Raw genomic sequence first — 54,724 nt, 5'->3', positions numbered from 1 at the left:
TCGACCCTGTCGTCGTCTTCGAGCGCCTCCATGATGCGCGCCTCGAGATCGTCGTCGCCGATGAAATCGCCCGTTTCATCTGCAAACGACAGTGGCGCGCCGTTGACGTCCCGCGCGGCGGGATCACGCGCGATCGCGACACCCTCGTTGTCCAGCTGATCCAGATCAGCGCCGGGGCTTGCGTAAGGCAAGTTGTGCGCGGCTCGACGTGCATCGTCATCGTCCGGATAGGGCCAGCCGTCACGAGTGTCCCGCTCCTCGTAGTCTCGAAAATCCTCCTTACGAGATACTGTCTTGCGATCGGCCATCGTCTTGCTCCGCGGTTTGATCTGGGAATGATGACAGCCAACCGCTCAGACCGGCCTTTGTTCCAGAGAACAGCCGCGACCGCGCCGCTATTTCGTCATTGCGCCCCGGGGCGGCCGATGTCGTCTTCGAGCATCTTGCGCGCACGGTTGACCCTGCTTTTCACCGTGCCGATCTCGCAGTCGCACAGCCGTGCGGTATCGATGTAGCTAACGCCCATCGCCACGAGCAGCAACGTACGGCGCGAGCGCGGCGGAAGGCGACGCAGGGCGCAGCGCAGTTCGCTGCGGCGAACCGCCCATTCCTGCGGCGGCATGATGCTCGCCCGCTCTAGCAGGCCGTCGTCCAGTCCGACAGGCTCCCGGCAGCGGCGGCGATATTCTGTGTTGAAGCTATTGCGCATGATCGTGAAGAGCCACGAGCGGAGTTTTGTATTGGGGTGAAACTGATGCGAGGACCGAAGCGCCCGCATCACCGTTTCCTGGATCAGGTCCTCCCGGTCGCTCGCCGAACGGGTCAACTGCTGGGCGAAGCGCCTCAGCGCGGGCAGCTGGGCTTCTATGCCGGCGTAGACCGTCTGAGAAACGGGTTCGGATACCAAGGCGTCCATTCATTCCTCCATTTCGAAGGAAACGAGACGGGCCCGCGGAGGTTGCCGTACGATAGCGTACAGATGGGACTGGAAAGAAAATGGAACACTTGGCGGCTTCGCCAGTCCCTATGGGAGCAATGACGCTGCGAGGCGATCCATGACCCACTACTTCTTCCACATCTGCAGCCGAACGGAACGGATCGAAGACCGGGAGGGTGCGGATTTCGATACGCTGGACGCCGCCCTCGCTGAGGCCCGTCTTGCAGCGCGCGAGATTCTGGCCGAGGATTTGCGAAAGGGGCACGTCGATGAAACGCGTCTCTTCGAAATCGTCGATGAACGGGGGGAGCTGATGGCGCAGGTGCCCTTCAAGGAAGCGATCAGCTAGCCGGCCGCGAGACGACGGCGCCGATGAGCCGCTCGTATTCCTTTTCGCATTCGCCATAAGCGTCGCGCGCAAAGGCTTCCAGGCCAGCCCGGTTACGCACGCTGACGACGCCGCGCTCGGAGTAGATGAGCTTCTTGCCCTCCAGCACATGAAGCGCCGTCGTCACGCTGGGGCGTCGCACGGCGAGCATGATCGACATGAATTCGTGCGTCAGGCTGATATCCGAACCGTCCACCCGGTCGTGGCACATCAATATCCATCGGGCGAGCCGTTCGTCGATATGGTGCACGGCATTGGAAAGCGCGGTATAGGCCTGCTGGACAGCCAGTGCCTGCGTGTAGCGCGCAAGCAGCCTTTGAACCTCGCGATCTTCCGTCAAAACCGCTTTTAAGTCTGCAACGGGAAGACGGTAAGCCTGGCCTTGCATCTGCATGTGGATAGAGAATGGGTCGGCGTCGACATCAAGGACCGCCGATACCGGACACATGCCGTCCCTTCCGATGATCCCGATTTCGCTACGCTGCCCCTCCGGCGAGCGGATGACGACGGATGCAATGCCGCTCTCGAAGAAATAGGCGTGTTCCATCGGCTGATGGGGACAAGACAGCTGATACGAACGGGGGAGATCGACGCACTCCAATTGCGCGGCGAACCGCTGCAGGCTCGCTTCCGCTAAACGCCGTAACAGGGTGTTTCGAAACCTGCCCTGCCATACGTCATCCATCCAACGATCCCATGCGGTTAAGCGACCGCATATCCGCCAGAGGCTTCGGTCTTCCTAAAGTCAATGGCTGTCCATCTATGACCATAAAATCGGCGAGACAACCCAGAGTCTGGCGTCGGTACGGAAGCGGACAGAGGAACGGAAATGTGTGCGCTGGTCGGCATGGGCCGCGAAGATGCCACGCCGGTTTTCGCCTGCGGTGAGTGACCGCGTCGGCGAAAGGGCCTGCCCCCGCTGTCACACCTCCTGGGCGCCGTGCGGGATCGCTTCGAGAACCAGCCGGAAGGTGACGATGGGCACGCGGTTGGCATCCTGCAATTCGACGGAAATACTGTCCACCGGCTCATTCGGCAAACCATCGATGGCCATCTCGGCAAGAAGCGTCCTTGCCTCGTCCTTGGCCTTTTCCATATCCGCGAATTCGAAACCGCGATCAGGCTGCAGTACGCCGTCCTGATCCTGGATCTTGAAATAATACCGTTCCATTGCCGCCTCCCGGATTGAGAAGACAATGGCAAAGCGGGGCAAACGTTCCGTAACCGAGCACGCCGCGCAAAGGATAGGGCGGCCAACGCTCGGGGGAGCTTTGGCAACGAAGGACTTGAGGCCTCCGCCCAATCGCCAAACGGCAACTGCGCCCTCCCTTGCGGGAGAGCGGAATGTGTCACGACGAAGAGGCGAGATGAAGCGGTGTGCCGGCTTATGCCGGCTCCGTACGAAACCGTACCGACCCGCCGAATTGCAGCACCTTTCGGTTGGACAGAAGCCGGAAAATGTACGGTTCCGTACAAATACTCAGCCGGCAGGAACATCCCCTTCCCCAATTCATTTGCGTGACACCACCAGCGGGGGAGCGACGTCATGCAACATCTCGACAAGAAGCGTTCGAAACCATCCGTCAAAGTGTTCGACGTCATCGCGTACTGCCGATCGCACAACATCGATGAGCGGGAGACCAGAAAGCTCGTGCTCATTGTCGGCCGTTTTGCGAGCAGGCTTGAAATCCAGATGAATCTTACGAAACGGCCTGCGCGCTTCCGATAGCGCTTTGTCCGGCACCCGGAACAATCACGGAAAGCACTTGATGAAACCGGAGCTGATCAACGGCTCATTCCAAGCGAGGAGATTGAAATGCCCACGAAAACAATGGAGGACCTCTTCTGCGATGGGGTCAAGGATATCTATTACGCCGAACGCAAGATCGTCGCGGCGCTCAAGAAGATGATCCGCGGCGCCAAGGCCGAAGAGTTGAAGTCCGCGTTTGACAAACACCTGCAGGAAACGGAAGACCAGATCGAGCGCCTCGTTCAGGTGTTCGAAATCCTCGGCAAGCCTGCCCGCGGCAAAACCTGTCCGGCCATCGACGGCATCCTCGAAGAAGGTCAGGAGATCCTGGAGGAATTCAAGGAATCGCCTGCGCTCGACGCCGGTCTGCTGGCAGCCGCACAGGCCGTCGAGCACTACGAAATCGCCCGCTACGGCACCCTGAAGTCATGGGCCCTGCAGCTGGGGCACAAGGATGTCGCCCAGCTGCTCGAACAGACACTTTCGGAAGAAATGAAAACCGACCAGGCGCTGAGCCAACTCGCCGAAACGAAGGTGAACCGCGAAGGCAAGGCCAACGCTGCCTGAACGCGCGGGGTGGGCAGTTCGGTTGAAAAAATGCAGGAACCGCCCACCGCTTCATTGCGCAAGACCCTACTTCAAACAAAGGCTCCCGCGCTCGACGGGGGCCTCAATGCGCAGACAACATCCTTTGAAAGTTGTTTCCAGGTATCGGCCTGGTACCTGGCTGCTCAATAGCCGCCAATGATGGGGAGCACCTCGCCGGTGATGTAGCTGGAGCACTGCGGCGACGCGAGGAAGACATAGGCCGGGGCCAACTCCTCAGGTTGGGCAGGTCGTTTCATCGGCGTGTTAGCGCCGAATTTTGCAACGTCCGCCGCCTCCTTGTCCGAAGGGTTGAGCGGCGTCCACACCGGTCCCGGCGCTACGGCATTGACACGGATACCGCGCGGCACGAGCTGGCCGGCGAGCGAACGCGTAAAGGCATGAATGCCGCCCTTGGTGGTGGAATAGTCTAAGAGGTCTTTCGACCCTTTAAGACCGGTAACGGAGCCGGTGTTGATGATCGCTGACCCGGGCTTCATATGCGGTACCGCCGCCTGCGCCATGAAGAAGTAGCCGTAAAGGTTGGTCTTCAGTGTCTCGTCGAAATGCTCTTCGGAAAGATCGACGATGTCCCTGCTGTGAACCTGGAAGGCGGCATTGTTGACGAGAATATCGAGGCGGCCGAGATCCTTGACCACGCACTTTACCGTATCGGCGCAAAACGCCTTGTCCTTGACGTCGCCGGCAAAGGCGATGCAGCGCTGCCCTTCCGCCTCCACGGCAGCGATCGTCTCCTTGGCGTCGTTTCCTTCCGCAAGATGGGCGATCGCGACATCCGCACCTTCTCGGGCAAAGAGGACCGCAACCGCTCGTCCGATGCCGGAATCCCCGCCCGTAATCAGCGCCACCCTACCCTTAAGCTTCTCCGAGCCCTTGTAGAAGGGCGCGTCGTACATCGGTTGTGGGTCGAGCTTCGCCTCATCACCCGGCTTAGGCTGATGCTGCTTGGGAAAGGGAGGGACAGGATAGAGGCGCGCGCCGGCCTGCATGGCCTGCGGCTTCTCGACCTCTCCTTTGTGGTCAGCCTCCGCGACCTCTGCCTGAATATCACGCTGTTTCGCCGCTGTACGGGCGGTTTGACTGCGGGCCACGGCCGGTCTCCTCAAATCTCGGTTGGGCGAATGTTATCGACGCGGACAGTGCCGGCGACGACCTCGCGCGGTCCGTCGACCGAATATGAGGGGTTACGCTCGTCAACCACCGTGTAGAGCTTTTCGTTGCGAAACGCGCTCGAAGAAGTCGTGGAGTTGCCGTCCCCTGGCAGGGCATCAATTTCCATATAGTCGAGCTCGGCTTCCGCGGCCACAACACGCGCATCACCACTCGAGCGGGCGCGCACAACCACTTCGCCGTGATTGGGTGCAATGTCCCATTTGGTGTCCGTCGCGGAAGCGATCGGAACCAGCCGGAAGAGCTTCAGCTCTTCAGGATCGGAATAGTTGGGGACGGGCGTCGGCATATCCTGGCGCGGAGCATTTTCGTCGAAACCCACGGACCAGTCCTGGCTGGGCGTTTCCACACCCGGCGGTGTGCGATGTATTGTGGCATCGTCGCTGCCCGTGATGACGCGCGGCTTCGCGCTGGATACGCCGTCATTGGTCCGGCCCGCCTGCGAAACCTTGAATTGCGGCACCGCATCGGCATGAATGATTTTTTCGCGGCCAGTCTGCGCCGAGACAACGCTATCTGCGCCCGGCATCACGCGAGGAGCAACCGGCACAACCTGATCGTCCTGCTCGCGATACGCGCCTTCTGTCTCCCGGCGGCCTCGGTCATGCAGCGCTTGATCACCCGTGACTTCGCCAGCCAGTTGTTTGAAATAGCCGGAAATCTTGTCGATCATACCCATCGTTTCATCCTCATGTCATGGTTTCGAGGCGCGCTATCGCAGCCTTGAGAATTCTCCTGATCTCGTCATCCGCGATCTGCTGGGCGGCAAAGGCCGTATCGGGCTCCACGCCCGGATCCTCCTGATGGTCGATGACCGTCTCGTTATCTCGCGCCATGGCAATCAGGGCGTCGCGCGCTTCGGGAATCGAGCCGAGGATCGAAACGAGTTCGACAAGCAGCCGTCGGTGCGCGTTGATCCTGCCTTCCAGATGGGCTGATGTTTCGCCGGACATGCACGCCTCCCGAGCTAGAACGCAAACGGGAGGGGTGAACGATTGTTCCATTTGTTGCCGCGGATGCGCGCAACCGGAACAGAGCCAATCCTCGCAGGGCCGCCATTTTACGTCCCGGTGGCGGCCGGTCTGCACCGGTCCCGCGCAAGCTACGGCCCTTCCGTGCGCTTGATCTTCCGGCGCGCCGGCTCTTTCCCGGTCGTGATCACGACCTCATCTGTGGCGGCAGCCGGCACTGCTTCGACAGCGCCTGCATTACCGCCGGCTCTCTCGCCCAGCACGGAAAATCCCCTGAAGGGACCTGCCGGCTTGTGTTCCTCATCAAACTCCGACTCGGCGATGAGCCAATGCCGCAGCTCGCCACGTGGCGGACACCCTTCAGCCTGCCAGATTTCATAAGCGCGTCGGCGAATTTGTTCGGGCTTATGCATGGTCATGAAAACTCCTTTTTGGACGGCGTGGCAGAGCCGACGCTTCGCCTTGGCAATAGGCAAGGGCCGCCTGCTCCCGCTTCTGCATGAAGGTTGTGAAATCCATCGCTTCCTCCGTGAACTAGAAGGCGGAAACGGTCGGCGACACGGAATGTTTCAATCCCTTTGGCTCCAATGCTGCACAGGCCTTCGGAGCACGAAAAAGTATCGGGGCCGCGGAACCTTTCCCAACCTTCCACGTTGATGCAGTTGGCTTTGGTGGGGGACAGCATGAATGGGGATGGGGCATCGGCCCTTGTCGGTGAAGACCGGTACAAGCTGCTGGTTGATGCGATCACGGATTATGCCATCTACATGCTGGATCGGCAGGGCAATATCGTCAGCTGGAATGCCGGTGCGAGCCGCTTCAAGGGGTATGAGGCGAAAGAGGTGCTTGGCACGCATTTCTCCCGCTTTTACCGTTCCGACGATCGAGACAGGGGTCTTCCCTCGTTGGCCTTGAAACATGCCGCTGAAGAAGGCCGCTTTGAAGGTGAAGGCTGGAGGGTGCGCAAGGATGGATCCGAATTCTGGGCGCATGTCATCGTCGATGCCATACGCGATAACGGCGGCGATCTTATCGGCTTCGCGAAGATCACCCGCGACCTGACAGAGAGGAAACAGGCCGAGGAACAGCTTCGCAAGACGGAGCAGCAGTTCCGCCTTCTCGTGCAGGGCGTCACGGATTACGCGATTTACATGATGGATGCCGACGGTCACGTCTCGAGCTGGAATGCCGGCGCGGAACGCATCAAGGGCTACCGGCCGGATGAGATCATCGGCAAGCACTTATCCAACTTCTTTCCTGAACAGGACAGGCTTGCCGGCATTCCACAGCTGGCGCTCGAAACCGCGCGGCGGGATGGCCGGTATGAGTCGGAAGGCTGGCGGCTGAGGAAGGACGGAACACGCTTCTGGGCCAACGCCGTCATTGACGCTATACGCAGCGACGACGGTTCACTGATCGGCTTTGCGAAGATCACGCGCGACATAACGGAAAAACGCGATGCGCAACAGGCGCTCGAACTGGCGAGAGAAGAGCTTTTCCAGGCGCAGAAGATGGAGGCTCTCGGCCAGCTGACCGGCGGCGTCGCCCACGACTTCAACAACCTGCTGATGGCGGTTCAGGCGAGCCTCGATCTTCTGAAACGACGCATCTCACCCACGCCCGAGGCCCAGTCCCTGATCGACAATGCCTTGCAGGCGACGCGACGCGGAGCATCGCTGACTCAACGGTTGCTTGCCTTTTCCCGCCGTCAGGATCTGGATTTCGAACCCGTCGATCTCTGGGTGCTCATTCGCGGCATGACGGACATGCTGCAACGGTCCATCGGCCCGGCGGTCGTCGTCGAAACACATTTTCCGCTGAATCTGCCTTCGGTGCGAACCGACCCCAACCAGATGGTGAACGCCCTCCTCAATCTGGCGATCAACGCACGCGATGCAATGCCGGAGGGTGGCCGCCTGCTCATCGGCGCGCGGCTGGAGACCCATGCGCACAAAGCCCATCCCGAGCTGCGGGAGAAAGCCTATCTCTGCCTCTACATCCAGGATGAGGGACATGGCATGGACCCGGACACGCTGAAGAACGCCACCGCGCCGTTCTTTACGACGAAGGGCGTCGGCAAAGGCACCGGGCTTGGGCTCTCCATGGTGCAGGGCCTGATGGCGCAGTCCAGCGGCAAGCTGGTGCTTCACTCCGTCGAAGGCGCAGGCACGACAGCTGAACTGTGGCTCCCGATCGCTGAGGCCGGCGTGGAGGAAAAGCAGGAGGAGCATACTGTACCACCTCCGTTTCCGGACAAGGTCGATGCGCTTAGCGTGCTTGCCGTCGATGACGATCCGCTTGTGCTGATGAACACTGTGATGATGCTGGAAGATATGGGCCATAGCGTCTGCGAGGCCAGCTCGGGTACCAAGGCCCTTACGTTCCTCGCCGAACGGAACATCGACCTCATCGTCACCGATCAGGCCATGCCGCAGATGACCGGTTCCCAACTTGCCGACATCGTGCGGGAACGCTGGCCGGGCATCCCGATCGTGCTCGCCACGGGCTATTCGGAACTGCCGCCTGAGGCCCGCGCCGATCTGCTTCGCCTGTCGAAGCCCTTCGGCGAGCGGCAACTGGAAGATATCATAAAGCGGGCCATGTCCGGCGACACCAGGCTATCGAGGCGATAGGTACGGTAGATGACCGACCACGGTCGGCTTTACGAAAGGCGGGACAGAACTCAACCTTCCGGCTAAGGTTGACCGACGCACTTGGGGAATAGTGGTGTTGCGCGGGCTGAACATCCATTTCACGCTGGCGAGGGCGGCTGCGATGATCATCATCGCCATGTTCGTCTCGTTGCTCCTGATGCTCGGCCTGTGGCTCAACACAAGCTACCGGGACGCCGTTCGCCGCACCGAGGAGCGGGCCATTGCAGCCTCAAAGATCGTCGCAAGCAATGTTTCGCTGCTCGATTCCCTCGCGCGACAAGCCCTCCAGCGCATCGACGAGACGCTCGGCGAAAGCCTCACGCCACAGGCCTCCGCCACCGTGCGCAACATCAATGAGGCGGTCGCGGACCTGCCTGGTCAGGTGAAAGCCTATGTGGTCGACGAGAAGGGTACTACCCTCTATTCGACCGATCCCATGGTGAAGCCGATCAACATCGTCGACCGGCCCTATTTTTCGGATTTGGCGAAGGGCGCGAAACAGCACATTTCGAGCCTGCTGATCAGCCGCCTCAACGGCGAACAGATTTTTGCCTTCAGCCGCAGGCTGGAGCGAAACGGCCGCTTCGCCGGCGCCGCCGTCGTTTCCTTCGAGGTTGGTGCGGTTCTCGCCGATGTCTGGGAGGCGGTGAATCTCGGCCCGAACTCCACCGTCAGTTTCGTGCGTTCCGATGGCCAGCTCGTCGCGCGCTATCCGCTCGCCGACGGACCGCTCGACATGAGCAAATACGTGCTGTTCACGGACTACCTCATCAACACGCAGGATGGCACCTACGAGGCCATCTCGCCGGTCGATGGCGCCCACCGCATCGTCGCCTATCGAACTGTCGACGGTACCCGGCTGATCGCGCTCGCTTCGGCTGACCACGATTTCGGCATCCAGCGATTCTGGCGGGATGTGACGGTAGCAATCTCGGTACTGGTCCTCGCCAGCGTCAGCCTGCTGGCCGCCGGCCAGTGGATTCGTCATCTGCGGCGGCGCGAAGCCGCCCAGTCCCAATTGCTGCAAAATGCCATCGCGGAAAACCAGCTGCTCCTTCGCGAGATACACCATCGCGTCAAGAACAACCTGCAGGCCGTCCAGAGCATCATCCAGCTTCAGCGTCTGCCAGCGGAAATCCAGCGGTCGCTTGCTGACCGCATCTCCTCCATGGTCGCGGTGCACGAGCAGATCTACCGGCACGACGAATTCTCCCGCCTCTGCGCACGGGACCTCATAGCCTCCGTTGTCGAGAAGCTTGTAAGCGCCTATGGCGCTGCCGTTACCGTGGACTACGACATCGACGAGATCGCCGTCTCCACCGACAATGCGACCCCACTCGCTTTGCTGATCAGCGAACTTCTGACCAATATCCTGAAATATGCCTTTACCGATGGCCGCGAGGGAAGAATTTCCATCGCGCTCAAGTCAATCGGGGAGCGCCGCGCCCGCCTCACGGTGCGAGACAACGGCGTCGGCTTCGATCCGCAGACCATGCAACAGGGCATGGGAAGCCGCCTGATCAGAGGCGTCGTCAATCAGTTGAACGGCACCCACACCTTCGACGGAAGTGATGGAACGACTTTCACCGCCGAGCTTGATATCGTGGAATCGTAGGAGCGTGGCTCAAGTCGGGCGGCTCAGATAACGCGATCCCCTGACGGCGAAGCGCCATGGGCGCTCGGCAGCCTTGGTGATGCCGATACGCACACCACTTATCAAAGCAGGCACGTCGGAGGAAGCCTCCAGGGAAAAAGGATCGGCAAGAACCGACAACCCGTTCATTTCCCCGGTGATGGCCAGCGCCTTGCACAGATTGCCCGGCCCAGCACACAGCTTGCGTGCCTCGCCGACTGCCCGCCGCGCCATCATCGTCTCCAGCCCGTGTGTCGGTTCGAGCGCGCGAATGAGCACGGCGCTGCCGCGCTCGCACACGATATTGAAGCACCAGTGCAGGCCATAGGAGCGATAGACGTAGGCCCGTCCCGGCGCCCCGAACATCGCCGCGTTCCAAGTCGTATGCCCGCGAAAACTGTGTGATGCCTCGTCGTCCTGCCTATAGGCTTCCGTTTCAACGATGAGCCCGCCGACGCCATCGACCAGCAGACGCGCGCCGAGAAGATCGGCAGCGACGGCAACCACGTCGCGCGCAAAGAAATGTTCATCCATCCCGCCGGCCCGCCATGTAATCCCGCATCACCAGTGCACTTTCGATGGCGGCGCCCGAGGCCGTGTTGTCGAAGACGCACCAGCTCTCCGCACCGAATTGATCGGCGATGCGACGGATGTCGGCATCGTCGTAGCTGGAGTGATTAATTTGGGTCGTGCCGTGCAACGGGACATATTCCGGCGCCTCACGAAAATCGGATACGGGCCATACGGGCGCGGATCGGCCAGAACACGACCGATAGCGTATTTCTGAAGAAGCACGCGGGCGGGTGCGGACGCCCAGCTTTTATGGCGAGGCTCGAGCACGAGCGGGCCGGTAAAAATGCGGCGCATGGCCGAGAAAGCCTCTTCGGCTTCGGCGGCGTCGAATCTGAGGCTCGGCGGCAATTGGCACAGCAAAGGGCCAAGTTTTCCCTCCAGCACAGAAATCTCGTCCACGAATACATCGAAGAGCGGGCCGATGTTCCGTAGGCGCGCCTCATGCGTGATATCGCGCGGTATTTTCACTGCGAAAAGAAAATGCGCTAGCACCGCACTTGCCCAGCGCACGAACGTCTTCTTCTGGTGATGGCGATAGAAGGTCGAGTTGATCTCGACGCCGTTGAAGACGGCGGCATAGCGTTCGAGGCCACTGCCCGTCTTTGGAAAACGGCCCGCGACCGTCTTGGGGATCGACCAAGCGGCTGTTGCGATGAAAGGCCCATTGTGCCGCATCACGCGATCTCCAGGTCCGCACAGAGCGGCAGGTGGTCGGATGCCCGGCGGGCGAGTGGTGTGTCGTGGACGAAGGTCCGGCGAACGGAAATCCCCTCACCGATGAAGATATGGTCGATGCGCAGCAGCGGCAGGCGGGAGGGAAAGGTTGAGACGGGCCGGCCGCCGGCATCTATCTGCACATCCCGAAAGCGCCGCGCGAGCATGCGATAGGACGGCGAGCGCGAGACCGCGTTGAAATCACCGGCAAGGATGACGCGCGCATCCTCCGCCATCGGCGCCCCCAGCCATCCCGGCCCGATCAGAGCTTCGGTCTGGCGTACACGTTCGGCGCCAAGCAGGCCAAGATGGGTGACGAAAATCTGTAGTACTACGTCACCGACGGGCACCTCCACCCACAGGGCGCCCCGCGGCTCGCCGCGCGAGGGAAGCCCATCGGCCTTGACGAGACGTGTCGGCAGCGCCGTCAGCAGCGCGTCGCCATAACGCTCCTCCTCTAGGTGCAGCGCGGGATGGAAGTGCGAGGCCATGCTGAGATGGTTGGCGATGGTCTGCGCTTGATCGACCCCGCCGCTGCGCGCCCGCGCGACGTCCACCTCCTGCAAAGCAACGATATCGGGCTCACATTCGGCTATGACCTCGGCGATGCGCCCGGGATCGAGTTTCCGATCCGTGCCGAAGCAACTGTGCACATTGTACGTCATGATCCTCAGCTGCCTGCCCATGCCTTCCTCTCGTCGTTTCTGACGTTTCGGGAACACAAAAGCTCCGTTTTCGTTCCGCTTCGACTGACCGGGAAGGATGCGCCACATGAAACGAACCCATATCCTCCACGCGCTCGTCGCCCTTGCGGCACTCGCCGCGGGATTGTTGATCTACCGGACGCTGGCGCAATATTCCTGGGGCGATATCCGCACCTCCCTCTCCGCCATTCCCAAGGGAAACTTCGCCCTGGCGCTCGCCTTCGCGGCCTGCTCCTATCTCTGCCTCACGGTCTTCGACTTTCTGGCGCTGCGCTATGTCGGCAAGCCGCTTTCCTATCCGCGCGCCGCGCTCGCCTCCTTCACCAGCCTTGCCATCGGCCACAATGTGGGCGTCGCGGCGCTCAGCAGCGGCGCGGTGCGTTACCGTTTCTATTCTCGTTGGGGTCTCGATAACGAGGAGATCGCCAAGCTGATCGTTTTTTGCGGTGCGACCGTCGGGCTCGGGCTGATCACGCTGGCCGGGTTCTGCCTCATCCTGCTTCCCGGCACCGCGGGAAAGATCGCCGGGCTCGGAACCACCGCATCCGCCACGCTGGGCATGGTCTGCCTTGCGCTCGGAGCTACCTATCTGGCGCTTGCCGCTTTCCTGCGCGGTGAGCTGAGGATTCGTAGCTGGCGTTTCGCACTGCCGCCGCTGCACCTCGCGGCGCTGCAGATCCTCATCGGTACGGTCAACTTCGCCTTTGTCGCCGCCTGTCTACACCAGCTTCTGAACGGAGAAGCCAGCTACATGGAAACGACCGCCGCCTACGTGGTGGGCAATCTTACGGCACTGGTGAGCCATGTGCCCGGCGGGCTCGGTGTGCTGGAAGCGACAGTCGGTTTCCTGCTCGGCGGATCAGCCTCCATCGGTGCGATGATCGCCTTCCGCGTCATCTATTTCTTTATTCCGCTTCCGCTCGGGCTGCTCTCGCTGCTCGCCAACGAGACTTTTCTGGGATCAAGCACCGACGCCGGTTTGCGCAAGGGCGCAAGCTGACGGCTCAAGAAGCTTTGCACCGCGCCGGCCAAGGCCGAGAATGGCCACCAGGGGGCGACAGGGTCCACAAGGCCGGTTCCCACGACCGGCGCAACCGCTCCCTTGCCCCCCGCATCGCGGAAAGGCCGCAACCCGCGCTCACGGGTGTTGAGCGCATCGATCGTCCGACCCAACATGCCTTGCGCGCGAACCGCGCAAGCGAAGATGGCCGGATCGATATCGAGGTGCTCGGCAAGCAGACGGTCCCGCAGCGCGAGAATGCCACCGCGCTCGGCATCGGAACGGGCTTCAATTGCAATATCGAGCTCGGTATCCAGCCCCTCGCTGCGCTGGTTGAGGTTGGACGAGCCGACACGCAGGAAGGTGTCGTCGACGATCACCAGCTTGGAGTGGATAACAATCTCCTGTTCCGTTCCATCGGGCTTCGGCACGACAGGGTAGAAGGCGCGCATGCGACCGTGTTTGTCACACTGGCTGAGGCGGCGGATGAAGCGGTCGCGGTTCGCGCCGAGCACGAGGCGCTCGATGGTGCCGTGCGAACTCAGCGTCGAAATGACGACCACCTCCGGCCCATTCGGCTCGGCAAGCCGCGCGCACAGCACGTCGCAGACCCGGTTTGACGCGAAATACTGACTCTCGATATAGATATGGCGCCGTGCCGCCTTGAGCGCCGCGACTGTCAGGTCCATTGCCTCGGTTACGGCGGCGTGTCCACGAACGGCAGGCTCCGTGCGTGCGAAGGCGACCTCGACGTTCGTCATCATATCTGTCGTGCCTTTGAGACAGATTTGCGTCTGAGACGCCACCGCCGGAACGGTCACGTCCGTAGCAAAAAGCCAGCGGCGGCGGGCGATATCTCCCGCAAGACGCGCCGCATCGCCCTCAAGCGCCACCTGCATGTCGTGCACCGGTTCATAAGGCTTGCCAGAGGGAAGCTTGCGCCTGGGATCGTCGACAAGGTGATCGCTAGTATCCCAACGCTTGGCTGTGAGATCGATACCGCCGACGAAGGCGACCGTATCGTCGACGACGACGAGCTTCTGGTGATGCGAGCCGCGGATCGGATGGCGGCTATCGAAGGCGAGCACGATGCGCGGATGGGAGGACCAGCGCCGCTTGCGAAACATTTTCAGCGATTTGCCGGAATAGACCGGCCCCATGGCCCAGACGAGCACCCGGACGGTCAGCTCCGGCCGCTCCTCCACGAGCCGCAGCAAAAAAGCGCCGAGCGTCAGGGACTGCGGCACTCCGGGTTGCATCGGAATATCTGGATTGAAATCCCAACCGACGATCCAGACTTCCCGGCGCGCCTGTTCCAGAACGCCTTCCAGTACATTGAAATAGGCCTGTCCATCGACGAGCACGGCGAGGCGGTCGGCCGTCGCCGTGCTCCAGGCATTCTCTCCGGGCCTGATGATCGGGGCACTGATATCGATATCGGGAACGAGCAACGTGTCCAATTCGTTTCGCACTCTCTGCCGCCTTGTCTGGTTTGCCTCTGCAGCGCGGAAATTCGCGGCATCGGCTTTGGTTCCGCGCTTCTCACTGGCATCGGAACATTTGGCGACTGCCCGCATTGCCTTCGCTTTGAAGCGGGAGAACGAGCGTGGCACCGAGAGCGAACTGGAAAGGCTTCCTGAGGGTGGGCGAATTGGTGTGCCCGGTCACCCTTCATACCGCCGCCTCGACCAGCGAACGTATCGCCTTCCACATGCTCAACCGCAAGACTGGCCATCGGCTGCACCGGGAGTTCGTCGACAGCGAGACGGGCAAGGTCGTGGAGCGGGAGGACCAGGTGAAGGGCTATGAGGCGGGCGAGAACGACTATATCGCGCTCGATCCCGAGGAAATCGCCGCTGCCGTTCCTGAGAGTGACAAGACGCTGGAGATCGAGGCCTTCATCGCTCGCGACGATATCGACGACCTCTATTTCGACAAACCCTATTATCTCACACCATCGGACCGGCATGGCGCCGAGGCCTTCGCACTCATCCGCGAGGGCATGAAGACTGCAAAGGTGGCAGCCGTGGCTGAAACCGTGCTCTTCCGCCGGGTCCGCACCCTCCTGATACGCCCGCAGGGAGAGGGCCTCATCGCGACCACTCTCAACTACGATTACGAGGTTCGCTCGGCCGAGGAGACATTTTCGGACATACCCGACCTCAAGCTCAACGGCGAGATGCTGGAACTTGCCGAACATATCATCAAGACCAAGAGCGGCCGCTTTGACCCCAAGAAATTTGACGACCGCTATGACGCGGCCCTGGCCGAAGTGGTGAAGGCCAAGATCGAGGGCCGCAAGATTAAGACCACGCGACCGAAGCCAGAGGGCAAGGTCATCGATCTTTTGGAGGCCCTGCGTCAGAGTGCAGGGAAGGACAAAACACCCGCCAAGCGCAGGGCGAAGAAAACTGCGGCAACAGGCAAGACGGCCGCAGGCCGCCGCAAGGCAGGATGAGCATGGCGACGCTCGACACCTACCGGCAGAAACGGAACTTCAAGTCCACCTCCGAGCCGCGCGGCCGCAAGGCGCGCAAGAGCGGCCACAGCTTCGTCATCCAGAAGCACGACGCGACGCGACTGCACTACGATTTCCGGCTCGAAATGGATGGCGTGCTTAAGAGCTGGGCAGTGACACGCGGCCCAAGTCTGGTGCCGAGCGAAAAACGTCTGGCAGTGCATGTGGAGGACCATCCGCTCGCCTATGGCGATTTCGAGGGCACGATCCCCAAGGGCGAATATGGCGGTGGCACCGTCATCGTCTGGGACCGTGGCACCTGGGAGCCGATCGGTGACGCGCGGAAAGCCTATGCCAAGGGCCACATGGAATTCACGCTCGACGGCGAAAAACTGCATGGCCGATGGCATCTCGTTCGCATGCACGGCAAACCCGGCGAGAAGCGTGAGAACTGGCTGCTGATCAAGGGTGACGACGAGTTCGCTGCGGTGGAGGGCGAAGACGACCTGCTCGACGAACGCCCGGAATCCGTCAAGACGGGCCGGGATATCGAAGACGTCGCCGGAGAAGAACCGGGCTGGTCCTCGAAGACTGGCCGCATCCGAAAATTGTCGAGGAAAGCGAAGGAAAGAAAACAGGAAGAGGCGACCGTCGAAGCACCCGATCCCTCCGGCATCAAGGGCGCACGCAAGGCGAAGCTGCCGGGCTTCCTTCCGCCAACACTGGCAACGCTCGCGACTTCGCCGCCAGCCGGCGAGCGTTGGCTGCACGAGATCAAGTTCGATGGCTACCGGCTGCAGGCCCGCATCGAGGCCGGCCGCGTCAAGCTCTTGACCCGCAGCGGGCTGGACTGGACGAAGAAGTTCGGCAAGGCCGTGGTCTCCGCCCTCGCCGCCCTTCCCGTCGGCACGGCGCTGATCGACGGCGAGCTCGTCGTCGAGACGGTCGCCGGCGCATCCGACTTTTCCGCCCTTCAGGCCGATCTCAGCGCGGGGCGCGACGACCGCTTCACTTTCTATCTCTTCGATCTCCTCCATCTTGGCGGCTACGACCTGACCCGCCTGCCGCTGGAAGCGCGCAAGGCGCTGCTGGAAAAGCTCGTGCCGGGAATGCAGGGCATCCTGCGCTACAGCGGCCATTTCGACGAGAACGGAGCGCTCGTGCTGCGCCATGCCTGCCGCCTCAGCCTTGAGGGCGTCGTCTCCAAGTTGCGGGACGCGCCCTATCGCGAAGGCCGCAGCAAGAGCTGGATAAAGTCAAAATGCTCGGCCCGGCAGGAATTCGTCATCGGCGGCTACGCGCCATCCACCGTCTCGCGCCAGGCCATCGGCTCGCTCGTGCTCGGCGTCTACAGGAACGGCAAGCTCGAGCCCGTCGGCCGTGTCGGCACCGGCTTTTCCGCCCCCGTCGCCGCCGATCTGTTCAAGCGCCTCTCGCGCATGCGCACCGACGAGAGTCCCTTCGGCCGCAAGCTGACGGCCGAGGAAGCCCGCCAGGCGCGTTACGTGCGGCCGGAACTGGTTGCCGAAGTGGAGTTTCGCGCCTGGACGGGTGACGGGCATTTGCGCCATGCTTCCTTCCGCGGCCTGAGGGAGGACAAGCCCGCAAAGGAGGTCGTTGCCGAGATGCCGAAGTCAAAGACTGGCGCCGCACCGAAAGCCGAAAAACCACCCCGCCGCACCGTGCGCCTCACACACCCGGACCGGGTCTACTGGCCCGACGAGGGCGTCACCAAGGAAGGGCTTGCGGACTACTACACCGAGGTCTGGCGCTACATCGCCCCGCATATCGTCGGCCGGCCGCTCGCGCTTTTGCGCGCGCCAACCGGCATCGAGGGCCAGACCTTCTTCCAAAAACACGCCTGGAAAGGCATGACCGCCAAGATCATCGAGGTGCAAGATCCTGCGAACAAGGACGATGAGCCCTACGTCGCGATCGAGGATCTCGACGGCTTAGTAAGCCTTGTTCAGTCCGCCGCTCTGGAAATTCACCCTTGGGGCTCGACGCTCAACGACTGGGAGCGGCCGGACCGCATCATCATGGACCTTGACCCCGGCGAGGGCGTGGAGTGGCAGGCCATCATCGACGCGGCCGAGGAAACACGCAGGCGCCTGGAGGCAGCCGGATTGGAGGCCTTCGTCAAGACATCCGGCGGCAAGGGCCTGCATGTCTGCGCACCCTTGAAACCCTCCGCCCGCTGGCCGGCGGTCAAGGCCTTCTGCAAGGCCATCGCCGATGCGATGGCCAAGGACAGCCCCGACAAATATGTTTCGACCATCACGAAGTCGAAGCGGCGCGGAAAGATCCTCATCGATTACCTGCGCAACCAGCGCGGCATGACGGCGGTGGCGCCCTATTCCACCCGCGCCCGTCCGGGCGCGGCAGTGTCCATGCCGCTCGCCTGGGAAGAGCTCAGCGCCGACATCGGCCCGGCCTATTTCACCGTCAAAAATACACCGGCACGCCTTCAGGCGCTGAGCGCCGATCCCTGGGCAGATTTCCGCAAGGCGGCAGTGCCGCTGAAGGCTGCTAAGGCGAAAGGCTGATTACTTGCCCTTGCTTTCCGCCTTGATGCTCCGGCGCAAGGCATCCATGATGTTGATGACATTGCCCGCCGTCGGCGGTGGTGTTTTGGCCTTGGGAGGGCGCTTTCGGCCCTTCTTCTTCGCCGCGATGATATCGAGCAGCCGGTCCTGCACCGGATCGTCCGCCATCTTCGGATCCCATTTTTGGGTGCGCTCCGAAATCAGCGTCTTGACCAGCGCCAACGCCTTAGAATCCGGTTTTGTCTGTTTTAGACCGGCGAAATAGTCCTCTTCGCTACGCACTTCGTCACCGTAGCGCAGCGTCCACAGCACAATTCCCTTTCCGCGCGGTTCCAGCATCACGGCCCGCTCGCGGCGGTAGAGCACCAACCGCGAAATGCCCACCGTGCCCGTTGAGGTCATGGCTTCGCGGATAACGGAAAAAGCCTCCTCGCCGACCGTGTCTCTCGGCACCAGGAAATGCGGAGAATCGTACCAGATCCATTCGATGCTCTCACGCGGCACGAAGGTCTCGATGTCGATGGTACGGGTGCTTTCCAGCGCCACCGCCTCGATCTCGTCATCCTCCAGCATGACATAATCATCCTCGCCGCGCGGATAACCCTTCACCTCCTCGTCCTCGTTCACCGCCCTGCCGGTGACCGCATCCACATAGCGGCTGACGACGGGATTACCTGTCTTGCCGTTGAGCGTGCGAAAACGCACCTTGTCTTCCTGCGAAATCGCCGGCGACATCGCAACCGGGCAGGTCACCAGCGAGAGCTTGAGGTAGCCTTTCCAGAACGCACGCGGCGCCATCAGTCTTTCCTTTCGAGCGGCAAATGTTTCGACAAGGCGAAACGCTCGGCGAACGCGATATCCTCCTGCGTGACGATCGGGATGGGGTCGGAGAGGATGGCAAGCAGCGTTTCGCGCGAAATCGAATCTTCCTCCAGAGCTTCCATCAGCGCGCCGCGCGTTTCACGCTCGGCACGAAGCAGTGCTGCAAGCGCCAGGATCAATCTGTCCTTATTGTCCATGACAGCCTCCCAATCCGTTTGCTAACCGACGTCGATCAGCGCCATGCCGAGATCGGCCCGATGCCGCCGCCGCAATTTGACCGGCGTTTCGCGCAGCACGACCTCCAGGGTGGGGCGGACGTAGCCTTCCAGAAAATGACCTCCCTTCGTGCTTGCGTCCTCAAATCCGAGCACGACATGCAGGTGCAAGCTCGCCTTGCCCGCGTCATCGACCGCCACGTCTCCCAGCATGCTGAGCACTTCCGATTGAACCTCGACAGGTATCTTTCGGTAAGTCTTCGTCTGGAATTCGAAGAAGGCGATGGTGGCCACACGGAAGGCGCCGATCGCGGTAATCGATGCCGCGGTCACCCCTTCCCTTTCGGCAAAGGCGGTAATGCACCCGAAAGCTTCATCGCCCTCATCAAGAACCAGGATGAACGTGCGTTCGCCTGCATCGTCTGCCAGAAGTTTGTGCTTCATGTCCGTTCTCCCTGATCACAGGAAAAGGCCCGAAGCCGCTTTCTGTTCCACAGGCGAAGACCGCGCCACGGGCTTAACGCAAGAGGCCTTGCCCACCGTCGATCCACAGCGGGACACCCGTAATGTGCCGCGCCTTCGATGAGGCGAGAAAAAGGATCGCGTCAGCCACCTCGTCGACAGTCCCGGGTTCGCCATGCGAGACCGGGATATCGCCTTCGGGCCATTTGACGGGAATACCGCTCTCGTCAGCTCCACGCTGTTCGGTGTTCTCGTCGATGTTGGTCTCGATCGCGCCCGGGCATATCGCATTGACGCGGATACCGGCCTTGCCGAGCTCCAGCGCCAATTGCTGCACCATGGCCAGCTGCGCGGCCTTGGTCGCGGAATAGGCGGTGGCACCCGGTGTGGTGAAGGTCCGCGTTCCATTGATCGAGGATACGACGATAATGACGCCCTCGCCCGCCTTCTTGAGATAGGGCACGGCCAGATGCAGCGTCAGATAGGTGCCGCGCAGGTTCACGGCGATCGTCTCGTCCCATTCGGCGGGTTTGAGATCGTCGATCGGAGCCCAGACGCCGTTGATACCGGCATTGGCGATCACGACATCGAGGCCACCGAAGGCACCGACAAGCGTCTCCACGCCGTCGCGCATTGACGCTTCGTCCGCGACGTCAGCCGTAAGCGCCAGTGCCTCACCGCCCTGTCGGCGGATTTCTTCGGCAACCGCCTCCACCTCCTCACGCGTACGGCTCAACAGGCAGACGCTTGCACCATGACGGGCAAGCGCCAGCGCCGCAGCCTTCCCGATCCCTGATCCGGCGCCAGTGACCAGCGAGACCTTTTCTGCAAACAGCATGGCAAACTCCTTCAAAGCGCCGGTCGTTCTTCAAGCTCAGCCGGTGCTTTTGCGCGTGCGCGGCGATGCGCGTTCCGGCGACATTCGAGAAAGCGCAGCAGGCGTTCTTCCTCCGCCCTCAACCCTTGAAGCGCAAGCGCCGGGCGATGGAATGCGCGCTGCAATGCATCCGGCTTTTCGGCAAGCGCTATGATATCGGGATGGATGTAGCTCGACCGCGCAATGGCTGGCGTATTGTGCAGGACCGCGGCGGCCGCTTCGGACATATCCTTGATGGTCGCCCGCTCACCTGCCGCGATGGCATGGCGCGCCACGGAAAACGCAGCGAGGCTGCCTGCCCAGGTGCGAAACGTCTTTGCGGAAACAGCAACGCCAGAAATGTCCGCAAGATAGGTGTTGAGCCGACCTGAATCGATCGGCCGCACCTGTTCCGCCTCATCCTTCCACACGAACAGCTGGCGACCCGGCAGACCGGCACACTCTTCGAGCAGGCGCTGCAGGCGGGGATGCTTCAACATCCGGCGCACGCGCTTGCCACCCTTGGCGGTGAAACGAAGCTCGATAGCGCCTTCGGCAAGCGAAACATGGCGTTTCAGCAGCGTCGTCGCGCCATAAGTCTTGTTCTCCTCTGCATAACTCCTGTTGCCGACACGAAGTTGCGCCTCGTCGAGCAACACAGTGATCGCCGCCAGCATCGTATCGATCGTGCCGGGCATCCCGTCGAGATCGCGCCGTACCGCCCGCCGTAATCTCGGCAGCGCCCGGCCGAAGGCGATGAGCTGGGCGAATTTGTCACCGCTCTTCAGCCGCTGCCAATCCACATGATAGCGGTATTGTTTTCGCCCTCGAGAATCAAAGCCCGTTGCCTGCAAATGGCCGTTGGCCTCGATGCAGATCCAGACATTCTCATAGGCCGGCGGCAGGCCGAGCGACGAGATTCGCGCCTTCAGCGCGGCATCGCGCACGAGGGATCCATCAGGAAGTCGATAACAGAAGCTACGGCCGGTACGCTGGCGCCGGATTCCAGGCTCGCTGTCGGAGACATAGACAAGCCCGGTTTCTTTAAGGTTCTCCGGCGCCATCGAGACCTCTAGGCTGGTTCGAAGACGGCGACGCTGGCGCCGTAGACCATAGCCGGGCTTTCGGCCGCGTGCTCGGCGAATGTATCCTCCGCCGCTCCCGTATCGAGCACCCGCCTCCATTCGGCAATGCCGTTCACCGCCGGCAGCGTCACCCGACAATCTGCGCCTGCATTGAAGACGAGGAAGGCCTGGTCAGGACCCTCGCCGTTTACAGATTTCGAAACAAACAGGCCGAGTGCCCGAAGGTTGCCATCCGCCCAGGCTGCATCGTCCACGAAGGTACCGTCAGGCTTATACCAGGCGATCTCGACAGAACCGTCTTCCGCCGCCTCCCCCGTCAGGAACCGCTCCTGCCGAAGCGCCGGATGCGCCTTTCGGAACGCGATCACGCCCTTGCAGAAATTGAGGAAAGGATTGTCGAGGCCGCCCCAATTGATCCAGCCGACTTCGTTGTCCTGGCAATAGGCATTGTTGTTGCCCTGCTGGCTGTTGCCGAGTTCGTCACCGCCAAGCAACATCGGCACACCCTGGCTCAGCATCAAGGTGGCAATCATGTTGCGCCGGCGGCGGCCACGGGCATCATTGATGGCCTCATCCTCCGTTACGCCCTCCGCGCCCATATTGTGCGAATGGTTGTCAGAATGGCCGTCGCGGTTCTCTTCTGCATTCGCCTCGTTATGCTTGTCGTCATAGGAAACGGTATCCATAAGGGTGAAACCGTCATGGGCGCTGACGAGGTTGATCGACGCCGTGGCGCCACGATCGGAATGGTTGAACTGCGGGGCAGAGCCGGTGAGCCGCGAGGCAAGCCCGGAAACGAGCCCGCCGTCCCCCTTCCAGAACCGGCGCACATCGTCGCGATACTTGTCGTTCCACTCGCGGAAGGGATGCGGGAAGCCGCCGACCTGGTACCCGCCATCGCCGACATCCCAGGGCTCGGCGATCAGCTTCACGCCGGACAGGATCGGATCCTGCCGGATCGCATCGAAGAAGGTGCCATCGCGGTCGAACTCGATGTGGCGCGTGCGGCCGAGCGTGCTGGCCAGATCGAAACGGAAACCGTCAACATGCATGACGCCGACCCAGTAGCGCAAGCTATCGAGCACCATGCGCAGCACCATGGGGTGGGCGACGTTCACGGTGTTGCCAGTACCCGTCGTATCGTAGCTGTGGCGCAGATCTTCCGGCGACAGGCGATAGTAGCTGAGATTGTCGAGCCCGCGGAAACTGAGCGTCGGGCCACGCTCCGAGCCTTCGGCCGTGTGGTTGTAGACGACATCCATAATCACTTCGATGCCGGCGGCATGGAAGCGCTTGACCATGGTCTTGAACTCGGTGATCGCCCGCCCGGAAAGGAAGCGCGGCTGCGGCGCGAAGAAGCCGAGCGTCTGGTAACCCCAGTAGTTGCGCAAGCCCTTTTCAAGAAGGTGGCGGTCATCTGGGAAATACTGGATGGGCAGCAGTTCGATGGCGGAAATGCCGAGATCGACGAGATGTTCGACGATCGGATCACTCGCCATGCCCATGAAGGTGCCGCGCAGTTCCTCCGGCACGCCCGGATGGGTCATCGTCATGCCGCGCACATGGGCTTCATAGATGATCGTCTCGGTCCAGGGCCGGCGGATCGCCGCGTCACCCGCCCAGTCGAAGTCCGAATCCTGCACCACGCCCTTCACCATGAAGGGCGCGCTGTCGCGGTCGTCGAAGGAGAGGTCTTCCGCCGCGTCGCCTATCCGATAGCCGTAGAGCGCATCGTCCCACTGGATTTCGCCGAGGATCTGTTTGGCGTAGGGATCGAGAAGCAGCTTGTTGGGATTGAAGCGATGGCCGGCTTTCGGCTCGTAGGGACCGCTCGCCCGATAGCCATAGACGGTGCCCGGCTTAAGGCCGGCAATGTAGCCGGACCAGATATCCCCTTCGCGCTTCGGCAACGCAAGCCGAGCCGTTTCTTCTCTGCCGTCGTCACTGAAGAGGCAGAGTTCCATCTGTTCGGCATGCGCGGAAAAGACCGCGAAGTGCGTTCCCTCGCCGGTAAATTCGGCACCCAGCTCGGACTTCATGAAATCGAGTTCGGAAAACGAATAGCTCATGCGAGTCAATCCCCTTCGATCAAGCTGCACCGCGCCCGCACACAACGGAACCTGCAGAGCGATGGCGCAACGCGACATGGGGCGGATTGTTCCGAGCTTGCGATGCCTCACTATACGGAGCATCTGCCCGACGCCGTCGCGCAACCGGATTACAAACGGTACCGAGAATAAAGGTGCAAAGCCCCTCGACTCAAAGCATCGCGAGCCGGCTGTTTTCCAGGCTGCCGCCATAGGCATCGCGCGCAGCGATCTTCTCCTCGAGCGAAGCGATCACGCTGTCGGAGAAATTGGTCTCGTAGAGCTGTGCGATATTGTGCAGGCCGCCCGGCGTGAAGACATTGATCTCCAGCACCTTCTCGCCGACGATGTCGAGGCCGACGAGGAACATGCCGTCCTCTATCAGCTTGGGCCGCACCGCATCGATGATACCCAGCATGGCGGGCGTCACCTCGACCGGAGCCGGCCCGCCGCCGACATGGATATTGGAGCGGATTTCGCCCTTCGCGGGTACGCGGCGGAAGGCGGCATACTTGCCGTCGCGCATCAGCGGGTGACCGTTCATCACGAAGAAGCGAACATCGCCCTCGCTCGCCTCGGGCATGAAGCTCTGGGCAATCAGGTAACCTTCCCCACTCACGGCCTCGAATATCTGATTGAGGTTATGGTCCTTGTGAGAGGCAACCTTAAACACGTTCTTGCCGCCGGAGCCCTGGAGGGGTTTGATGATCGCCCCTTTCTTCTCACCTTCAAGGAAGCTGCGGATCTCGTCGATATTCTTGGAGATCAGCGTGGCGGGACGCACGGCAGCGGGAAACTCCTGCAGGTAGAGCTTGTTCTGCGCCTTGGAAAGACCGGCGGGATCGTTGACCACTAGTGTCCCGCGCTGCGCCGCCAGCCGACCGAAGAGCGGACCAGCATTCACAGTCCAGGACCGCTCCGGCCCTTCCAGCGAGGGATCGTTGCGCAGGAACAGCACGTCGATCTCCGACGCATCGAAGGTGCGCATCTCCGTCTGGTCGCCCTGCAAATCCTTGTGCAGCGTTTCCAGCTTCTTGTAGCCGGCGGAGGGTAGCATCAGCCCGCGGATGGAAAGGCTGTCATCCGGGCGCAGCACGAACCCGGCAGCCGTGACATAGCAGATTTCATGGCCGCGGTTCAGCGCGGCAAGCGCCAGCGTCGTGGTGGTGTAATGCGGTGTTTCGTCTGCTATCGAATTGACGAAGAAAGCGATGCGCATGAAGGCCTCCTATGCAACGAGGTCGATGGGGGTAAGCCCGGCGCGAAGCCGATCGAGACGATCGCCAGCACCCGACAGGAACTGCGGCACCAGACGTGGCGGCTTGAGGAGGCCGCGCAGACTCAATTCCTGCATGACAGAGAAATGGCGCGCGGCAATCTTGCCGAGCCAGAACGGCTCCAGATCGCCGCCGCCGCGAAGATGGGCGAGAATTTCCAGAAGGCCGCGCAGATAGATCGCATCCTTGGCAAGCCCGCCGCCGCGGTGCAGCCTCAGCGCGATGTTGAAGGCCATGGGCGGCACAAAACCATGATCGCGCGTCAGCAGCCGGTAGGTCTCCACGAAATCGGCGCCGTTCAACATGGCCGCGCAGGCAACAACGCGCGCCGCAATCATCCGGAGCCGCGCGACCGTCATGCCACCGACAAGATATTCCGCCAGAACCGCCAGCCCTTCCTGCGCCCCTTCATATCCGGCAAGGCCCGAACGGAAGAGCCGCAGGCCATGGCCCGAACCGTTGCAATAGGTGAGCAGATGCACGCCGACCTCGTGGCTCAGCAGCGCATCGACCCGCTCGCGCGCCATCGTCGTCGTCCGCGCAATCAGCAGGCGGTCGCTGGACACCATCAAGCCGGAGGGAAGGTCGTCACGCACCTCGACATCCGGCGAAAAGTCGGGGAACTGCGTGGCGTAGCGGGCGATCATCGCCTTGGCGCGCTGCGCCACATAGCGATGGTTCGCGGTTTCCGGCGGGTGCTTGCGCCCCAGTCTGGCGGTCGCTTCGAGAATATCTCCAGCCACCTTTTCCAGCCTTGCATCCACGGCGCCATAGAGCGCCCTGCTCATCTCGACGAAACGGTCATCCCCCCGCGCGGCCAGCATAGAAAGCTGGAGGTCGAGTTCCTGCTGTTTTTCGCGGTAGAGCCCTTCTAGAACCGGATCCTCGAAGCGGTCAAGCCCGATGGTAAAGAGAGCCTTCTTGCGCGCCGCGATATCGATAGAGAGCGGGCGGTAGAGGAGATTTGGCGCGCGCGTGTACCCTGCCCCACTGAACTCCTCCCACGCGGCTTCCGCATTGATCGGCGTGACCGCGAGCAGGAAATCGAAGCTTCGGGAAATATTGTCCATAGCCCGGTCGGCGCGCGTCACCGCCTCCACGAAGACGCCGCGGCCAAGCGCGCGATGCGTTGCGGGCGCAAGCGCCGTCTGCGTGCGGGTGAATTTGCCGGCCGCGCGCAGGCCGGCATCGACCAACTGGGCGACGAGACGGCTCTGGAGCTCGGGATAAATCTCACGCGACTTCGGCACGCGGTAGATCGGCGCGAAACGAACAGTGAGCGTGGGAAATTCCGGCAAACGGCGCGCAAGGCCAGCACTGGGATCGTCGGCAGGAGCAGCACGCGCGACCTGCGGGGCGCGATAGCGGGCTTCGAGCTTTTCAACCCCGCTGACGAAAGCTGTGAGCGCCGCGTCGGCACTTTCCGCCGACACCGAAACGCTTATCTGGAATGGCGCGAGATAGGGCGCGTCCTGCGCCAGCCGATCGGCGGAAAGCTCGCCAAAATCCAGCACCAGGAACGCACCAAATTGTTCGCGCATCTTTTCGCCGACGAGACGAATTATAGCGGCGGCCTCAGCGAGATTGGCGGCCAGCAGGTAGGACGCATTTGCCATGGTGACGGCGCGCGCGGCCGGCGCGGCCCGGCGCCCGACATACACGGCGATAAACGGCAGGGGCCGCTCGATATAGAGACGGCCGCGCCCGGCGAGATCGAGGCGAGTCGGCGGCCCCGCCTCCAGTGCGGCGGCGACACGGGCTAGATCGTCCACCGGTGCGGACCGTTTGCGCGCACTCATGGTCGCCGGTCCGGCATGTCGGCAAGTGCCACTTCCAACACGGGCAAGGTGCCACGGATCGCAGCACGTAGCGCTGCTATGGCTTCAAGGTCCGGTTCACCGGTCCACTCGTCCATGAAAATCTTCTTGAATTCGACCGCAATGGCACAACCTGTTTTCGGAAAATGCTCATGAATGAATCGCGTCTGCTCACCCTTGCCGGCAAAAGCAACGTTCTCGCGCACATCCAGCCGCCGACCCGGAAAAGGCTGCTCCCGAAGACATGCCATGAAGGCATCAACCACCGGCGCCCAATAGGCCCGGTCCATGGAGGACGTGCCGATGTTGATATCCGGAGCCGCTTCCTGCACGGTCGGCGCAGCCAGCGCGCCGTCGCGGCGATGGTTGTAGCTGTGTACATCAAGGAGCACGAAGCGGCCATGCTCGCGCTCGATGCCCCGCAGAAACTCAAGCAGCATGGCATAGTAGCCATCATGCTGGCGCAAAACGCTTTCCACCATGTCAGGAGTCGGCTGCGTATCCCACAGGTCGAGGCCCCAGGCCTGCTCGGGTCGCAGATAGACGGCACCCTCCCGCGGCCGGTTTAGGTCCATCTCGAACCGGGAACGATGAACGACCACGCGATTGACAAGATCCCCGATGGTCATTGCGGTGAACGGATCCTCCTCCCGCAACCGCTCCTCAGGCGTCAGCGCCATCAGGTCCGCCAGGTCCTTACGCAGGAGATGCCCGTCATGGATGGCCGTGCCGACAAGCGGGGAACCGCCGCGCTCCACAGACCAGAGTATATCCTCGCGCAAGTGTACCATCTTCGTTCGCGTTTCCATGCCGCCATAACGTTGCAGTTGCAAACGAGTTCCCGGCGATGGGGTGCCGGAGCGCATGCATTGTCTCGAGATATCCAAGGACGTCTGGTGTGCGACCATCGCCGCGGTGGGAGACGAAGGATGGTCTGTCGACAAGGGCGGTGGCCTTGACCATTCATGGGCAGTGCTTGAACGGGACGGCATACGGATAGAGATGGAATGCGATTTCTGGGCAGAGGAGATATGGTTGTCGTTGCTGCCGGCGCTGCAAAATTGAAAGCTTCTCTTTCAGCAGCCCTACTCATCAGGCTGGGACTGCCTTGAGGACAGGGCCGCAGATTCAATTCGATCCAGAGCCGACCGTCAGGCATTCTGCACCTGGAGGCGCCTATGACTTTATCGTCTCGATTGTCGACGAGCGGACATACATCTACCCATGGCATCGCGGCTGGACTGATACCCATACGATCTGGATGGCGATCGAGGTCCACTCGATGGCCTCGCGAGTTGCGCTGAAACGTTTGAGCAATGGGCTCCTCGACACCCTGGCTGAGAAAGGGACACTGAGCGATATTCTTCCCTTCGGAGCGCCTGACTTCTTTGCTATTGATGGGAAGCGAATCGTCGCCCCCCGCGCGAACGTAGTCATTAGCCAGGCGGCAGATGTTCTGGCCATTCCTGCGCGCCATGGAGTACGCGAAGACTTCGAACTGTCGTCTCGGTAATGGCATAGGCAGCGACGTAAGGCGTGCCATTGATGACGAGTTCGCGTGTCCCGGCAATTCTACCCAAGCGCTCACTGGCAGGAAAATCGAGCAGGCGGCGGGCGGCGGCTACTATCCGTTCATCGATCAGGACGGCTGCTGCGGGGTTATCGGCCTCGACGTAAGTGAAGATGGCGTCACGATCCGACAACGCAAAAGCCGACCAAGTAAGTTTCACGATTCTGGCACACCAGCTTTAAGGCGGGCCGCCGCTCGACGTCTGGCAAAGTGCGCCTCGGCCTCGTCGTCCGATAAATCCGGTCGAGTATCGTTTAACGCTTCAAGCACCTTGGTCCGAAACCAGGCGTCATGTGCTTCACTGCCAGAAAGAAGTTCAAGAGGCAGCGCCCCCTCGTTAGCAGTCCGGGTGAGCATAATACGAACCGCATCAGATACCGTGAGGCCCATGCTTTCAAGCACTGCGGAAGCACGGTCCCGGACTTCAGAATCAATACGTGTTTGTACGAGAGCGTTTGCGGCCATGGCTATCTCCATATTCAACGAGAATGTAATGCAATTGAATGACGTTTTCCAGAAAAAGTTTCACGTCGTCATTCCCCGCTCACGGCTCTCTTTAATGCTCTTGAGATCCCATCAGGGGTGAGTAGCGGCCTGCACCGTGGCAGAGTGAGGTCGCTAGAAAACTCTCTGGAGGCCAACCATGCCGATAACAGCAGATCAATCTCAAACGCAGACCGCTACTCTCGTCGATCTTGGCGCAATTTTCGTCTCGTTGGAATTCTTATGTTCATTTGCAAGCGGCGTGGCCACGACTGTTTCGTCCAGCCAATAATGGCTGGTCCTGCCTGGTGTATCCGTGAAGACGCCGGACGAGGCCGCGATCACCGTCTCGAAGGCCCGCCAGTCCCGGCGAAGCTCATCGTCGGAGGCGAAGCCGGGGATCGACAGGGTGATCAGCTCCGGTCGTGCCTTGCGGAGCGCCGCAAAATCGATCCCGAGCCGGGCGAGCACGCCGGGACGGAAATTCTCGACGACGATATCGGCCTCGGCCACCAGCGCTTTCGCCTCATCCAACCCCTTCTCCGTCTTGAGATCGAGGGTAACGATCAGCTTACTACGGTTGAGGATGGCATTGGCGGGATTGTCCCAGAGCGGACCGCCGGGCGGATCGACATGCACGACGGTCGCGCCGAGATCGCCAAGGATCATGGCCACGGCCGGGCCTGCTATATATTGCCCGAAATCAACCACCCGAACGCCGGAAAGCGGAAGCGGGGAACGTGCGATCGATGTCATTTCTCTTATCTCCCCAAGAATTCTCTATGCGCGCGCATCGGCGACGATCCAGCCGGCCGCCTTTTCGGCGATCATCAGCGTCGGCGCATTGGTGTTGCCGCTGGTGATCTTCGGCATGATGCCCGCATCGACGACGCGCAGGCCCTCGATGCCCCGCACCCTGAGGCGGCTGTCCACCACCGCCATCGGATCGTCGTCGCGGCCCATCTTCGTCGTCCCGACCGGATGAAAGATGGTGTTGGCGATATCCCCCGCAAGCCGGGCCAGTTCCTCGTCGCTCTGGAACTGCAAGCCGGGCTTCCATTCCTGCGGCTGATATTTCGCCAGTGCCGGCTGCGACACGATCCTGCGTACCTGCCGCAGGCTTTCGGCAGCGATGCGGCGGTCCTCTTCCGTGCTGAGATAGTTCGGCGCAATCGCCGGGGCGTCTGACACCTTATCAGAGCGAATGCGCACGCTCCCGACGCTGGTCGGGTTGAGATTGCACACACTCGCGGTAAAGGCCGGTACGTTGTGCAGCGGTTCGCCGAAAGCGTCGAGGCTGAGCGGCTGGACGTGATATTCCAGGTTGGCGTGGGCCTGGCCGTCGTCCGACCGGGTGAATGCGCCGAGCTGCGAGGGCGACATGCTCATCGGGCCGCTGCGTTTCAGCACATATTGCAGCCCGATCATCGCCTTGCCGAACAGGCTGTTGGCGAGCGTGTTCAGCGTCTTCGCGTTACCGACCTTAAAGACGGCGCGGATCTGCAGATGGTCCTGGAGATTTTCCCCGACGCCCGGCAAGTCATGCACAGCCTCGATGCCGTGGCGCTTCAGCAATCCGGCCGGACCGATACCTGACAGTTGCAGGATCTGCGGCGAACCGATTGCGCCGGCGGACAGGATGACCTCCCTGCGGGCGCGCACCTCTGCGCTCCGCCCCTGCCGCTGGACAACGACGCCTGCGCAACGCTTGCGGCCGGAACCATCGGCCTCAAGGATCAGCCGTTCGACATGGGATTGCGTCCAGATCGTCAGGTTCGGGCGGTTCTTCGCAGGACGCAAGAAGGCCTTCGACGTGTTCCAGCGCCAGCCGGAGCGTTGGTTGACCTCGAAATAGCCGACGCCCTCGTTGTCGCCGCTGTTGAAATCGTCGGAGCGCGGAATGCCGGCCTCGACAGCCGCCTCTGCAAAGGATTCGAGGATGTCCCATTTGAGCCGCTGCTTCTCGATCCGCCACTCGCCGCCATGGCCGTGCATGTCGGAGAACCGGCTGTTGCCGCCGGTTTTGGGATCCGCACCGTTGTCCAGCCGGTAATGGTCCTCGTGCGCCTTGAAATCGGGCAGGCAGTTCTGCCAGGACCAACCTTCCTCCCCGGTCTCTGCCGCCCAGCCGTCGAAATCACGCGCCTGGCCACGCATATAGATCATGCCGTTGATGGAGGAGCAGCCGCCGAGCGTCTTGCCACGCGGGTAGCGCAGCGACCGCCCGTTCAGGCCGGCATCCGGCTCGGTCTTGTACAGCCAGTCGGTGCGCGGATTGCCGATGCAATAGAGATAGCCGACCGGAATATGGATCCACGGATAGTCATCCTTGCGACCGGCTTCCAGCAACAGGACGCGCGTCGCCGGATCGCGGCTGAGGCGGTTGGCGAGCAGGCAACCGGCGGAGCCGCCGCCTACAATAATATAATCAAAAGTATTGTGGGAAGGGGGGGAAGCGTTGCGCGTCATTGTTCTGCCCGCCTGCTCCAACGGAACAACGCACAGTCATAAGCTTTGACATCTTGCCGTGGCATGCCAGCCTCCCTGCCTACATTGTTCAAAGCCATAGCGGAGGTTCAGCCGGAAAATCCAATGACAAATGATAGAAGGCATTATAAATCAAATTAATATGCTGCAGTCGATCGACCTGAGAACATTGAGGGCATTCGTCACCGTGGCGCGGGAGGGCAACGTCACCCGCGCCGCGGAGCTGTTGCACGTCACGCAGCCGGCCGTGACGCTGCAACTGAAACGTCTTGCCGCAGAGACTGGCCTCTCCCTGTTCCGGCGGACCTCCACAGGCTTGGAGTTGACGCAGGAGGGGGCGCTGCTGGCGGCCAAGGCCGAGCAGGTGCTGGCGGCGTTGACAGATTTCGGCCAGACAGCAGGACATCTATCGACACGCGTCCGAGGCAAATTGCGGATCGGCACGATCATCGACCCGGAGTTCACGCGACTTGGCGCGTTTCTGAAGGCGCTCATCGAAAGCGGACCAGGCATCGAAACCACGCTGCGTCACGGAATGAGCGGCGATGTGCCGGAGGGGCTGAGGCGAAATGAACTCGATGCCGGTTTCTTTCTCGGCGACCCGAGAGACTTTGACCACGCCGCCGATAGCGCCGGTGAGAACAACGCACCGCTGTTTCATGCCCGCGAGCTGGCGCAACTGACCTATCGCGTCGTCGCGCCGCCGGCGCTTGCCGGTTTCGTGCGCGGCGCCGATTGGTCCCAGCTCGCATCGTTTCCCTGGATTGGCACACCACAGGCCTCGGTCCACAATCGATTGCTGTCGCGCCTGTTTGCCGATTTAGGCGTCCGCCAAAATATCGTCGCCCAGGTGGATCAGGAGACGTCAATGGTCGCCATGGTCCGGACAGGGGTGGGACTGAGCCTTTGCCGAGAGTCGATTGCCCTTCATGAACAACAGGCACACGGCCTCGTCCTCGCTGAGAATATCAAGATCTCCACGACCCTGAGTTTCCTCCACCTGGAGGCCCGCAACCAGGATCCGACGATACTCGCCGCCTTGGATGCGATCAGGCGGGCGTGGGGCTGATTTCATGGGGCCGTGGTTGTAATTACCATTGGAATGGCGTTCACCCCGGACGCGAACGGCGAATCCAGAATAGGCGATTTCGACCATGCGAATGGCCTCCAAAGTCAAGAAATTTAGGCCAAAGCCACCTTCGATCTGGGCCGCTGGCTATAGAAGACGCGGATCGAATGCGCCTAACCGGCTCAGTTCTGTCTGGAACCAACAGCGGAAGGATTGTAGCGAATTTGGAGAAACCAGGCTTGATGATTGATGTGGAACGCCCGAGCGCTCCGCCGCGTGTTGCGTGATTGGAAAACTCCTATTGGCTGATCATTGCAGACCTGCGCTAAATTTGAGGTTGTCACTCCTACAGCCTTTGCAGCGAAGCCAATCCGATGTCATCCAAGTTGCGTAAAACGTCTCAATGTCAAAGCTCATTCTTATCCTTGGCGACCAGCTCTCTTTGAATATCTCGTCGCTGGAAGGCGTCGACGAGAAGCACGATACGATCCTGATGTGCGAGGTGATGGCCGAGGCGACCTATGTCGGGCATCACAAGAAGAAGATCGCCTTTGTCTTTTCCGCCATGCGGCACTTCGCGGAAGAGCTGCGCGCGAGTGGCTATCCCGTTCGCTACACGCGGATCGACGACGAAGCAAATGCTGGCTCCTTCGGCGCTGAGGTGAAACGAGCAATCGACGATCTCAAGCCGTCTGCAATCTGCGTCACGGAGGCCGGTGAGTGGCGCGTGCGCCTCGACATGGAGACATGGGCTTCCAGGTTCGGCATCGACGTCGATATCCGACCGGATCGCCGCTTCCTGGTGTCGCATGACGAATTCAAGGCGTGGGCCGAGGGCCGAAAGGCGCTAACGATGGAGTTTTTCTATCGCGACGTGCGCCGAAAGACCGGCTTGTTGATGAATGGAGACGAGCCGGTCGGCGGACGGTGGAATTTCGATGCTGAGAACCGTCAACCCGCTAAGCCTGACCTGTTTCGCCCGACCCACATGACGTTCGCGCCAGATGATATCAGCAGGCATGTGATCGACACCGTCGCCCTTCTGTTTCCGCAAAATTTCGGCACCCTGGAACGCTTCGGCTTCGCCGTCCGGCGATCCGATGCAGAACAAGTCTTGTGGGAGTTCGTAGCCGAGTTTTTGCCGAACTTCGGTGCAACGCAGGACGCGATGCTGCAGGACGACCCGAACCTCAACCACTCTCTCCTTTCATTCTACATAAACATCGGACTTCTCGACGCGCTCACAGTCTGCCGTGCCGCTGAGCGCGCCTATCTCGAGGGCAATGCGCCGCTCAACGCCGTCGAAGGCTTCATTCGCCAGATCATCGGCTGGCGGGAATATATGCGGGGCATCTATTGGCTCGCGGGACCCGACTATGTTGACAGCAACTTTTTCGAAAACACCCGACCGCTCCCGGCTTTCTACTGGACTGGTAAATCCAAAATGAACTGTCTGGCGACCGTCATCACCGAGACCATCGAAAACGCTTATGCGCATCATATCCAGCGCCTGATGATCACTGGCAATTTTGCGCTGCTAGCCGGCATCGATCCCAAGGCGGTGCATCAATGGTATCTCGAGGTCTATGCCGACGCCTATGAATGGGTCGAGCTTCCAAACGTCATTGGCATGAGCCAATTTGCCGATGGCGGCTTCCTCGGCACCAAGCCTTATGCGGCGAGCGGCAATTACATTAACCGCATGTCGGATTACTGCAGCACGTGCCGGTTCGATCCCAAGCAGCGCATCGGCGGGAGCGCATGTCCCTTCAACGCACTGTATTGGGATTTCTTGGCGCGCAATCAGACCAAGTTGAAATCAAACCGCCGGCTCGCTCAACCCTATGCCACCTGGGCAAGAATGAACGATCGGACACGCCACGAGATACGAAAGCAAGCCGAGAGCTTCCTGGCTGACCTTAGTTCGGGAAAAATGTCATAATCGCGAACCACGACGAAAGCTGAAGTCCACGGCTGGCTTTGTGACTAAAACGAAGGGACATTTGCAATGAAAGTATCGTACGGCAGTTATACCGCCCTACTCATCTTTCTGGTGCTGGTATTGGCTACAGGCTTCACCATCGGCCTGACGATCCGACCGGGCGAGTGGTATCAATCACTGGCAAAGCCATGGTTTACCCCACCGAATTGGCTTTTCGCGCCGGCGTGGACGATTATTTACGTCTTGATCGCCGTTGCGGGCTGGCGGGTCACAATCCGTGAAGGGTTCAATTCCACCGCCTTCCGGCTGTGGATAGTGCAGATGCTTTTGAACTGGACCTGGACGCCTGTATTCTTCGGGTTTCACCAGATCGGACTCGGCCTTGCCGTGATCGTCTGCCTCTTGTCAATCGTTGTTTCTTTTATGATCAGGGTCCAGGACCGATCGGCGCGCTGGTGTTTCGCACCCTATGCGCTTTGGCTTGTCTATGCGACGTCACTGAACGCCGCGATCTTCCTCTTAAATTAGGAGAGGGATAGTGAAGGCTCTTTTGATCGGATCCTCTGGCGGTATTGGCAAACCACTGGCGGCGCGTCTGCGGGTTGACCTTGGTTCTGATGCCGTCGCAACGCTTTCGCGGAGCGAAGACGGTTTCGACCTCAATGATGAGGCATTCATTGATCGAACGGGCAGCTCGCGATCTGGGCGACAGGTATGGCGCGTTCGATCTAGTCATCAACGCGACAGGAGCGCTGTTGATCGACGGCCATTCTCCTGAGAAGACGATCAAGGCACTGAGCGCCGATGCGATGATGGCGCAGTTCCGCGTCAATGCCATCGGGCCAGCGCTTCTGCTAAAGCACTTTCATTCGCTGCTGCCTCGCAAGACGCGGAACGTGTTTGCCTCCCTGTCGGCGCGCGTTGGCTCCATTAGCGGCAACCGCCTGGGCGGATGGATTTCCTACCGCGCCGCCAAGGCGGCGCAGAACCCGATCATCAAGACGGCGGCTCTGGAGATCGCTCGAACACATCCTCAAGCGATCGTGGTGGCCCTCCATCCGGGAACGGTCGCAACGAAATTGGCACGACCATTTTTGAAGGCTCATCAGAGCGTGGCACCGGACTATGCAGCTGCTAGACTGCTCGACGTCATTGCGAAACTTGGCCCTTCACAATCGAGCGGATTTTATTCTTATGACGGCCAGCAGATCGAGTGGTAGTTAGGGAATGACACACCTCGTCGTGTCGGTTTTTGCGACGAGAGTGGTCTCGCAGCATCGTGGTCTGAATTTTTTTGAACAGGATACGTTGAACGCGGCCAACTATTGGTTATGGGACGGCCCGCCCTTCCGAGGACATCGAGTATGATGTCGCTCTTTTGAAGGGAAGGAGCCGAGCCATGCAGATTTCCATACTCGGTATCGACATCGGAAAGAATAGCTGCAGCGTCGTTGGTGTAGATGACGACGGCGCTGTGGTTGTCCGGCGAACGATGCGGCGACAGACATTGATAAAATTCGTCGAGCAGCTACCGACATGCGTTATTGCGATGGAGGCCTGCTGTGGTGCTCACCATCTTGGCCGGCTCTTTATCGTGAGAGGTCATGAGGTTCGGCTGATGTCGCCGGAATACGTCCGTCCTTATGTAAAGGCGCAGAAGAATGATGACAGAGATGCCGAAGGCATTGCCGAGGCAGCATCTCGTCCGACGATGCGGTTTGTCGAACTAAAGAGCCAAGAGCAGTTGGATATCCAGACGCTGCACCGGGTTCGATCACGGCTGGTTGCGGAGCGAACGACCTTGATCAATCAGCTGCGTGCCGTTCTTCTTGAGAGAGGTGTCATATTCGCCGCAGGCCGCGTGAAGTTCGAGAGCGCTCTGGACGGTCTCCTTGCCGAAGCTGATGAGGTCTTGTCTGTGCGTATCCGCAGCCTGGTCATCGAATTGAGGGACGAATGGCGAATGCTTGATAAGAAGATCGGCGCGGCGAACGCAGAGTTCTTGACACTCGCCAGGCAAAACAGCGCGATGCGCCGCCTGACATCGATTCCCGGCATTGGCGTGCTTAACGCCACGGCACTTGTTGCCGCGATTGGTGACGCCGGCAGTTTTAAGCATGCCCGAGATCTCGGAGCGTGGCTGGGGCTTGTGCCACGACAGTTCACCACCGGAGGCAAGGCACGTCTGCTTGGGATAACAAAGCGCGGCAACACCTACCTGAGAACCTTGCTGATCCACGGAGCTCGAGCGGCAATGCACACGCTCAGTCAAAGTGATACGCCAATCGGGCAATGGCTCCAGACGATGTTGTCCCGAGGCGTCCAGCGCAATGTCGCGATCCTGGCTCTGGCAAACAAGCTCGCGCGGATCGCCTGGGCGGTGTTGCGCAAAGGACAGCCCTATGAGCGGACCTATGGTATAGCTGTAATCTGAGTTATGGCTGCCGAGAGCGCAGCCTACAATGTTTGCGAGTGGAATGGAGATGGCCTGACAGTTGATCGGCGTTCAGATAGCCCAGGCGTGGAAATGGTTCTTTGAAACCGTGTTGGTTATCGTGGCTCTGGACGTGCGGATATCCATCTTGGCTACGGCCTGACCGTAAGACCGAATACGTTGAAGCAGACTGCACGGGAAATCAAAAAACAACTTGCAAACAGGGCGGGCCATACGTTTCCACGCAGAACTGGGTCGGCTGGGCGCTCAGTCTGCGTGGAAACCATCTGCGGCATCATCTTTCAGAAAGATAGCAGAAAATGTTTCCGGAGCCTGTAGTCGTGCTCGAGCCCGTCTCCGGTTTTCGAGAAGGCACCGACACTTTACGCTCAATAATGACAGCGGCGATCAAGGACTCTTAGCGCCGCCTGTGCCTCGTCGATCGAGACGGGGCCGGGCGTTCCCTGCAGGTGCCGCAGCGACGGTTGCGAATCCACTTCGTAGAGGTCGGATGCCCAAGGCCGCGAGAATTGCCCTGCGATCATAGACCGAAAGGGCCGGCGCGCCGACAAGATCGATCGGTCGGCAGAGCCGAAATCCTGGAACCAGCACCAACGGCCCCATTGCCACTGCATCATGGGCAGCTCGTTCTATCTCGCTGTGTATGGCCACCTCCTCACTGGATATGCGGATCCCGATCACGCCGCAGGCGAGACGCGGCGATGGCGCTCGTGTCCGGCGCCATCAAATCATGTTTCTCGGCAAATGCCGCGAACAGGCCGCGGGCTGTCTCGGCCTCGATTTCGCCGCGCAGTGCCGCGCCGCAAGCCTTCAAGGCGACCGCATGGGCATTATCCCTCAACCTCACTGGCCATTCGCAAAGATAACGATACGCATCCGTTGCGCTTTGCACCTCGACCGGAAAGCCCAAGCCGACAAGGATGGTAACTGGTTCTTTGAACATGTCGGGTTTCATCGCTGTCTCCTTCCCAACCCGGAATGCCAATGGGCGCCACGAGGATGGCGCCCTGTCAATAAGCAAGCCTGATCAAGCCGCCTTCTGCGCTTCGATTTGAGCCGGAGTGACTGACGGTAAGGCAGGCGTGGTCTGGATCGAAATCTTCCTGGGCTTGAGGGCCTCCGGGATTTCATGAACAAGATCGATTGACAGTAGACCATTGCCGAGATCCGCGCCGTTCACCCTGACATGGTCGGCCAGCTCGAACCGGTGCTCGAACGGACGCCCGGCAATGCCGCGATGCAGGTAGGCATCGGCAGAAGCCTCCTGCTTCTTGCCGGCGACCGTCAGCAGGTTAGATTGGAAGGTGATGTCTAGATCGTCTTGGGCAAAGCCGGCGACCGCGATTGAGATCCGGTAACTGTCATCACCTGTCTTAACGATGTCATAGGGCGGCCAGTCGCTAATCGAGCGGGCGCGCTGGGCGTTTTCAAGAAGATTGAAGACGCGATCGAAGCCAACGCTCGAACGGAACAGCGGTGCATAGTCGTAAGATGTTGCCATAGCCATATCCTCCTTGAAGCAACATGGGTGCAGAAGCGCCGAAAGACGGCGCTTCCAGCAAACGCCAGCTCTATGTCCAGCAACTGGCGGAAAACGATTTGGTTTTTGAGAATTCTCGATTCAAGATCCCTGGCGCGAAAATTTCGCACCCTATAAGATCAGATGATTTTCAACTTCATCCGCTAGCATCTTTCCCGGGAAATGCCGCACCCTGCCCACACGCCGACAAGTCTACTTCATCGCCCCTTCAGTGAAGAGATCGACTGATAACCCGATGGGGATACGCAGCCTTAAACTGCGCCATCATCGCGCTGGCCTGCTGCAGCACACGCTCGGTCTTTTCAGGATTATCGCGAGCAAGTTCGTCGGCATTTACTCGCATTGCTTCTGCCATACTGGCGGACGCCATTGCGAACTTCCCTTCTTCGTAGACCAGCGCTTCTTTTGAAGCGGTCTCAAGCCACCGGGCAAAGTCCACGATGATCTCTTCGCGTTCATCGATCCCAACACTCTTGATGATATTGATATTCTCTTCCATGCAGGTGTTACTCCATACGCAATCGGCGCTCACACCGAGTTCGATGCCTCGGGCGGTCGATGAGCTAGGAAGCGGAAAAATCATATTCAAGAGTTCAATTGAGCTTGAACTCGCCCTCGACACGCCGCCATTCCTTCGGACCGATCAGCCGCTGGTGGGAATAACGGACTGAGTGGAGAGGCCCGTCTAGCTTCGCCTGCCAGAAATTGAGAAACCTGTGCATCTCCGGAAAATCGGGTGCGAGATCGTAGTCCTGCCAAACGTAGGTCTGCAGGACGGATTCAAAATCGGGAATGCGATAGAGGATATGTGCGGTGGTCAGTCCATAACCGTTGAGCTGACGCTCAAAATCCGATGAGAAGTGCATGCTTCATCTCCGTTTTATGACGATGCAAAGGTGACTGAAAATCTTGCAGTCATCAATGGTTTTCTGAAAGCGAGAATGCTGTTTATTGCGCCTTTCCAGCATGTTAGCAGCCGTCAACATTGAGTGCTGTTTTTCTTCTTCAGCCTCTTGAAATCGAAAAATGCCGAAAATAAATCTTGCCCGCGAACGCTCAATGAGGTTCGCACCCGCCCGGACTGGTCATCCGGTCCGGCCTGGGTCTTCAACGTCATCATTTTTGCTCAACGGAGGAAAACATGTCGTTCCGACCGCTTCATGATCGCATTCTCGTCCGCCGCGTCGAATCCCAGGAGAAGACCAAAGGCGGCATCATCATTCCCGATACGGCGAAAGAAAAGCCCTCTGAGGGCGAGGTCGTCGCCGTCGGTACTGGTGCTCGCAACGAGGCGGGCCAGATCCAGGCCCTCGACGTCAAGGCAGGCGATCGCATCCTATTCGGCAAATGGTCTGGCACCGAGATCAAGACCAACGGTGAAGAACTGCTGATCATGAAGGAAAGCGACGTTCTGGGCATCATCGAGGCCCAGGCTGAGCAGAGACAAGCCGCCTGAGGAGCTCTCCTTACAAATCAACCTATCAGTCAAATAGCTGCCTATTGAGGAGTTAGACAAATGGCTGCCAAAGAAGTCAAATTTAACACCGATGCCCGTGAACGCATGCTGCGTGGGGTCGATGTTCTTGCCAATGCGGTAAAGGTCACGCTCGGTCCGAAGGGCCGCAATGTCGTCATCGACAAATCCTTCGGCGCGCCGCGCATCACCAAGGACGGCGTTTCGGTTGCCAAGGAAATCGAACTGGAAGACAAGTTCGAGAACATGGGCGCCCAAATGCTGCGCGAGGTGGCCTCGAAGACCAACGATCTGGCCGGCGACGGTACCACCACTGCCACGGTCCTCGCCCAGGCGATCGTCAAGGAGGGTGCCAAGGCGGTCGCTTCCGGCATGAATCCGATGGACTTGAAGCGCGGCATCGATCTTGCCGTTGACGCCGTCGTCAAGGAACTGAAAACCAACGCCCGCAAGATCACCAGCAATTCCGAAATCGCTCAGGTCGGTACCATCTCGGCGAACGGTGATTCCGAGATCGGCCGCTATCTGGCAGAGGCGATGGAAAAGGTCGGCAACGAAGGCGTCATCACCGTCGAAGAGGCCAAGACTGCGGAGACCGAACTCGAAGTCGTCGAGGGCATGCAGTTCGACCGCGGCTACCTTTCGCCCTACTTCGTCACCAATCAGGACAAGATGCGCGTCGAGCTCGACGAGGCCTTTATCCTGATCCACGAAAAGAAGCTCTCGAACCTTCAGGCGATGCTGCCGGTTCTGGAAGCCGTCGTTCAGTCGAGCAAGCCTCTGCTCATCATCGCGGAAGACGTCGAAGGCGAGGCGCTCGCAACGCTGGTCGTCAACAAGCTGCGCGGCGGCCTGAAGATTGCTGCCGTCAAGGCTCCGGGCTTCGGCGACCGCCGCAAGGCCATGCTGGAAGACATTGCGATCCTGACGGGCGGCACCGTCATCTCGGAAGACATCGGTATCAAGCTTGAGAACGTGACACTCAACATGCTCGGCCGTGCCAAGAAGGTGGCGATCGAGAAGGAAAACACCACGATCATCGATGGCGTTGGCTCCAAGGCAGAGATTGATAGGCGCGTCGCACAAATCCGGGCGCAGATCGAGGAGACCACCTCCGACTACGACCGGGAGAAGCTGCAGGAACGGCTTGCCAAGCTTGCCGGGGGCGTTGCCGTCATCCGCGTCGGAGGCTCGACGGAAGTCGAGGTGAAGGAGAAGAAGGACCGCGTCGACGACGCGCTGCATGCAACGCGTGCCGCCGTCGAGGAAGGCATCCTGCCGGGCGGTGGTGTCGCGCTGCTTCGCGCCGTCAAGGGTCTCGACAATCTCCAGACGGCAAACCAGGATCAGAAGGTCGGGATCGAGATCGTCCGGCGCGCTATCGAAGCGCCGGTGCGCCAGATCGCCGAGAATGCTGGAGCCGAAGGTTCCGTCATCGTCGGCAAGCTTCGGGAGAAGAGTGAATTCTCCTACGGCTGGAACGCTCAAACTGGCGAGTACGCCGATCTCTACTCCCAGGGCGTCATCGATCCAGCCAAGGTCGTGCGCACAGCACTCCAGGATGCCGCCTCGGTTGCCGGCCTGCTGGTGACCACGGAAGCGATGATCGCCGAGAAGCCCAAGAAGGATGCCACATCAGGCCTCCCTGCCGGAGCCGGCATGGACTTCTAAGTAGCAATCGGTGAGGCCCGCCCCTTCCGCCGGGGCGGGCCTTCCGGAAAAATGACAATGACAGCACCCATTTCGAGCGATGATGCACGACTGTGGTTGGCGATATCGTAATGCGGGTACGCGGTGATATCGATCCGGATCAGTTGGCGGGCATTATCGGCGCGGTGCGCAAGGCATGATCGCTTCCGGCGTTGTGGTTTACGTGTCTTGCAAACCGGTGGACTTCCGCAAGGGAGCCGCATCGTTGATGGCATTAATGCGGGATGGCGGCCTCGGCCCGTTCAATGGCGCGCTTTACGTCTTCCGGTCGAAACGGGCGGACCGTGTGCCACGTTTTTTAACGGGATCGATCGCCTCCAATCAGCAGCCGGCAACTCCCCTCCGGTATCGATCGTAGCATGACCTGTTTCTACCGCGCACAGGCGGACCAAAGCGCGTGACCGTTTTTTAGGATTTCCACAGGGTTATCGCGCTTTTCAATTGTTGGGACTTTCCCATATAAGCCTGCGACACGTCGAGAAACGGCAATATGACCCTTATTCCCAACACACGCAGCGAGATGAACCAGCTAATCCAGGAGATCGACTGGAAGAAGACGCCCTTCGGCGCGGAAACAGACTGGCCGCAGGAACTGCGCATGGTGCTGAGTTTGTGTCTCAACACCGCCCTTCCGACGGCCCTTTACTGGGGGGACGACCTTCGCCTTCTGTACAATGACGCCTGGGCGCCGATTGCCGGGGAAAAGCATCCATGGGCCCTGGGCCGTCCAGCCCGCGAGGTCTGGGCCGATATTTGGCATGTGATTGAGCCCCAGCTCCTCGCCGTTCTGCAAACCGGCACGGGGTTTTCGGTTGCCGATCAGATGCTGCCCATGCAGCGCGGGGGCCGCATACAACAGACCCATTGGGATTACAGCTTCGCACCGATTTTCGGACAGAACGGCAAGGTCCTCGGCATATTCAACCAGGGCAACGAGACAACAGCGCGCCTGTCGGCGGAACGGGCGCTGCGCGCCAGTGAGGAGCGACTGGAATATGCGCTGGGCGCATCGGATACGGTGGGCACCTGGGACTGGGATATACCTAATGACCGGGTAATCGCCGATGCGCGCTTTGCCAAACTCTATGGCGTTCCGCGCGAAAAGGCCGGCGTCGGCGCACCGATCGCCGATTTCTTCAACGCCATTCATCCTGACGACCTTCCCCATGTGGAAAAGGCGATCGCGGCGACTTTGAAGGGCGGCGGTGTCTTCTCCCAGGAATACCGTCTCGTGCAGGCGGACGGTGCGCACAAATGGGTTATCGCCGAGGGACGGCCGACGCTAGCGCCTGACGGAACGCCCCTGCGCTTCCCCGGGATCAGCTTCGATATAACCGACCGAAAAAATGCGGAAGCCGCGCTCCGCGACAGCGAGGAGCGCTTCCGGGCAATCACGAACTCCATCGACCAGATGATCTGGTCTACGACCCCAGACGGATATCACGACTACTACAACCAGCGCTGGTACGATTTCACCGGCGTGCCTTCAGGCTCAACTGATGGCGAGGGCTGGGCCGCAATGTTCCACCCGGAGGATCAGGACCGCGCCTGGAGCGTCTGGCGGCATTGCCTGCAAACCGGAGAGCCCTATCACATCGAATATCGGCTCCGTCATCGAAGCGGAAAGTACCGCTGGTTGCTGGGGCGCGCGCAGCCTGTGCGCAGTGAGGACGGCGCAATCACCCGCTGGTTCGGTACCTGCACGGACATCCAGGACATCATCGACGCGCGTGAGGTTCTCGCCCGGTCGCGGGAAGAGCTTGAAAAGGAAGTGCAGGAGCGCACCGTCAAACTCTTGGAAGCCGAAGCACAGTTGCGACAGGCGCAAAAGATGGAGGCGGTCGGGCAACTCACCGGCGGCGTCGCGCACGACTTCAACAATATGCTTGCGGTCATTTTAGGCGCTATGAACCTCCTCGAAAGGCGCCTTGCGCGCGGCGAAACCGATCTCGCCCGTTATATTGACGCCGCCAAGGACGGTGCAAACCGGGCAGCCGCTCTCACCCAACGTCTACTAGCCTTTTCCCGACGTCAGCCACTCCAGCCCGAAATCATCGAACCCAACCGCATGGTCGCCGACATGCGCGAGCTGCTGACAAGGGCGCTCGGCGAGCAGGTTCAGGTCGAAACCGTGCTGGCCGCGGGCCTATGGCGCATAAATGCAGATGTCAGCCAACTTGAGAACGCGGTCCTCAATCTCGCGGTCAACGGCCGAGATGCCATGCCGAACGGCGGCCGGCTCACCGTCGAAACCGCGAACACATTCGTCTCCGAGGACTATGCCCAAGAACACACGATATCGCCGGGCCAATATGTGATGATTGCGGTCACCGACACCGGCACGGGAATGAGCGGCGACACTCTCGCAAAGGCCTTCGATCCCTTCTTCACAACAAAGGAAGTCGGCAAGGGGTCCGGGCTCGGCCTGAGCCAGGTTTTTGGCTTCGTGCGCCAGTCCGGCGGACACGTGAAGATCTATTCCGAGCCAGGCCACGGAACCACCGTAAAACTGTACCTACCCCGTCATTACGGCGAGACAGAAACCAGAGAGATATCGCCGCAGAATGCTGACCCTGCGCGCGGCGTCCGTGGCGAACTCATATTGGTGGTGGAGGATGACGAGCGGGTGCGCAATTTCTCCGTCGAGGCGCTGCGTGAACTCGGTTATTCGGTGGCGGAAGCCGCTAGCGGCGCGGCAGCACTCGCCTTGTTGGGAGAAGGCCTGAAGCCCGCCCTCCTTTTTACAGATATTGTGATGCCTGAGATGACGGGCCGTGAACTCGCCACCCTTGCGTCGGAGAAGTTGGGGGAACTGAAGGTCCTTTATACAACCGGCTACACCCGAAACGCCGTCGTTCACAACGGTATACTGAACGCCGGAACTCACCTGCTTCAAAAGCCCTTCAGTCTGGAGCAGCTAGCCGAGAAGGTTCGGCGTGTAATCGATGGCTAATCGGCGCTCGCTTTGAAGTCAGGAGACGGTAGCCCGCCTGTCTCGACGCATCACAAGGCGAAATCGAAGACAGCATTCGCGGCCTGGGCGGCGCATTCGATGTCGAAGTCTTCAACATCGTCCAGTTGACGAAGAAAGGTCTGCCAGCACGACATGTCGCGCATCATGACCGCTAGGTGCCGTGCGCCGAAACCATCGATCATTCCAAGCGCGGTGGCTCGGGATCTCAAAACGCGCGCGCCGAGAGTTGATCCCTCGAGAACATTGACCGCACCCAACAAACCACTTTGGTCGTCAAACAGCACATCCGACGTTTCGTCGCTGTTAGCCGGAGCCCCAGATCTTTCGCGACCTGCGCGATCGAATCGGACACAGCGGTCGGACGCCAGGACCAATCCCGTGGCCAGACGACATCGTGCAAGACACGATCCATCGCGAAGCGAAATCTGCCGAGGAAGGTCCCATAGCGCCGATACGCCGCAAGGTTCTCAAATGCGCCTATCGCGGCTTCGAGCTTCTCATGGTCGGCTCGGGTTCGATCCCGAAGCGCAAACCGCCTTCACTGTGTCCCATGTATTCCCATCACATAAAGGGGATCGTCGCAGGACCTGCGCGAGGGAAGATCCTTTCACTCTGGGGACGTGGTATCAGACTGGTGGGCAGGAAGCATCGAGAACTTCAGGAGAATCTGAAGGCGCACGCAATCAAGCGCCCTGCAGGATTCGGAATATTCGATCGGATTCGCCCTCGACGGACCATGGCCGCATATTTCCTCCCAAGGTTTCGCCAACGGCCAGACCCGCCTGAATGGCATCCTCGTGGAAGCCGGAACCGAAATAGGATCCGCAGAACCACGTATTGGCTTCACCCTGAAGCGACCATAGTTGCTTTTGCGCAGCAAGCGTTGCGGCGTTGAAGAGAGGATGCTGGTAAAGTCCACGCCAGATCACCTTGTCTTCGGCAGGAGCGTGCAAGGGGCTAAGCGTGACGAAACAGGGACGAGGATCGGAAATCCCCTGCAGCCGGTTCATCCAGTAGGTGACGCAGGGCTTGCCCACCGCCGTGCGGTCACGTCCGGATTGCGCGAGGTAATTCCAGCTTGCCCAGACACGCCTGCGGCTTGGCATCAAGGTTTCATCGCGGTGAAGGACCGTCTCGTTGTCGCCATAGGTGAACGCGCTCAGCAGCTCGGCTTCGCGTGGCGAGCGGTCGGCAAGCATCGCCAGCGCCTGGTCGGCATGGGCGCCGATCACGACGTGATCGAACCATTCGGCCTCGGCGCCGCCCACGGAAATCTCAACCGCGCCGTTGACGCGGCGGATTGACTTCACCGACGCATTTATCCGGATCCTGTCGCGGAATGGCGCCGTAAGACGCTCGACATAGGCGCGGCTTCCGCCATCAACCGTTCGCCAGATTGGTCGGCGCATGAATTTCAGCAAGCCGTGGTTCTCGCAGAAGCGCACGAAGGAAAGCGCCGGATAATTGCCGATCTCAAGTGCCGGTGTCGACCAGATCGCAGCAGCCATCGGATAAAGGTGGTCTTCGCGAAACGCCCGCCCGAAGCCGGCGCTATCGAGATAGTCGTTGAGGCTAGCGGAAGGATCGAGATCGCGCACGCCGTTTGGCGCCTGACGGTAGAAACGCACGAGGTCTCGCAGCATCGACCAGAAGCGCGGGCTGGCAAGGTTGCTGCGCTGCGCGAAAAGTCCGGCAAGGTTCGTGCCAGCATATTCCAGCTTACCACCGTCCATCGACACGGCGAAAGACATGTCCGAGGCCCTGGTTGGTACGTCGAGATGCGCAAACAGGGCCGTGAGGTTTGGATAGGTCGCTTCGTTATAGACGATGAAGCCGGTATCGACTGGAGCGCCACCTGCATCCACGGTGTGAGAGTGGCCGCCGATACGGTTGTCCGCCTCGAAAACCGTCACATCGTGACGCTGCGACAACAACCAGGCCGCTGAAAGACCGGCGATGCCTGTGCCGACGACCGCGATTTTGAGTGGCCGATCCGATTGAGGAAAATGGCGCATGACGATCCTTTTGCGGCTTTCGAACTCTGGACAACTATCTGTATCCTTTACGAGCGTAGGAATCTGACGGATCACTGCGAAGGACCGATTTCGTGGCGTGTGATCCGCTGACGAAAATGCCGCGTAGAAGGACGCATGAATGAAGTTTCGAGCCCGATACAGATTGATCGCAAACCAGGTGCGCCGACAGGCCGGCGGCTTGCCGTGGTGAGTTCAAGGGACACACAACAGCCCCCCTCGCCCGGTGCACTTGTTGAGTTGATGCTGAAGGTCGCGCAAGATCGGGATCGTCAGGCTTTCGCCCTTCTTTTCCGCTACTTCGGGCCGAAGCTGAAGACCTTCTTCCTGCGCTGGACAATGTCGTCCGCAGCCGCGGAGGATCTCGTTCAGGAGACAATGCTGACCGTCTGGCGCAAGGCATCGTATTTTGATGCCGAACGCGCCGGGGTCGCGACCTGGATCTTCACGGTCGCGCGCAACATTCGCATTGATCACTTGCGACGGCAGAAGGACCCCTCGGCTCTGCCGCCAGATCCTGAAAACGCAGCCGATACGGTCGAGGACGGAATGCTCGGCGCCGAGCGGGATGCGGCGGTGCGCGACGCGCTAACCGCGCTCTCGCCCGAGCAACAGACGATCATCCGCCTCTCGTATTTCAGCGAGAAATCGCAGACTGAAATCGCCGATGAGCTGGGCATCCCGCTCGGCACCGTGAAATCTAGAACACGCCTGGCCATGAACCGGCTTCGCGGGCTGCTGGAAGACAAATCATGACCACCACACATCACGCAACCGACGAGACCCTGATGCGCTACGCCGCCGGCACGCTTGCCCCCGCGCCCGCCATCGTCGTCAGGGCGCATTTGGCAAGCTGCCCGGCCTGTCGCGCCCGCGTCGGCGAATATGAAGCGCTGGGGGGCGCGCTTCTGGAAGAAACGGAAGCGACGCAAATGTCGGCAACCGCATTGAGCGACGTACTTGCCATGCTGGACGATGAGGACGCCGCCGCCCCCTTCACACCGCCGCCGCGGGCGCCGGTGGAGATTGATGGCATTCGCCTGCCGGACGCTTTGCGCGGCTGCGATATCGGGCGCTGGCGCTGGATCGGCCCTGGTATGAAGATGAGCCGGGTCGGCGTGCCGCAGGATCCCGATGCCAATCTCATCCTGCTCAAGGTCGGCCCCGGCCGCGCGCTTCCCGATCATGGGCATGTCGGCACCGAGTTCACCTACATCATATCGGGTTCATACACCGATCGTTTCGGAACATTCGGTCCAGGAGATCTCGCGGAAATGGACGAAGACGTTGATCACCAACCGGTCGTCGACAACGGCGCTGATTGTATTTGCCTTGCCGCGATGGAGGGTAAAATGCGCTTCAACAATCTGATTGGCCGTATCCTGCAGCCTATCTTCGGGATCTGAACCATGCCGGCGGTGGCGCTCTTCCTTCTTCTGGCCGCTGCTATCTCGCTGGGCATGGCAGGCGTCTGGCTCGCGGTCGTGAAGGGGGCGGGATCCGGCTGGGTCGATACCGTCTGGTCCTTTCTCGTGGGCGGGGCGGGTGTGGCTGCCGCGCTCGTCCCGGTTTCGGGCTGGGAGAGCGATGGGCAGCGACGGCTACTCATGGCAGCGGTGGCCGCGCTGTGGTCTTGTCGTCTCGGCCTGCATATCCTGCAGCGCACGCTAAAGGGCGGTGAGGATCCTCGCTACGCGAAACTTCAGGAGGAATGGGGCGAGCGCTGGCGCGGACGTCTCTTCCTGTTTCTGCAGATCCAGGCCGCCGCCGCGCTTCTCCTGACCACCACGATCTTCACCGCAGCACGCAACCCGGCCATGGGCTGGCAGTGGAGCGATATTGCCGGCATCGCGATCATCGTCATCGCCGTCGTCGGGGAAGGCATTGCCGATGCGCAGCTGGCACGGTTTCGCAGCGACGACACCAATGGGGGCAAGGTCTGCGATGTCGGTCTTTGGGGCCTGTCGCGACATCCCAACTATTTCTTCCAGTGGCTCGGATGGGTTGGTTATGCAGTCGTGGCTATCGGCCCTGCCGGCGACTGGGGCTGGGGCTGGCTGGCGCTTGCAGGCCCTGCCCTGATGTACTGGCTGCTGGTGCACGTTTCAGGGATTCCGCCGCTTGAGGCGCACATGATGCGTTCACGTGGCGCTGCCTTCACCGCCTATGCCAGGCGCGTCAACGCCTTCTGGCCGGGCGCGCAAAAACGGGAGCAGACCACATGAACCTTGCCGAGACCGCCATCACCGCCGCCGAGCGGCTGCCGTTACCCGATCATGCCCTGCGGTTCGGCATCAGCCGGCTCGTTGGCCGCACGCGCCGACTGCTGGCGGAGGGGACCGGTCCGACGGACCAGGACTTTGCGCGTTCCATGAGCGAATGGCCCATCGCCGTGCACACGGATGACGCCAATGCCCAGCACTATGAGCTTCCCGCGGCATTCTTCTCGCTGGTGCTCGGCCCGCGCCGTAAATATTCATCCTGCCTCTATGCCTCGCCCGCCACGACGCTCGCAGAGGCGGAAATCGCGGCTCTGGAGGAGACGTGCCTTCACGCGGACCTCGCAGACGGGCAGGATATTCTCGAGCTCGGCTGCGGATGGGGATCCCTCTCGCTGTTCATGGCAGAGCGCTTTCCGTCCGGTCGCATCGTCTCCGTTTCGAATTCATCCTCGCAGCGGACCTATATCGAGGCGGAAGCCAAACGCCGCGGCCTTCGCAATCTGACCGTGATCACCGCGGACATGAACACATTCTCACCGGACGGCACCTTCGACCGCATCGTGTCGGTGGAAATGTTCGAACACATGTCCAACTGGCATTGCCTGCTCCAGCGTGCACGCAGCTGGATCCGAGACGACGGGCGGCTTTTCCTGCATGTCTTCTCGCATCGCAAGACGGCCTATCGCTTCGACCATGCAGACAAGGCGGACTGGATTGCGCAGTATTTCTTTACCGGCGGCGTCATGCCCAGCCATGGACTGGTTCGCGCGTTCGACGACAGTTTCACCGTCGAACGGGACTGGCGTTGGAACGGCAAGCACTACGAGCGCACCGCGCTGGACTGGCTCGACAATTTCGACCGAAACCGTGACGCGGTCCGCGCCATCTTCGAGGCAACCTACGGCAAGGACGCATCCGTCTGGATGCGGCGCTGGCGAATGTTTTTCCTCGCCACGGCCGGGCTCTTCGGCCATGCCGGTGGAGAAGAATGGGGCGTAAGCCACTATCGCCTCAGCCCCGTCGGCGCGGGCCGGTGATCTTCTTTCTGAAACACCTCACCGCGATGGTGCGGGCCTACGCACACCATCGCGACCCGCGTGTCGCTGCGGCGAACGTGATTTCCTTGCTGGTCGCGTCGAATCAGCCCTTTTACCCGCTCTATCTCTTCTGGTTGGTGAGTGCCGACATCACCGCCGCCTGGTTCACGTTCCTGTCGACACCGTTCTTTCTCGCCGTGCCGGCCGTGGCGCGCCGGAATGACGTGGCAGGGCGGGCTCTGCTGCCGCTGACGGGGATCGGCAATACCGTGCTTTCGGCGTGGCTCTTCGGCACCGCCTCGGCAGTCGAAATCTTCCTCGTTCCGTGCGGGATAATCGCGCTTCTGCTGTTTCGCCCGCGGGAACGTGTCGTCGCCCTCGCGATTACCGCGCTCGCCTTCGGCGTTTTCCTTCTATTGCACGATGTCTATGCTCTCCCGCTCACGCAGTACAATGCGGCGCAATACGCCGCCCTGGCGCGGTTAAACGTAATGAGCGCCGGCATGCTCACCGCCTTCGTCGCCATACTGTTCTCAGGGATTCTGGCTGAGGCGGAACGGTCAGCCGATACGGCTCGCCACGAGAAAGCCGGCTGAGGCGCCGGTCGCCGTGACGAAGGCTCCCCAAGGAATGTCGGCGAGCGTAACGGAAAGCGGCCAGTCCTTAAGCGTCGCCTGGTTGGTGAGGTCATACGTCGCGTAGGCCACCAGGCCGAGGATCGCACCATTCAGCGCAGCCTTGCCGAGTCCTCCCCCGTCGAGCGCGGGCATCACGGCGAAAAATACGATGCCGGCAACGTAAATCAGATAGAAGACAACGGCCGGCGCCAGATGAAACTGCGGCGCCAGTTTGTCGCCCAAGAGCGGCCTATAAAGCATATCGGCCATCGTCGAAAGCCAGATGGCATCGACGATCAGAAAGGCGATGCCCGTCGCCAGATAGGCGATGACGATGGTTTTCATACCGATGTCTCCCATTACGTTCGTCGACATTTCTACGCCTTCGTCGCTCTGGCGGATCACCTCGGGTGAACCGATCCGCCCGCGCGTGCGTATTCAAGGAAAAGCAACGAGGATGGACCGATGAGGATAGCCGTTCTGACTGCATTTTCCGCCCTGATGCTGACTGCCGCGGCATCCCACGCGCAGCAATCGGCCGATCCGAGCGGTGTGTGGCTGCGCGATGACGGGAATGCGCGCGTGCGCATCGCGCCATGCGGACGCAATATCTGTGCCACCAATCTCTGGATCAAGGATACCAGCAAGGGCGAAAAAGCCGGCGACCGCCTGATCATGTCGCTTCAACCCAAATCGCCGGATACATTATCAGGAACTGCCTTTGATGAGAAACGCGAGCGGACCTATTCGATCACGGTGCAGGTTTCCGACAATTCGCTTCTAACGCGTGGCTGTATTCTCGGCGGCGTGCTTTGCAAGAACGTGCGTTGGCAGCCAGCCCGATGATGAACGGAAAAAGCAAGGCATGAAGCAGATTCGGGTCAACAGCATGGCTGACAACGGCCCGCCGCCCTCTGCGGCCGGCACGCTTTACCCCGGAAAGGTGATGCATCAGAGGCTCCATCCCTTCGGCCATCGCTTCAGCTATAGTGTCTTTTCCCTTCTGGTCGATGTCGACCGGCTTGTCGATCTTGCCGGACTGACCCGCCTCCTTGCCGTCAACCGCGCGGGAATCCTGTCGTTCCACGAACGCGATCACATCGAAGAGAACGGTGAGACGCTGCGACAGTTCGCCGACCGCCTGCTGGCGCGCGCCGGTCTCGAAAGGCCCGCGGCCCGTATCCTGCTGCTCGCCTACCCGCGCATGTTCGGTTATGTCTTCAACCCGCTCTCGACCTATTTCGCCTATGATGACGAAGACCGGCTGATTGCCATCATCTATGCAGTCAGGAACACCTTCGGCGAACGCCACAGCTACGTGGCACCGGTCCTTGCGGGCGACATCAGCGCCGCCGGCATTCGGCAGACGCGAACGAAGGTCTTTCATGTTTCCCCCTTCATGGACATGGGGCTGCGCTACCACTTCCGCATCCTCCCGCCCGGCCGGACTGTCCGGCTGCGAATTCATGAAACCGCAGGCAAAGAGCCGGTCATGGCCGCCACGTTCAATGCGAACGCGGCGCCCCTGACGGACGGCATGCTGGCGCGCTGCCTGATCCGTTTCCCCTTCATGACGATGAAGGTGATGGCCGGTATCCATTGGGAAGCCTTCAAGCTTTGGCTGAAAGGCGCACGCTTCCGCACAAGTCCGCCACCGCCGGAAACGGCAAGTTACACAGACACGGTGTGAAACGGCTTTGAGCGCACGGCGTCCGAAGCGCCCGCACCTATAATTTTATCGATTTTTTCAGGAAGACATCGTGGTCGCATTAGCAAGAATATTCAGGCGTGGTCTTGGCGAAAACAGAGCGAGGATCGGACTTTTCGCGCGCGCAATGAACGCCGTCATCGCATCTGTCGATATCGGGAAAATCACAGTTGTCCTGCCCTCAGGCGAACGTAGTGAACATATCGGCACACGTCCGGGGCCTTCGGCGGCGATCAATATTCACAGATGGCGGGCCGTCCGCCGGCTCGCGACAGGCGGTGATCTCGGCTTCGCGGAAGCCTATATCGATGGGGACTGGTCGACGCCAGACCTGGAAGCCTGCCTGGAATTGGCCGCACGCAACATCGATATGCTTGACGGAAAGATTTCAGGCCACCTAGCGGTCAGGCTGCTGCACCGGTTCCGCCATGCGCTGCGCGCGAACAACAAGACCGGCAGCCGGAAGAACATCGCCTATCATTACGACCTCGGCAATGCCTTCTACAGGGAGTGGCTCGACCCGAGCATGACCTATTCCTCAGCGCTCTACACGGAACCGGCCCTCAGCCTGGAGGAGGCCCAAAGGGCAAAGATAGAGCGGGTCAAACAGCTCCTGTCGATCAAGGGAGGCGAGCAAATTCTGGAGATCGGTTTCGGTTGGGGCGCACTCGCAGCAAGTCTCGCACATGCGGGCGCCACGGTGGATGGTGTAACGCTATCCTCAGCGCAACTGGACCATGCGACGGAGTGCATCCGGGCCAACGGCCTGCAGGAAGCGGTCCGCCTGCAGTTGAAAGACTATAGGGATGTCACGGGAAGCTTTGACCGGATCGTGTCCATCGAGATGCTGGAAGCGGTTGGAGAGGCCTATTGGCCGCTGTTTTTCAAGACTCTGCAGCAAAGGCTTCGCGCGGGCGGACGCGCCGTGCTTCAGGTCATCACGATCGACGAGAGCCGTTTTGCCGCATATCGAGGCGGGGCAGATTTCATTCAGCGACATGTCTTCCCTGGCGGCATGCTTCCGACCAAAGGCATAATTCAGGAGCAGGCCGCGCGCGCAGGACTTCAATTGGTGCAATCCGAGTATTTTGGATTGGATTATGCTCGAACGCTCCTCGAATGGCGGCGACGCTTCCATGCTGCTTGGCCCAGGATTAGCGCATTAGGTTACTCCGAACAGTTCCACCGGTTGTGGGACTATTATCTTTGTTACTGCGCGGCTGGTTTTAAGGCCGGAACCATAGATGTCGGCCTGTATGTACTCCAACGGCCTGCCGACCCAACTCGTTCGAGGCGGGAAACTGCCGCGTTTCTCCCCGTGCTTCCTGGTAACTGAAATCGGCATCACAAAGAATGCGAATGACATCTGCAAAAATCGAACACAGCCATCCGCCCGTCAAACACGGCAAGGTCGGCGTCCTGCTCGTCAATCTTGGCACGCCAGATGGCACCGACTACACCTCGATGCGCCGCTACCTGAAGGAATTCCTGATGGACAAGCGTGTCATCGAGTGGCCGAGGATCGCCTGGTATCCCATCCTCTTCGGCATCGTGCTCAACACCCGCCCCGGCAAGGTGGGCAAGGCCTATGAGACGATCTGGAACAAGGAAAAGAACGAGAGCTTCCTGCGCACCTATACCCGCAGCCAGGCCGAACTGATGGCCGGAGCCCTCAAGGACCATGCCAACGTCATCGTAGACTGGGCCATGCGCTACGGCCAGCCGTCTATCGCATCGCGCATGGACGCGCTGCAGAAGGCTGGCTGCGAACGCATCCTCGTCTTCCCGCTTTATCCGCAATATGCCGCCGCCACCACGGCCACCGTCAACGACAAGGCCTTCGAGACGCTGCTGAAGATGCGCTGGCAGCCGGCGCTGCGCACCGTGCCGCCCTATCACGACGACCCGACCTATATCGACGCGCTCGCCGTCTCCATCGAAAAACATCTCGCAACGCTCGACTGGGAACCGGAAAAGGTACTTACCTCCTTCCACGGCATTCCGAAGAGCTATTTCGAGAAGGGCGACCCTTACTATTGCCAATGCCAGAAGACCGCACGCCTGCTGCGCGAACGCTTGGGCTGGTCGAGCGACAGGCTGGTCGTCACCTTCCAGTCCCGCTTCGGGCCGGAGGAATGGTTGCAGCCCTATACCGACAAGACAGTTGAAAAGCTGGCACACGAAGGTGTCAAGCGTATCGCCGTGCTTAATCCGGGGTTCGTTTCCGACTGCCTGGAAACACTGGAAGAGATCGCAGAGGAGGCTGCCGAAAGCTTCCTGCACAACGGCGGCGAGAAGTTCGCGCACATCCCCTGCCTGAACGATTCGCCGGAAGGCATGAAAGTGCTGGAGAAGATCGTTAGGCGGGAGCTTTCCGGTTGGGTGAACCCCAAGGCGCCGTAGTAGGTCTTACGATACTGCCTGCTGGGAATTCCTCTTGAATAGACCCAGTATCGCTCTGCTTCTTTCGGTCTAAGCGGCAAGACGGACGTAAACGATCGCGTGCCCATCACGGCCCCGACACGAAAATTTGCTCGCTGTAGTCGTCTCTTGATTTCAAACTCTGCGGCTGAGGAATTAGCAAACATGCACGAACAACAAGGGTAATACGGCCCCTCACTGATCAAAACCCATAGGCCCATTCTCTGCGCCCGATCGACATGATGCGCCAGGGCTGG

General features: G+C 60.5%; 57 protein-coding genes and 1 pseudogene (1 of these 58 cut by a window edge). 26 read left to right on the top strand and 32 right to left on the bottom strand.

The annotated features are described in order from the left end of the window. Both EXZ48_RS29020 and EXZ48_RS29015 read right to left on the bottom strand, forming a co-directional pair. Positions 1-308, bottom strand: partial view of a BON domain-containing protein gene (locus tag EXZ48_RS29020; RefSeq protein WP_130520308.1) — the 5' portion only. It extends 187 nt beyond the left edge of the window; 308 of the gene's 495 nt are visible here — the first part of the coding sequence; its start codon is at positions 306-308; the stop codon falls past the left edge of the window. A gap of 95 nt (positions 309-403) precedes the next feature. Beyond that, positions 404-916: a sigma-70 family RNA polymerase sigma factor gene (locus EXZ48_RS29015; protein WP_130520306.1), complete on the bottom strand. Its 513-nt coding sequence runs from the start codon at positions 914-916 to the stop codon at positions 404-406. 139 nt (positions 917-1,055) lie between these two features. Between EXZ48_RS29015 and EXZ48_RS29010 the strand changes: the two genes are divergently transcribed. Next, positions 1,056-1,286, top strand: a complete 231-nt coding sequence (locus EXZ48_RS29010; RefSeq protein ID WP_023514017.1) for a hypothetical protein — start codon at positions 1,056-1,058, stop codon at positions 1,284-1,286. On the opposite strand, the gene EXZ48_RS29005 is transcribed toward EXZ48_RS29010, so the two are convergent. Together EXZ48_RS29005 and EXZ48_RS29000 are read right to left on the bottom strand one after the other, a co-directional pair. After that, positions 1,279-2,010, bottom strand: a complete 732-nt coding sequence (locus tag EXZ48_RS29005; protein WP_130520304.1) for a Crp/Fnr family transcriptional regulator — start codon at positions 2,008-2,010, stop codon at positions 1,279-1,281. The genes EXZ48_RS29010 and EXZ48_RS29005 overlap by 8 nt on opposite strands. Before the next feature lie 237 nt (positions 2,011-2,247). Then, the gene (locus EXZ48_RS29000) at positions 2,248-2,496 is read right to left on the bottom strand and encodes a hypothetical protein (protein WP_024271519.1); all 249 of its coding nucleotides are present in this window, start codon (positions 2,494-2,496) and stop codon (positions 2,248-2,250) included. Between the two features lie 375 nt (positions 2,497-2,871). On the opposite strand from EXZ48_RS29000, the gene EXZ48_RS28995 reads away from it, so the two are divergent. Further along, positions 2,872-3,054 (top strand): hypothetical protein, encoded by a 183-nt coding sequence (locus EXZ48_RS28995; RefSeq protein ID WP_130520302.1) that lies wholly within the window; start codon positions 2,872-2,874, stop codon positions 3,052-3,054. Positions 3,055-3,141: 87 nt separating this feature from the next. Beyond that, positions 3,142-3,642 (top strand): ferritin-like domain-containing protein, encoded by a 501-nt coding sequence (locus EXZ48_RS28990; protein WP_130520300.1) that lies wholly within the window; start codon positions 3,142-3,144, stop codon positions 3,640-3,642. Positions 3,643-3,806: 164 nt separating this feature from the next. Here the strand turns inward: EXZ48_RS28990 and EXZ48_RS28985 are convergent, their stop codons facing one another. The 4 genes from EXZ48_RS28985 to EXZ48_RS28965 all read right to left on the bottom strand — a co-directional run bounded on the left by EXZ48_RS28985 (position 3,807) and on the right by EXZ48_RS28965 (position 6,241). Next, the gene (locus tag EXZ48_RS28985; protein WP_165909455.1) at positions 3,807-4,772 is read right to left on the bottom strand and encodes an SDR family oxidoreductase; all 966 of its coding nucleotides are present in this window, start codon (positions 4,770-4,772) and stop codon (positions 3,807-3,809) included. 11 nt (positions 4,773-4,783) lie between these two features. Further along, positions 4,784-5,530 carry a hypothetical protein gene (locus tag EXZ48_RS35990; protein WP_371260171.1) on the bottom strand — a complete coding sequence of 249 codons (747 nt, stop codon included), beginning with the start codon at positions 5,528-5,530 and terminating at the stop codon, positions 4,784-4,786. A gap of 10 nt (positions 5,531-5,540) precedes the next feature. After that, the gene (locus EXZ48_RS28970; protein ID WP_130520298.1) at positions 5,541-5,804 is read right to left on the bottom strand and encodes a hypothetical protein; all 264 of its coding nucleotides are present in this window, start codon (positions 5,802-5,804) and stop codon (positions 5,541-5,543) included. Between the two features lie 149 nt (positions 5,805-5,953). After that, positions 5,954-6,241, bottom strand: coding sequence for a DUF2934 domain-containing protein (locus tag EXZ48_RS28965; protein ID WP_088016589.1), 288 nt, complete (start codon positions 6,239-6,241; stop codon positions 5,954-5,956). 264 nt (positions 6,242-6,505) lie between these two features. Here EXZ48_RS28965 and EXZ48_RS28960 point away from each other — a divergent pair, with 264 nt between their 5' ends. Next, positions 6,506-8,455: a PAS domain-containing sensor histidine kinase gene (locus EXZ48_RS28960; RefSeq protein WP_130520322.1), complete on the top strand. Its 1,950-nt coding sequence runs from the start codon at positions 6,506-6,508 to the stop codon at positions 8,453-8,455. 97 nt (positions 8,456-8,552) lie between these two features. Then, positions 8,553-10,091, top strand: a complete 1,539-nt coding sequence (locus tag EXZ48_RS28955) for a sensor histidine kinase (protein ID WP_130520296.1) — start codon at positions 8,553-8,555, stop codon at positions 10,089-10,091. A gap of 9 nt (positions 10,092-10,100) precedes the next feature. Here EXZ48_RS28955 and EXZ48_RS28950 read toward each other — a convergent pair whose 3' ends face one another. The 3 genes from EXZ48_RS28950 to EXZ48_RS28940 are packed head-to-tail and all read right to left on the bottom strand — an operon-like array spanning position 10,101 to position 12,082. Beyond that, entirely contained in the window at positions 10,101-10,643 is a 543-nt protein-coding gene (locus EXZ48_RS28950; RefSeq protein ID WP_130520294.1) for a DNA-3-methyladenine glycosylase, read from the bottom strand. A gap of 27 nt (positions 10,644-10,670) precedes the next feature. After that, positions 10,671-11,357 (bottom strand): DUF72 domain-containing protein, encoded by a 687-nt coding sequence (locus tag EXZ48_RS28945; protein ID WP_371261796.1) that lies wholly within the window; start codon positions 11,355-11,357, stop codon positions 10,671-10,673. Next, a complete protein-coding gene (locus EXZ48_RS28940) occupies positions 11,357-12,082 on the bottom strand; it encodes an endonuclease/exonuclease/phosphatase family protein (protein WP_130520291.1) in 726 nt (241 codons plus the stop codon). Before EXZ48_RS28940 ends, EXZ48_RS28945 begins: the two co-directional genes overlap by 1 nt. 85 nt (positions 12,083-12,167) lie before the next feature. Between EXZ48_RS28940 and EXZ48_RS28935 the strand changes: the two genes are divergently transcribed. After that, complete coding sequence (locus EXZ48_RS28935) at positions 12,168-13,100, top strand: lysylphosphatidylglycerol synthase domain-containing protein (RefSeq protein ID WP_130520289.1); 933 nt, start codon at positions 12,168-12,170, stop codon at positions 13,098-13,100. Here EXZ48_RS28935 and EXZ48_RS28930 read toward each other — a convergent pair. Further along, positions 12,998-14,572 (bottom strand): phospholipase D-like domain-containing protein, encoded by a 1,575-nt coding sequence (locus EXZ48_RS28930; RefSeq protein WP_050746727.1) that lies wholly within the window; start codon positions 14,570-14,572, stop codon positions 12,998-13,000. The two genes, EXZ48_RS28935 and EXZ48_RS28930, sit on opposite strands and share 103 nt — an antisense overlap. A 134-nt stretch (positions 14,573-14,706) precedes the next feature. On the opposite strand from EXZ48_RS28930, the gene EXZ48_RS28925 reads away from it, so the two are divergent. Together EXZ48_RS28925 and ligD are read left to right on the top strand one after the other, a co-directional pair. Then, positions 14,707-15,558, top strand: coding sequence for a Ku protein (locus EXZ48_RS28925; RefSeq protein ID WP_050746717.1), 852 nt, complete (start codon positions 14,707-14,709; stop codon positions 15,556-15,558). Between the two features lie 2 nt (positions 15,559-15,560). Beyond that, positions 15,561-18,104, top strand: a complete 2,544-nt coding sequence (gene ligD / locus EXZ48_RS28920; protein WP_130520287.1) for a DNA ligase D — start codon at positions 15,561-15,563, stop codon at positions 18,102-18,104. Here ligD and EXZ48_RS28915 read toward each other — a convergent pair whose 3' ends face one another. The 13 genes and pseudogenes from EXZ48_RS28915 to EXZ48_RS28855 all read right to left on the bottom strand — a co-directional run bounded on the left by EXZ48_RS28915 (position 18,105) and on the right by EXZ48_RS28855 (position 31,247). Beyond that, positions 18,105-18,902, bottom strand: coding sequence for a Ku protein (locus tag EXZ48_RS28915; RefSeq protein WP_130520285.1), 798 nt, complete (start codon positions 18,900-18,902; stop codon positions 18,105-18,107). Further along, positions 18,902-19,123, bottom strand: a complete 222-nt coding sequence (locus EXZ48_RS28910; protein ID WP_024271507.1) for a hypothetical protein — start codon at positions 19,121-19,123, stop codon at positions 18,902-18,904. Before EXZ48_RS28910 ends, EXZ48_RS28915 begins: the two co-directional genes overlap by 1 nt. A 21-nt stretch (positions 19,124-19,144) precedes the next feature. After that, complete coding sequence (locus EXZ48_RS28905) at positions 19,145-19,585, bottom strand: PPC domain-containing DNA-binding protein (RefSeq protein WP_130520283.1); 441 nt, start codon at positions 19,583-19,585, stop codon at positions 19,145-19,147. A gap of 73 nt (positions 19,586-19,658) precedes the next feature. Continuing rightward, positions 19,659-20,441, bottom strand: a complete 783-nt coding sequence (locus EXZ48_RS28900) for an SDR family NAD(P)-dependent oxidoreductase (RefSeq protein ID WP_130520281.1) — start codon at positions 20,439-20,441, stop codon at positions 19,659-19,661. Positions 20,442-20,452: 11 nt separating this feature from the next. Then, the gene (locus EXZ48_RS28895; RefSeq protein WP_130520279.1) at positions 20,453-21,523 is read right to left on the bottom strand and encodes a DNA topoisomerase IB; all 1,071 of its coding nucleotides are present in this window, start codon (positions 21,521-21,523) and stop codon (positions 20,453-20,455) included. A gap of 8 nt (positions 21,524-21,531) precedes the next feature. Continuing rightward, the gene (gene glgX, locus EXZ48_RS28890; RefSeq protein WP_130520277.1) at positions 21,532-23,613 is read right to left on the bottom strand and encodes a glycogen debranching protein GlgX; all 2,082 of its coding nucleotides are present in this window, start codon (positions 23,611-23,613) and stop codon (positions 21,532-21,534) included. Positions 23,614-23,803: 190 nt separating this feature from the next. Then, positions 23,804-24,850, bottom strand: a complete 1,047-nt coding sequence (locus EXZ48_RS28885) for a glutathione synthetase (protein WP_024271504.1) — start codon at positions 24,848-24,850, stop codon at positions 23,804-23,806. Between the two features lie 9 nt (positions 24,851-24,859). Next, entirely contained in the window at positions 24,860-26,707 is a 1,848-nt protein-coding gene (locus tag EXZ48_RS28880) for a flavohemoglobin expression-modulating QEGLA motif protein (protein WP_023515298.1), read from the bottom strand. Beyond that, a complete protein-coding gene (locus EXZ48_RS28875) occupies positions 26,704-27,534 on the bottom strand; it encodes an N-formylglutamate amidohydrolase (protein ID WP_037409346.1) in 831 nt (276 codons plus the stop codon). Before EXZ48_RS28875 ends, EXZ48_RS28880 begins: the two co-directional genes overlap by 4 nt. A gap of 627 nt (positions 27,535-28,161) precedes the next feature. Further along, positions 28,162-28,455 carry a type II toxin-antitoxin system RelE/ParE family toxin gene (locus tag EXZ48_RS28870; protein ID WP_081870767.1) on the bottom strand — a complete coding sequence of 98 codons (294 nt, stop codon included), beginning with the start codon at positions 28,453-28,455 and terminating at the stop codon, positions 28,162-28,164. Then, the gene (locus EXZ48_RS28865) at positions 28,452-28,760 is read right to left on the bottom strand and encodes a type II toxin-antitoxin system RelB/DinJ family antitoxin (protein WP_037409394.1); all 309 of its coding nucleotides are present in this window, start codon (positions 28,758-28,760) and stop codon (positions 28,452-28,454) included. The genes EXZ48_RS28870 and EXZ48_RS28865 overlap by 4 nt, the downstream gene beginning before the upstream one ends. A gap of 330 nt (positions 28,761-29,090) precedes the next feature. Then, positions 29,091-29,534: pseudogene (locus EXZ48_RS28860) on the bottom strand (CoA transferase); the annotation flags it as partial. A 24-nt stretch (positions 29,535-29,558) separates the two neighbouring features. Continuing rightward, a complete protein-coding gene (locus EXZ48_RS28855; RefSeq protein ID WP_130520275.1) occupies positions 29,559-31,247 on the bottom strand; it encodes a GMC family oxidoreductase in 1,689 nt (562 codons plus the stop codon). Between the two features lie 160 nt (positions 31,248-31,407). On the opposite strand from EXZ48_RS28855, the gene EXZ48_RS28850 reads away from it, so the two are divergent. The 5 genes from EXZ48_RS28850 (at position 31,408) to EXZ48_RS28830 (ending at position 36,710) form a co-directional block, all read left to right on the top strand. Then, positions 31,408-32,334, top strand: coding sequence for a LysR family transcriptional regulator (locus tag EXZ48_RS28850; protein ID WP_130520273.1), 927 nt, complete (start codon positions 31,408-31,410; stop codon positions 32,332-32,334). A gap of 403 nt (positions 32,335-32,737) precedes the next feature. Next, entirely contained in the window at positions 32,738-34,276 is a 1,539-nt protein-coding gene (gene phrB, locus EXZ48_RS28845) for a (6-4)DNA photolyase (protein ID WP_130520271.1), read from the top strand. 66 nt (positions 34,277-34,342) lie between these two features. Further along, on the top strand, positions 34,343-34,804 hold the full coding sequence (locus EXZ48_RS28840) for a TspO/MBR family protein (RefSeq protein ID WP_130520269.1): 462 nt from the start codon (positions 34,343-34,345) through the stop codon (positions 34,802-34,804). 149 nt (positions 34,805-34,953) lie between these two features. After that, positions 34,954-35,496, top strand: coding sequence for an SDR family NAD(P)-dependent oxidoreductase (locus EXZ48_RS28835; protein WP_336314297.1), 543 nt, complete (start codon positions 34,954-34,956; stop codon positions 35,494-35,496). Between the two features lie 179 nt (positions 35,497-35,675). Further along, a complete protein-coding gene (locus tag EXZ48_RS28830; RefSeq protein ID WP_130520267.1) occupies positions 35,676-36,710 on the top strand; it encodes an IS110 family transposase in 1,035 nt (344 codons plus the stop codon). 676 nt (positions 36,711-37,386) lie between these two features. Here the strand turns inward: EXZ48_RS28830 and EXZ48_RS28820 are convergent. The 4 genes from EXZ48_RS28820 to EXZ48_RS28805 all read right to left on the bottom strand — a co-directional run bounded on the left by EXZ48_RS28820 (position 37,387) and on the right by EXZ48_RS28805 (position 39,137). Continuing rightward, positions 37,387-37,686: a DUF982 domain-containing protein gene (locus tag EXZ48_RS28820; protein WP_130520265.1), complete on the bottom strand. Its 300-nt coding sequence runs from the start codon at positions 37,684-37,686 to the stop codon at positions 37,387-37,389. 72 nt (positions 37,687-37,758) lie between these two features. Next, complete coding sequence (locus EXZ48_RS28815; protein ID WP_024271496.1) at positions 37,759-38,232, bottom strand: Hsp20 family protein; 474 nt, start codon at positions 38,230-38,232, stop codon at positions 37,759-37,761. Positions 38,233-38,479: 247 nt separating this feature from the next. Beyond that, a complete protein-coding gene (locus tag EXZ48_RS28810; protein ID WP_130520263.1) occupies positions 38,480-38,770 on the bottom strand; it encodes a hypothetical protein in 291 nt (96 codons plus the stop codon). Between the two features lie 94 nt (positions 38,771-38,864). Beyond that, entirely contained in the window at positions 38,865-39,137 is a 273-nt protein-coding gene (locus EXZ48_RS28805) for an usg protein (protein ID WP_130520261.1), read from the bottom strand. Positions 39,138-39,412: 275 nt separating this feature from the next. On the opposite strand from EXZ48_RS28805, the gene EXZ48_RS28800 reads away from it, so the two are divergent. From EXZ48_RS28800 to EXZ48_RS28780, 4 genes are all read left to right on the top strand, one after another. Beyond that, complete coding sequence (locus EXZ48_RS28800) at positions 39,413-39,727, top strand: co-chaperone GroES (protein ID WP_130520259.1); 315 nt, start codon at positions 39,413-39,415, stop codon at positions 39,725-39,727. A gap of 60 nt (positions 39,728-39,787) precedes the next feature. Then, the gene (groL, locus tag EXZ48_RS28795; protein WP_130520257.1) at positions 39,788-41,416 is read left to right on the top strand and encodes a chaperonin GroEL; all 1,629 of its coding nucleotides are present in this window, start codon (positions 39,788-39,790) and stop codon (positions 41,414-41,416) included. A 175-nt stretch (positions 41,417-41,591) separates the two neighbouring features. Beyond that, complete coding sequence (gene tnpB, locus EXZ48_RS35985; protein WP_081870766.1) at positions 41,592-41,813, top strand: IS66 family insertion sequence element accessory protein TnpB; 222 nt, start codon at positions 41,592-41,594, stop codon at positions 41,811-41,813. Positions 41,814-41,945: 132 nt separating this feature from the next. Then, positions 41,946-44,408, top strand: coding sequence for a PAS domain-containing protein (locus tag EXZ48_RS28780; protein ID WP_207900530.1), 2,463 nt, complete (start codon positions 41,946-41,948; stop codon positions 44,406-44,408). Between the two features lie 50 nt (positions 44,409-44,458). Here the strand turns inward: EXZ48_RS28780 and EXZ48_RS28775 are convergent, their stop codons facing one another. Together EXZ48_RS28775 and EXZ48_RS28770 are read right to left on the bottom strand one after the other, a co-directional pair. Next, on the bottom strand, positions 44,459-44,713 hold the full coding sequence (locus tag EXZ48_RS28775) for a hypothetical protein (protein ID WP_130520255.1): 255 nt from the start codon (positions 44,711-44,713) through the stop codon (positions 44,459-44,461). Between the two features lie 399 nt (positions 44,714-45,112). Continuing rightward, positions 45,113-46,444, bottom strand: a complete 1,332-nt coding sequence (locus tag EXZ48_RS28770; protein ID WP_130520253.1) for an NAD(P)/FAD-dependent oxidoreductase — start codon at positions 46,442-46,444, stop codon at positions 45,113-45,115. Between the two features lie 135 nt (positions 46,445-46,579). Between EXZ48_RS28770 and EXZ48_RS28765 the strand changes: the two genes are divergently transcribed. The 5 genes from EXZ48_RS28765 to EXZ48_RS28745 are packed head-to-tail and all read left to right on the top strand — an operon-like array spanning position 46,580 to position 50,317. After that, positions 46,580-47,218, top strand: a complete 639-nt coding sequence (locus EXZ48_RS28765; RefSeq protein WP_130520252.1) for a sigma-70 family RNA polymerase sigma factor — start codon at positions 46,580-46,582, stop codon at positions 47,216-47,218. Continuing rightward, entirely contained in the window at positions 47,215-47,868 is a 654-nt protein-coding gene (locus tag EXZ48_RS28760; protein ID WP_130520250.1) for a ChrR family anti-sigma-E factor, read from the top strand. The genes EXZ48_RS28765 and EXZ48_RS28760 overlap by 4 nt, the downstream gene beginning before the upstream one ends. A gap of 3 nt (positions 47,869-47,871) precedes the next feature. Then, positions 47,872-48,687: a DUF1295 domain-containing protein gene (locus tag EXZ48_RS28755; RefSeq protein ID WP_130520248.1), complete on the top strand. Its 816-nt coding sequence runs from the start codon at positions 47,872-47,874 to the stop codon at positions 48,685-48,687. Beyond that, entirely contained in the window at positions 48,684-49,721 is a 1,038-nt protein-coding gene (locus EXZ48_RS28750) for a cyclopropane-fatty-acyl-phospholipid synthase family protein (protein WP_130520246.1), read from the top strand. Before EXZ48_RS28755 ends, EXZ48_RS28750 begins: the two co-directional genes overlap by 4 nt. Next, complete coding sequence (locus EXZ48_RS28745) at positions 49,718-50,317, top strand: hypothetical protein (protein WP_245462384.1); 600 nt, start codon at positions 49,718-49,720, stop codon at positions 50,315-50,317. The genes EXZ48_RS28750 and EXZ48_RS28745 overlap by 4 nt, the downstream gene beginning before the upstream one ends. On the opposite strand, the gene EXZ48_RS28740 is transcribed toward EXZ48_RS28745, so the two are convergent. After that, positions 50,282-50,683, bottom strand: a complete 402-nt coding sequence (locus tag EXZ48_RS28740) for a DUF2177 family protein (RefSeq protein WP_130520244.1) — start codon at positions 50,681-50,683, stop codon at positions 50,282-50,284. The two genes, EXZ48_RS28745 and EXZ48_RS28740, sit on opposite strands and share 36 nt — an antisense overlap. Before the next feature lie 120 nt (positions 50,684-50,803). Here EXZ48_RS28740 and EXZ48_RS28735 point away from each other — a divergent pair, with 120 nt between their 5' ends. The 4 genes from EXZ48_RS28735 to hemH all read left to right on the top strand — a co-directional run bounded on the left by EXZ48_RS28735 (position 50,804) and on the right by hemH (position 54,449). Further along, positions 50,804-51,184, top strand: coding sequence for a DUF2147 domain-containing protein (locus tag EXZ48_RS28735; RefSeq protein WP_130520243.1), 381 nt, complete (start codon positions 50,804-50,806; stop codon positions 51,182-51,184). 19 nt (positions 51,185-51,203) lie between these two features. After that, the gene (locus EXZ48_RS28730) at positions 51,204-52,028 is read left to right on the top strand and encodes a DUF1365 domain-containing protein (RefSeq protein WP_130520241.1); all 825 of its coding nucleotides are present in this window, start codon (positions 51,204-51,206) and stop codon (positions 52,026-52,028) included. A 70-nt stretch (positions 52,029-52,098) separates the two neighbouring features. Continuing rightward, positions 52,099-53,382 carry a cyclopropane-fatty-acyl-phospholipid synthase family protein gene (locus EXZ48_RS28725; protein ID WP_130520239.1) on the top strand — a complete coding sequence of 428 codons (1,284 nt, stop codon included), beginning with the start codon at positions 52,099-52,101 and terminating at the stop codon, positions 53,380-53,382. A 23-nt stretch (positions 53,383-53,405) separates the two neighbouring features. After that, complete coding sequence (gene hemH, locus EXZ48_RS28720; RefSeq protein ID WP_130520237.1) at positions 53,406-54,449, top strand: ferrochelatase; 1,044 nt, start codon at positions 53,406-53,408, stop codon at positions 54,447-54,449. Positions 54,450-54,724: the final 275 nt, after the last annotated feature.

Origin of the sequence: Shinella sp. JR1-6 (genome assembly GCF_004284735.1) — a bacterium.
In the GTDB taxonomy this organism is placed as follows: Bacteria; Pseudomonadota; Alphaproteobacteria; order Rhizobiales; family Rhizobiaceae; genus Shinella.
This window is presented reverse-complemented; position numbering and strand designations above follow the sequence as displayed.

Bases quoted from the DNA above. Each gene is read 5' to 3' on its own strand.
- EXZ48_RS29015 (WP_130520306.1), bottom strand. From the start codon at position 916: ATGGACGCCTTGGTATCCGAACCCGTTTCTCAGACGGTCTACGCCGGC.
- EXZ48_RS29010 (WP_023514017.1), top strand. From the start codon at position 1,056: ATGACCCACTACTTCTTCCACATCTGCAGCCGAACGGAACGGATCGAA.
- EXZ48_RS29005 (WP_130520304.1), bottom strand. From the start codon at position 2,010: ATGGATGACGTATGGCAGGGCAGGTTTCGAAACACCCTGTTACGGCGT.
- EXZ48_RS29000 (WP_024271519.1), bottom strand. From the start codon at position 2,496: ATGGAACGGTATTATTTCAAGATCCAGGATCAGGACGGCGTACTGCAG.
- EXZ48_RS28995 (WP_130520302.1), top strand. From the start codon at position 2,872: ATGCAACATCTCGACAAGAAGCGTTCGAAACCATCCGTCAAAGTGTTC.
- EXZ48_RS28990 (WP_130520300.1), top strand. From the start codon at position 3,142: ATGCCCACGAAAACAATGGAGGACCTCTTCTGCGATGGGGTCAAGGAT.
- EXZ48_RS35990 (WP_371260171.1), bottom strand. From the start codon at position 5,530: ATGGGTATGATCGACAAGATTTCCGGCTATTTCAAACAACTGGCTGGC.
- EXZ48_RS28970 (WP_130520298.1), bottom strand. From the start codon at position 5,804: ATGTCCGGCGAAACATCAGCCCATCTGGAAGGCAGGATCAACGCGCAC.
- EXZ48_RS28965 (WP_088016589.1), bottom strand. From the start codon at position 6,241: ATGACCATGCATAAGCCCGAACAAATTCGCCGACGCGCTTATGAAATC.
- EXZ48_RS28960 (WP_130520322.1), top strand. From the start codon at position 6,506: ATGAATGGGGATGGGGCATCGGCCCTTGTCGGTGAAGACCGGTACAAG.
- EXZ48_RS28950 (WP_130520294.1), bottom strand. From the start codon at position 10,643: ATGGATGAACATTTCTTTGCGCGCGACGTGGTTGCCGTCGCTGCCGAT.
- EXZ48_RS28945 (WP_371261796.1), bottom strand. From the start codon at position 11,357: ATGCGGCACAATGGGCCTTTCATCGCAACAGCCGCTTGGTCGATCCCC.
- EXZ48_RS28940 (WP_130520291.1), bottom strand. From the start codon at position 12,082: ATGGGCAGGCAGCTGAGGATCATGACGTACAATGTGCACAGTTGCTTC.
- EXZ48_RS28935 (WP_130520289.1), top strand. From the start codon at position 12,168: ATGAAACGAACCCATATCCTCCACGCGCTCGTCGCCCTTGCGGCACTC.
- ligD (WP_130520287.1), top strand. From the start codon at position 15,561: ATGGCGACGCTCGACACCTACCGGCAGAAACGGAACTTCAAGTCCACC.
- EXZ48_RS28915 (WP_130520285.1), bottom strand. From the start codon at position 18,902: ATGGCGCCGCGTGCGTTCTGGAAAGGCTACCTCAAGCTCTCGCTGGTG.
- EXZ48_RS28910 (WP_024271507.1), bottom strand. From the start codon at position 19,123: ATGGACAATAAGGACAGATTGATCCTGGCGCTTGCAGCACTGCTTCGT.
- EXZ48_RS28905 (WP_130520283.1), bottom strand. From the start codon at position 19,585: ATGAAGCACAAACTTCTGGCAGACGATGCAGGCGAACGCACGTTCATC.
- EXZ48_RS28900 (WP_130520281.1), bottom strand. From the start codon at position 20,441: ATGCTGTTTGCAGAAAAGGTCTCGCTGGTCACTGGCGCCGGATCAGGG.
- EXZ48_RS28895 (WP_130520279.1), bottom strand. From the start codon at position 21,523: ATGGCGCCGGAGAACCTTAAAGAAACCGGGCTTGTCTATGTCTCCGAC.
- glgX (WP_130520277.1), bottom strand. From the start codon at position 23,613: ATGAGCTATTCGTTTTCCGAACTCGATTTCATGAAGTCCGAGCTGGGT.
- EXZ48_RS28885 (WP_024271504.1), bottom strand. From the start codon at position 24,850: ATGCGCATCGCTTTCTTCGTCAATTCGATAGCAGACGAAACACCGCAT.
- EXZ48_RS28880 (WP_023515298.1), bottom strand. From the start codon at position 26,707: ATGAGTGCGCGCAAACGGTCCGCACCGGTGGACGATCTAGCCCGTGTC.
- EXZ48_RS28875 (WP_037409346.1), bottom strand. From the start codon at position 27,534: ATGGAAACGCGAACGAAGATGGTACACTTGCGCGAGGATATACTCTGG.
- EXZ48_RS28865 (WP_037409394.1), bottom strand. From the start codon at position 28,760: ATGGCCGCAAACGCTCTCGTACAAACACGTATTGATTCTGAAGTCCGG.
- EXZ48_RS28855 (WP_130520275.1), bottom strand. From the start codon at position 31,247: ATGACGCGCAACGCTTCCCCCCCTTCCCACAATACTTTTGATTATATT.
- EXZ48_RS28850 (WP_130520273.1), top strand. From the start codon at position 31,408: ATGCTGCAGTCGATCGACCTGAGAACATTGAGGGCATTCGTCACCGTG.
- phrB (WP_130520271.1), top strand. From the start codon at position 32,738: ATGTCAAAGCTCATTCTTATCCTTGGCGACCAGCTCTCTTTGAATATC.
- EXZ48_RS28840 (WP_130520269.1), top strand. From the start codon at position 34,343: ATGAAAGTATCGTACGGCAGTTATACCGCCCTACTCATCTTTCTGGTG.
- EXZ48_RS28830 (WP_130520267.1), top strand. From the start codon at position 35,676: ATGCAGATTTCCATACTCGGTATCGACATCGGAAAGAATAGCTGCAGC.
- EXZ48_RS28820 (WP_130520265.1), bottom strand. From the start codon at position 37,686: ATGAAACCCGACATGTTCAAAGAACCAGTTACCATCCTTGTCGGCTTG.
- EXZ48_RS28815 (WP_024271496.1), bottom strand. From the start codon at position 38,232: ATGGCAACATCTTACGACTATGCACCGCTGTTCCGTTCGAGCGTTGGC.
- EXZ48_RS28810 (WP_130520263.1), bottom strand. From the start codon at position 38,770: ATGGAAGAGAATATCAATATCATCAAGAGTGTTGGGATCGATGAACGC.
- EXZ48_RS28805 (WP_130520261.1), bottom strand. From the start codon at position 39,137: ATGCACTTCTCATCGGATTTTGAGCGTCAGCTCAACGGTTATGGACTG.
- EXZ48_RS28800 (WP_130520259.1), top strand. From the start codon at position 39,413: ATGTCGTTCCGACCGCTTCATGATCGCATTCTCGTCCGCCGCGTCGAA.
- groL (WP_130520257.1), top strand. From the start codon at position 39,788: ATGGCTGCCAAAGAAGTCAAATTTAACACCGATGCCCGTGAACGCATG.
- tnpB (WP_081870766.1), top strand. From the start codon at position 41,592: ATGATCGCTTCCGGCGTTGTGGTTTACGTGTCTTGCAAACCGGTGGAC.
- EXZ48_RS28780 (WP_207900530.1), top strand. From the start codon at position 41,946: ATGACCCTTATTCCCAACACACGCAGCGAGATGAACCAGCTAATCCAG.
- EXZ48_RS28770 (WP_130520253.1), bottom strand. From the start codon at position 46,444: ATGCGCCATTTTCCTCAATCGGATCGGCCACTCAAAATCGCGGTCGTC.
- EXZ48_RS28765 (WP_130520252.1), top strand. From the start codon at position 46,580: ATGAATGAAGTTTCGAGCCCGATACAGATTGATCGCAAACCAGGTGCG.
- EXZ48_RS28760 (WP_130520250.1), top strand. From the start codon at position 47,215: ATGACCACCACACATCACGCAACCGACGAGACCCTGATGCGCTACGCC.
- EXZ48_RS28755 (WP_130520248.1), top strand. From the start codon at position 47,872: ATGCCGGCGGTGGCGCTCTTCCTTCTTCTGGCCGCTGCTATCTCGCTG.
- EXZ48_RS28750 (WP_130520246.1), top strand. From the start codon at position 48,684: ATGAACCTTGCCGAGACCGCCATCACCGCCGCCGAGCGGCTGCCGTTA.
- EXZ48_RS28740 (WP_130520244.1), bottom strand. From the start codon at position 50,683: ATGAAAACCATCGTCATCGCCTATCTGGCGACGGGCATCGCCTTTCTG.
- EXZ48_RS28735 (WP_130520243.1), top strand. From the start codon at position 50,804: ATGAGGATAGCCGTTCTGACTGCATTTTCCGCCCTGATGCTGACTGCC.
- EXZ48_RS28730 (WP_130520241.1), top strand. From the start codon at position 51,204: ATGAAGCAGATTCGGGTCAACAGCATGGCTGACAACGGCCCGCCGCCC.
- hemH (WP_130520237.1), top strand. From the start codon at position 53,406: ATGACATCTGCAAAAATCGAACACAGCCATCCGCCCGTCAAACACGGC.